This is a genomic window from Streptomyces sp. OR43 (assembly GCF_008042275.1).
Lineage (GTDB): Bacteria > Actinomycetota > Actinomycetes > Streptomycetales > Streptomycetaceae > Streptomyces.
In genome coordinates, this window is the sequence record NZ_RDBK01000043.1 from 1,474,172 (window position 1) to 1,524,183 (window position 50,012).

34 protein-coding genes, 9 tRNA genes, 4 pseudogenes and 1 riboswitch are annotated in these 50,012 nt (G+C 70.4%); of the genes and pseudogenes, 19 read left to right on the forward strand and 28 right to left on the reverse strand.

Annotated elements, in window-relative coordinates:
* Positions 1–314: 314 nt before the first annotated feature.
* The 4 genes from EAO72_RS25210 to EAO72_RS42170 all read right to left on the reverse strand — a co-directional run bounded on the left by EAO72_RS25210 (position 315) and on the right by EAO72_RS42170 (position 3,746).
* A complete protein-coding gene (locus tag EAO72_RS25210; protein ID WP_148019515.1) occupies positions 315–1,484 on the reverse strand; it encodes a M23 family metallopeptidase in 1,170 nt (389 codons plus the stop codon).
* Positions 1,485–1,495: 11 nt separating this feature from the next.
* Positions 1,496–1,650: riboswitch (cyclic di-AMP (ydaO/yuaA leader) on the reverse strand.
* A 275-nt stretch (positions 1,651–1,925) separates the two neighbouring features.
* Positions 1,926–3,113, reverse strand: a complete 1,188-nt coding sequence (locus EAO72_RS25215) for a PP2C family protein-serine/threonine phosphatase (protein ID WP_187285202.1) — start codon at positions 3,111–3,113, stop codon at positions 1,926–1,928.
* A 208-nt stretch (positions 3,114–3,321) separates the two neighbouring features.
* A tRNA-Met gene (locus tag EAO72_RS25220) sits at positions 3,322–3,395 on the reverse strand.
* Between the two features lie 15 nt (positions 3,396–3,410).
* Positions 3,411–3,746 carry a hypothetical protein gene (locus EAO72_RS42170; protein WP_187285438.1) on the reverse strand — a complete coding sequence of 112 codons (336 nt, stop codon included), beginning with the start codon at positions 3,744–3,746 and terminating at the stop codon, positions 3,411–3,413.
* Between EAO72_RS42170 and EAO72_RS25225 the strand changes: the two genes are divergently transcribed.
* Both EAO72_RS25225 and EAO72_RS25230 read left to right on the forward strand, forming a co-directional pair.
* Positions 3,738–4,718 carry a zinc-binding dehydrogenase gene (locus tag EAO72_RS25225; RefSeq protein WP_261991633.1) on the forward strand — a complete coding sequence of 327 codons (981 nt, stop codon included), beginning with the start codon at positions 3,738–3,740 and terminating at the stop codon, positions 4,716–4,718. The genes EAO72_RS42170 and EAO72_RS25225 overlap by 9 nt on opposite strands.
* An 85-nt stretch (positions 4,719–4,803) precedes the next feature.
* Entirely contained in the window at positions 4,804–6,138 is a 1,335-nt protein-coding gene (locus EAO72_RS25230) for an NAD-dependent succinate-semialdehyde dehydrogenase (RefSeq protein WP_148019518.1), read from the forward strand.
* Positions 6,139–6,565: 427 nt separating this feature from the next.
* Here the strand turns inward: EAO72_RS25230 and EAO72_RS25235 are convergent.
* The 6 genes and pseudogenes from EAO72_RS25235 to EAO72_RS44130 all read right to left on the reverse strand — a co-directional run.
* Positions 6,566–6,639, reverse strand: a tRNA-Lys gene (locus tag EAO72_RS25235).
* 91 nt (positions 6,640–6,730) lie between these two features.
* On the reverse strand, positions 6,731–8,311 hold the full coding sequence (locus EAO72_RS25240) for an amino acid permease (RefSeq protein ID WP_261991634.1): 1,581 nt from the start codon (positions 8,309–8,311) through the stop codon (positions 6,731–6,733).
* Positions 8,312–8,416: 105 nt separating this feature from the next.
* The gene (locus EAO72_RS25245; RefSeq protein ID WP_187285203.1) at positions 8,417–11,485 is read right to left on the reverse strand and encodes an FG-GAP-like repeat-containing protein; all 3,069 of its coding nucleotides are present in this window, start codon (positions 11,483–11,485) and stop codon (positions 8,417–8,419) included.
* A 292-nt stretch (positions 11,486–11,777) separates the two neighbouring features.
* Complete coding sequence (locus EAO72_RS25250) at positions 11,778–14,039, reverse strand: DEAD/DEAH box helicase (RefSeq protein ID WP_148019520.1); 2,262 nt, start codon at positions 14,037–14,039, stop codon at positions 11,778–11,780.
* A gap of 241 nt (positions 14,040–14,280) precedes the next feature.
* Positions 14,281–14,856 carry a hypothetical protein gene (locus tag EAO72_RS25255; protein WP_148019521.1) on the reverse strand — a complete coding sequence of 192 codons (576 nt, stop codon included), beginning with the start codon at positions 14,854–14,856 and terminating at the stop codon, positions 14,281–14,283.
* Between the two features lie 481 nt (positions 14,857–15,337).
* A pseudogene (locus tag EAO72_RS44130) lies at positions 15,338–15,574 on the reverse strand (metallopeptidase family protein); the annotation flags it as partial.
* 85 nt (positions 15,575–15,659) lie between these two features.
* On the opposite strand from EAO72_RS44130, the gene EAO72_RS25265 reads away from it, so the two are divergent.
* The 4 genes from EAO72_RS25265 to EAO72_RS25280 all read left to right on the forward strand — a co-directional run bounded on the left by EAO72_RS25265 (position 15,660) and on the right by EAO72_RS25280 (position 17,685).
* A complete protein-coding gene (locus EAO72_RS25265; protein WP_148019522.1) occupies positions 15,660–17,225 on the forward strand; it encodes a metallophosphoesterase family protein in 1,566 nt (521 codons plus the stop codon).
* Positions 17,226–17,402: 177 nt separating this feature from the next.
* Positions 17,403–17,475 (forward strand) — tRNA-Glu (locus EAO72_RS25270).
* A gap of 36 nt (positions 17,476–17,511) precedes the next feature.
* Positions 17,512–17,586: transfer RNA gene (locus EAO72_RS25275), tRNA-Asp, on the forward strand.
* A gap of 22 nt (positions 17,587–17,608) precedes the next feature.
* Positions 17,609–17,685: transfer RNA gene (locus tag EAO72_RS25280), tRNA-Phe, on the forward strand.
* Positions 17,686–17,723: 38 nt separating this feature from the next.
* Here EAO72_RS25280 and EAO72_RS25285 read toward each other — a convergent pair.
* The 3 genes from EAO72_RS25285 to EAO72_RS25295 form a co-directional block, all read right to left on the reverse strand.
* Complete coding sequence (locus EAO72_RS25285) at positions 17,724–18,590, reverse strand: cytochrome c biogenesis CcdA family protein (RefSeq protein ID WP_148019523.1); 867 nt, start codon at positions 18,588–18,590, stop codon at positions 17,724–17,726.
* Complete coding sequence (locus tag EAO72_RS25290) at positions 18,587–19,507, reverse strand: DsbA family protein (protein WP_148019524.1); 921 nt, start codon at positions 19,505–19,507, stop codon at positions 18,587–18,589. The genes EAO72_RS25285 and EAO72_RS25290 overlap by 4 nt, the downstream gene beginning before the upstream one ends.
* A gap of 62 nt (positions 19,508–19,569) precedes the next feature.
* On the reverse strand, positions 19,570–19,932 hold the full coding sequence (locus EAO72_RS25295) for a hypothetical protein (protein ID WP_148019525.1): 363 nt from the start codon (positions 19,930–19,932) through the stop codon (positions 19,570–19,572).
* 158 nt (positions 19,933–20,090) lie between these two features.
* Here EAO72_RS25295 and hrpA point away from each other — a divergent pair, with 158 nt between their 5' ends.
* The 3 genes from hrpA (at position 20,091) to EAO72_RS43315 (ending at position 25,158) form a co-directional block, all read left to right on the forward strand.
* A complete protein-coding gene (gene hrpA / locus EAO72_RS25300) occupies positions 20,091–24,011 on the forward strand; it encodes an ATP-dependent RNA helicase HrpA (RefSeq protein WP_148019526.1) in 3,921 nt (1,306 codons plus the stop codon).
* Between the two features lie 115 nt (positions 24,012–24,126).
* A tRNA-Asp gene (locus EAO72_RS25305) sits at positions 24,127–24,201 on the forward strand.
* 231 nt (positions 24,202–24,432) lie between these two features.
* Positions 24,433–25,158 carry a DUF6274 family protein gene (locus EAO72_RS43315; RefSeq protein WP_261991805.1) on the forward strand — a complete coding sequence of 242 codons (726 nt, stop codon included), beginning with the start codon at positions 24,433–24,435 and terminating at the stop codon, positions 25,156–25,158.
* Between the two features lie 512 nt (positions 25,159–25,670).
* Here EAO72_RS43315 and bldC read toward each other — a convergent pair.
* Together bldC and EAO72_RS25320 are read right to left on the reverse strand one after the other, a co-directional pair.
* Positions 25,671–25,877: a developmental transcriptional regulator BldC gene (gene bldC / locus EAO72_RS25315; protein ID WP_003949541.1), complete on the reverse strand. Its 207-nt coding sequence runs from the start codon at positions 25,875–25,877 to the stop codon at positions 25,671–25,673.
* 524 nt (positions 25,878–26,401) lie between these two features.
* The gene (locus tag EAO72_RS25320; protein WP_148019528.1) at positions 26,402–27,247 is read right to left on the reverse strand and encodes a hypothetical protein; all 846 of its coding nucleotides are present in this window, start codon (positions 27,245–27,247) and stop codon (positions 26,402–26,404) included.
* 179 nt (positions 27,248–27,426) lie between these two features.
* On the opposite strand from EAO72_RS25320, the gene EAO72_RS25325 reads away from it, so the two are divergent.
* Complete coding sequence (locus tag EAO72_RS25325; protein WP_148019529.1) at positions 27,427–28,509, forward strand: Leu/Phe/Val dehydrogenase; 1,083 nt, start codon at positions 27,427–27,429, stop codon at positions 28,507–28,509.
* A 330-nt stretch (positions 28,510–28,839) separates the two neighbouring features.
* A complete protein-coding gene (locus tag EAO72_RS25330; RefSeq protein ID WP_033296941.1) occupies positions 28,840–29,097 on the forward strand; it encodes a DUF3073 domain-containing protein in 258 nt (85 codons plus the stop codon).
* A 329-nt stretch (positions 29,098–29,426) separates the two neighbouring features.
* On the opposite strand, the gene purM is transcribed toward EAO72_RS25330, so the two are convergent.
* Entirely contained in the window at positions 29,427–30,500 is a 1,074-nt protein-coding gene (gene purM, locus EAO72_RS25335; RefSeq protein WP_148019530.1) for a phosphoribosylformylglycinamidine cyclo-ligase, read from the reverse strand.
* Between the two features lie 60 nt (positions 30,501–30,560).
* Entirely contained in the window at positions 30,561–32,087 is a 1,527-nt protein-coding gene (gene purF / locus EAO72_RS25340) for an amidophosphoribosyltransferase (protein WP_148019531.1), read from the reverse strand.
* Between the two features lie 462 nt (positions 32,088–32,549).
* Between purF and EAO72_RS44135 the strand changes: the two genes are divergently transcribed.
* Both EAO72_RS44135 and EAO72_RS25345 read left to right on the forward strand, forming a co-directional pair.
* A complete protein-coding gene (locus tag EAO72_RS44135) occupies positions 32,550–32,642 on the forward strand; it encodes a putative leader peptide (protein ID WP_356741706.1) in 93 nt (30 codons plus the stop codon).
* Positions 32,643–33,083: 441 nt separating this feature from the next.
* Entirely contained in the window at positions 33,084–34,526 is a 1,443-nt protein-coding gene (locus EAO72_RS25345; RefSeq protein ID WP_148019532.1) for a sulfatase family protein, read from the forward strand.
* Between the two features lie 403 nt (positions 34,527–34,929).
* On the opposite strand, the gene EAO72_RS25350 is transcribed toward EAO72_RS25345, so the two are convergent.
* The 6 genes from EAO72_RS25350 to purS all read right to left on the reverse strand — a co-directional run bounded on the left by EAO72_RS25350 (position 34,930) and on the right by purS (position 40,916).
* Complete coding sequence (locus EAO72_RS25350; protein ID WP_148019533.1) at positions 34,930–35,730, reverse strand: maleylpyruvate isomerase family mycothiol-dependent enzyme; 801 nt, start codon at positions 35,728–35,730, stop codon at positions 34,930–34,932.
* Positions 35,731–35,876: 146 nt separating this feature from the next.
* Positions 35,877–36,515 carry a TetR/AcrR family transcriptional regulator gene (locus EAO72_RS25355; RefSeq protein WP_148022028.1) on the reverse strand — a complete coding sequence of 213 codons (639 nt, stop codon included), beginning with the start codon at positions 36,513–36,515 and terminating at the stop codon, positions 35,877–35,879.
* Positions 36,516–36,714: 199 nt separating this feature from the next.
* Complete coding sequence (locus tag EAO72_RS25360) at positions 36,715–37,569, reverse strand: M23 family metallopeptidase (protein ID WP_148019534.1); 855 nt, start codon at positions 37,567–37,569, stop codon at positions 36,715–36,717.
* Between the two features lie 163 nt (positions 37,570–37,732).
* Entirely contained in the window at positions 37,733–39,982 is a 2,250-nt protein-coding gene (gene purL, locus EAO72_RS25365; protein WP_148019535.1) for a phosphoribosylformylglycinamidine synthase subunit PurL, read from the reverse strand.
* The gene (purQ, locus tag EAO72_RS25370) at positions 39,979–40,659 is read right to left on the reverse strand and encodes a phosphoribosylformylglycinamidine synthase subunit PurQ (protein WP_148019536.1); all 681 of its coding nucleotides are present in this window, start codon (positions 40,657–40,659) and stop codon (positions 39,979–39,981) included. The genes purL and purQ overlap by 4 nt, the downstream gene beginning before the upstream one ends.
* On the reverse strand, positions 40,656–40,916 hold the full coding sequence (gene purS, locus EAO72_RS25375) for a phosphoribosylformylglycinamidine synthase subunit PurS (RefSeq protein WP_136330173.1): 261 nt from the start codon (positions 40,914–40,916) through the stop codon (positions 40,656–40,658). The genes purQ and purS overlap by 4 nt, the downstream gene beginning before the upstream one ends.
* 406 nt (positions 40,917–41,322) lie before the next feature.
* Here purS and EAO72_RS25380 point away from each other — a divergent pair, with 406 nt between their 5' ends.
* The 6 genes and pseudogenes from EAO72_RS25380 to EAO72_RS25405 all read left to right on the forward strand — a co-directional run bounded on the left by EAO72_RS25380 (position 41,323) and on the right by EAO72_RS25405 (position 43,093).
* Positions 41,323–41,658, forward strand: coding sequence for a histone-like nucleoid-structuring protein Lsr2 (locus EAO72_RS25380; protein ID WP_185092256.1), 336 nt, complete (start codon positions 41,323–41,325; stop codon positions 41,656–41,658).
* A 165-nt stretch (positions 41,659–41,823) separates the two neighbouring features.
* A tRNA-Gly gene (locus EAO72_RS25385) sits at positions 41,824–41,895 on the forward strand.
* Between the two features lie 80 nt (positions 41,896–41,975).
* Positions 41,976–42,048 (forward strand) — tRNA-Gly (locus EAO72_RS25390).
* Between the two features lie 275 nt (positions 42,049–42,323).
* A pseudogene (locus EAO72_RS25395) lies at positions 42,324–42,494 on the forward strand (ATP-binding cassette domain-containing protein); the annotation flags it as partial.
* Positions 42,485–42,998: pseudogene (locus EAO72_RS25400) on the forward strand (response regulator transcription factor); the annotation flags it as partial. The pseudogenes EAO72_RS25395 and EAO72_RS25400, both read left to right, overlap by 10 nt.
* A 22-nt stretch (positions 42,999–43,020) precedes the next feature.
* Positions 43,021–43,093, forward strand: a tRNA-Gly gene (locus tag EAO72_RS25405).
* A 59-nt stretch (positions 43,094–43,152) separates the two neighbouring features.
* On the opposite strand, the gene EAO72_RS25410 is transcribed toward EAO72_RS25405, so the two are convergent.
* The 5 genes and pseudogenes from EAO72_RS25410 to EAO72_RS43320 all read right to left on the reverse strand — a co-directional run.
* On the reverse strand, positions 43,153–44,067 hold the full coding sequence (locus EAO72_RS25410; protein WP_148019537.1) for a phosphoribosylaminoimidazolesuccinocarboxamide synthase: 915 nt from the start codon (positions 44,065–44,067) through the stop codon (positions 43,153–43,155).
* Positions 44,068–44,182: 115 nt separating this feature from the next.
* On the reverse strand, positions 44,183–45,646 hold the full coding sequence (locus EAO72_RS25415) for a N,N-dimethylformamidase beta subunit family domain-containing protein (protein ID WP_148019538.1): 1,464 nt from the start codon (positions 45,644–45,646) through the stop codon (positions 44,183–44,185).
* Between the two features lie 180 nt (positions 45,647–45,826).
* Complete coding sequence (locus EAO72_RS25420) at positions 45,827–47,560, reverse strand: hypothetical protein (RefSeq protein ID WP_148019539.1); 1,734 nt, start codon at positions 47,558–47,560, stop codon at positions 45,827–45,829.
* Between the two features lie 385 nt (positions 47,561–47,945).
* Positions 47,946–49,196 (reverse strand): phosphoribosylamine--glycine ligase, encoded by a 1,251-nt coding sequence (purD, locus tag EAO72_RS25425; RefSeq protein ID WP_148019540.1) that lies wholly within the window; start codon positions 49,194–49,196, stop codon positions 47,946–47,948.
* Positions 49,197–49,307: 111 nt separating this feature from the next.
* A pseudogene (locus tag EAO72_RS43320) lies at positions 49,308–50,012 on the reverse strand (DNA polymerase III subunit gamma and tau); the annotation flags it as partial.

Here is a 50,012-nt window from a genome sequence, read left to right on the forward strand (position 1 = left end):
TTCCGAGACCGCCCCCGTCACGCCGGTTCTCCGGCCACGAACCCCGGCAGCCCTGACGTCGGGGGGTGAGCGTCAGGACTGCCGGGGTTCGTGGCCGGAGAACCGGCGTGACGGGGGCGGTCTCGGAACGTCCTTGGGAAATGGCTTCCCTGGGCCCGTCCTCAGAAAGGGGCGGCCTCCTCGGACCCCTTCAGAAAGGGCGGCCTCCTCGGACCCCTTCAGAAAGGGCGGCCTCCTCGGACCCCTCAGAAAGGGCGCCCTCCTCGGACCCCTCAGAAAGGGCGCCCTCCTCGGACCGTCCGCGGGGCACGGTCTCAGACCGTCAGGCCCCGTGCCTGCAGCCAGGCCATCGGGTCGATGCCGGTGCCGTCCGGGGTGTGGACCTCCAGGTGGAGGTGCGGGCCCGTGACGTTGCCGGTCGCGCCGACGCGTCCGATGGTGTCGCCCGTCGTGACCTTCTGGCCGATGCTGACGTCGATCGAGGACTGGTGGCAGAACCACAGCTCCGTACCGTCCTCCAGCTCCAGGACCGTGCGGTAGCCGTACGAGCCGGAGTAGCCGGCCGACTTGACCGTGCCGGTGTGGATGGCCTTGATCGGGGTACCGGTCGGCGCCGCGAAGTCGAGGCCCGTGTGGTAGCCGGAGGACCACATCGATCCGGCCTCGCCGAAGGTCGAGGTGATCGTGTACGAGGAGGTGGGGATGGCGTAGCTGGCGGCGAGTTTGGCGAGCCGAAGCGCCTCCGCCTTCTTCGCGGCTTCCTCCGCCGCCTTCTTCTTCGCGGCGGCGATCTTGGCCTCGGCCGCGTCCTGCTGCTTCTTCGCCTCGGCGGCGGCCTTCTCCGCGGCCGCCTTTTCCGCTGCTGCCTTGACCTCGGCGTCGGCGGCGTCCTGCTGCTGCTCGGCCTGCTGGAGGATGCGGGCGCGGAGTGCCTCACCGGCGTCCGTCGTGCCCTGCTCGGCCTCGGCGGTGGTGATGCCGGCGGTCGTCAGCGGGGCGGAAGCGGTCTCGGCCGCGGCCTTCTCCGCCGCGGACTCGGACTCTCCCGAGAACAGTGCGCCGACGCCCGGGAGGGATTTGGCGTCGGGGAGATTGTCCGAGATGGAATCGGGAAGAGAGATGGAGACCGGCGGCTTGCTCTGGGCGGTGGCCATGCCACCCGCACCGACGGCCGCGATGACGCCGACGCCGAGGACGGTGGAGCTGCGGGCCAGACCATTGCGCTGCTTGGCGACGCGGTGCTTGCCGCGCACGGGGCGGATGGACTCCTCGGTGGGGTTCCATTCCTCCCAGGTCCGGTCGGACCCGGCCTCGTCGGCGCGGAAGTCGTTTCCGAAGTCGCTGCCCCGATCGGTCCCGTAATCGGTCGCGTAGTCGGCCCCGTACTCCGTACCGAATGCGGTGGCGGGCCGGGTGGCGAAGTCATCGCCGTACTCGGACCGGAACCGAGAGGGAGCTTCGGGGGCAGGCTTGTTGGACGCCACGGGGGCGCACTCCTTTCCTTCCTTCTCGCCTACCGGGTTAGCTGACGGGTTCGGAGCAGGAAGGTCTCCTACGGGTTCCTCCATCTCACAAACAAGACAGAGTTGCCCGATTCACCCCATGTAGGTGGTTCCCCGGTTCCCTTGCGGAATTCGGCGCTCGCGCACGGTGCCGCCACTGACGGCGGCTGGGACAACCGCGCTGCGTTATCGAACGTTAATAGACACCGGGGTCCGATTCCAAGCCGTTCCCACTGATCGTTCACGTCTTTGGCCTGGACTTTACGGGACACAACCGGGTGCAATCGGGCGAGTTGATCGCCCCTCGGCCACCACCCGGTTTCTGACGTTGCGTCAAATGTTATGCGGAGGGGTGCCTTTCGGTTACGGACTGTGGCATGGCCGCCCGCCGCGCGCACCGCGCCCCTCACCACGGGTCCGGGCTCAGCCGCCGCCGTCGCCCAGGCCGACGATCTTCACGGTCCTGCGCCGGTCGGGCTGCCCCTCGGCGGGCCGCACGACCGCGAGCAGCGCCATGTCGTCCGTCGACTCGCCGCCCGTGTGCAGCCGCACGTCATCGGTCAGCGCGGAGAGGAGTTCCTCGGGCCCCGGGAAGATCCGTCCCCGCAGCCGCTCGGCAGGATCGTAGAAGACCCCTGCGGCGTTACGGGCCTCGGAGAGGCCGTCCGTATAGAGGAGGAGCGTCGCACCGGCCGGCAGGTCCCACTCGTCGGCCCGGTCCGGCCACACCCCCAGGTCCATCCCCAGCGGCAGCGCGGGCACCGAAGGACCGAGCACCTCCAGCCCTCCGTCCGTGTGCAGCAGCAGCGGCTCGGGGTGACCGCGGTTGACGATCCGGACCCGGCCCGCGCCCGGGGGAACCTCGGCGAGCACGGCGGTGATGAACCCCTCGAACGCGTCCAGGCCACCACGCCGGTCCGATTCCCGCGCCAGCGCGCGCTCCAGCCGCAGCGCCACGCCCTCCAGCGTCTCTTCCTGTTCGGCCGCTTCCCGGAAGGCCCCGATGACCACCGCCACCGCCTCCACGGCGTCCAGCCCCTTGCCGCGTACGTCCCCGACCACCAGCCGCACCCCCTGCGGGCTGTCCGTCACCGAGAACAGGTCGCCGCCGACGAACTCGTCAGCCTGCGCCGCCTCGTACCGCGCGGCCACGTGAAGCCCGCCGATCCGGTCGGACGGGGTCGGCAGTACCGCCCGCATGGCCGTCTCCGCGATGACGCGGGCGGAGGCCAGCTGCTCGTTGCTGCGTCGCACGACGCCGTTGATCACGACGGCGAGGACGGAGACGGTGAGGACGGTGAGCAGTTCGATGGAGGGCACGACCTGAAGCAGGCCGCCGCTGGACAGTCGCAGCACGACGACGGCCAGCAGCGCGGCGACACCCGTACGGACCGTGCTGGCCAGCGAGAAGAACGGCGCGGCGATCAGCGGGGCAGCCGTGAACAAGGGGATGGCGGTGAACTCGGGCGGGGTGAAGCCGTCGAACACCACGCCCCCGACGATCATCAGGGTGGGCAGCAGCCTGACGAACCGCCGGGTCCGCACACCCCCGCCGCGCGTCCCCCGACGCTTCTCCCGCTTCCCCACCTGCTGCTCTCCTGCCCGGTGCATCCACGGTCGCGGACGGTACCGCGCACCACTCCCAGGCTTCCCGGAGCAGGGTCGCGGGGCGACTCCTCGTCGGCCAATGGGGGTACGCGTATGCGATACGACCCCGCACCGGCCAACCCGGCGGGCCACGGACCGACGGGCCCAGGGGCCCACGGCGTCAACGAATCAGGCCCGGCACGCTGTATGCATGCCGGGCCTGATTCTTCAGTAGCGGGGACAGGATTTGAACCTGCGACCTCTGGGTTATGAGCCCAGCGAGCTACCGAGCTGCTCCACCCCGCGTCGGTAAACACAACTCTACGGCATGTTCGAAGCACTCATGACCACCCTCGCGCCCACCCGGCGCACACCACCGGCGCGCACCCCGGCCCGCGCACCCCGCGGGCCGGGGTGCGCGCCGGTGGTGTGCGCCGGGTGGGCGCGAGGGTGGTCATGAGGCGCGACGAGGGCAACCGCCAGGAAGATGAAGTAGAAGCCACCGGATCCGAAGGAGATCAGCGTGGCCGCCGCGTTGCCGTTGAGTCCGAGCAGGAGGCCGACCCCGTCGCAGGACTGCACACCCGCCGGATCTCCCACCGCCCCGCCGGACCGGGCGAGGTCGAGATCGACATCCGCGCTGCCGGGGTGTGCCACTCCGACCTGCACATCCTGACGGGCGACTGGCCCAGCGACCGCCCACTCGTCATGGGCCACGAGGCCGCCGGTGTGGTCACGCACACAGGGGAGGGCGTTGCCGGGGTGAAACCGGGCGATCACGTCGTCCTGTCCTGGTTCGCCCCCTGCCGCCGCTGCCGGAAGTGTCTGGCCGGCATGGCCTGGCTGTGCACCGGCACCCAGGCCGTGGCGAACACCCTGCCCGACGGCACGACGCCCATCACCGACGCCCGGGGCGACGAGGTCTGGCCCTTCCTGGGACTCGGCGCGTTCACGAGCCGAGCCGTCGTGCCCGAATCGGCCGTGGTCAAGGTCCCCGACGCACTGCCGTTCGGCATCGGAGCCCTCCTGGGCTGCTCCGTCTCCACCGGCATCGGCGCGGTCCTGAACACCGCCGGCGTGCGGGCCGGCGAGTCCGCCGTCGTCGTCGGCGCCGGAGGGGTGGGCCTGTCCGTGGTGATGGGCCTGCGGCTGGTGGGAGCCGATCCCATCATCGCCGTCGACCTCTCCCCCGAGCGTCTGGCCGCCGCCGAACGGTTCGGAGCGACGCACACGCTCGACGCCGCCACGACCGATGTCGCCGCCTGGTGCCAGGAGGAACTCGGCGGGGTCGACTACGCGTTCGAGGCCATCGGCAGCCCCAGGGTCATCGAGACCCTCCCTGGGATGCTCACCTCCGGCGGGGCGGCCGTCCTGGTCGGCATGGCCGCCGACGGTGCGACGGGCGCGTTCAACCTCTTCGACCTCGCCGACCAGGGAAAGCGCATCCTCGGCTGCAACTACGGCTCCAGCGTCGGCGCGATCGACATTCCGAAGCTGGCCCGCCTCTACCTGGCCGGCCGACTGCCGCTGGACGAGCTGATCGGCAAAGTCCGCCCGCTCGACGAGGCAGCCGCCGCCTTCGAGGACCTCAAGTCCGCCGTGGGGACCCGCACCATTCTCGAACCGTAGGACTCCGCGACGCCGGCCTCGCGGCACACCTGCCGGCGAGGCCGCCGCGCGCCCTGCCACCGCCCCCGCACTTCCTGGAGACCTGATGTACGCCGTCACCGACCCGACCACCGGCACGACCGTCCAGACCTACCCGACCGCCACCGACGCCGACGTGGCCGCGGCCGTCGACGCCGCCCACGAGGCCACCGCCTGGGGACGAACCACCTCCGTGGCCGAGCGGTCCGCGCTGCTGCGCCGGCTCGGGGATCTGCACGCCGAGCACCGCGCCGAACTGGCGGCGGGCATCGTGCGCGAGATGGGCAAGCCGCTCGCAGAGGCGGAGGGTGAGATCGACTTCTGCGTCGACATCTACCGCTACTACGCCGACCACGCCGAGGAGTTCCTCGCCGACGAGGAGCTCCCCGTCACCTCCGGCCCCGGTCGCGCCGTCATACGGCGCGGCCCGGTGGGTGTGCTGCTCGGCATCATGCCGTGGAACTTCCCCGCCTACCAGGTCGCCCGGTTCGCCGCCCCGAACCTCGCCCTGGGCAACACCATCGTCCTCAAGCACGCCCCGCAGTGCCCTGCCACCGCGGCACACCTGGAGCGGCTGGTTGCCGAGGCGGGTTTCCCCGTCGGCGCGTACGTCAACGTGTACGCCACCAACGAGCAGATCGCCGAGGTCATCGCCGACCCGCGCGTCCACGGCGTGTCCCTGACCGGCTCGGAACGGGCCGGTGCCGCCGTCGCCGAGATCGCCGGGCGGCACCTGAAGAAGGTCGTCCTCGAACTCGGCGGCTCCGACCCGTTCATCGTGCTGTCCACCGACGACCTCGACTCCGTCGTGGACGCCGCCGTCGCCGCCCGCCTCGACAACACGGGCCAGGCATGCAACGCCGCCAAGCGGTTCATCATCACGGCCGATCACTACGACACGTTCGTGGAGAAGTTCACCACCGCGCTCCTCGCCCGCCAGTCCGGGGCTCCCCTGTCCTCGGTCGCCGCGGCCGACACCCTCGAGCGCCAGGTGACCGCCGCCGTCGCGGAAGGCGCAACCCTGCACACCCAAGGCGCACGCAGCGGCGCCCATTTCCCTGCCGGGGTCCTTACCGGTCTCACCACCGGCCACGCCGCAGCGCGCCAGGAACTCTTCGGACCGGTCGCCATGGTCTTCCGGGCAGCCGACGAGGAGGACGCGCTGCGGATCGCCAACGACACCCCCTACGGTCTCGGCTCCTACGTCTTCACCACGGACGCTGCCCAGGCCGCCCGCGTCGCCGCCGGCATCGAGGCAGGCATGGTGTTCATCAACGGCGTCGGCGCCGAAGGCGCCGAACTGCCCTTCGGAGGCATCAAGCGCTCCGGCTTCGGCCGCGAGCTCGGCCGTCCGGGCATCGAGGAGTTCGTCAACAAGAAGCTCATCCGTACGGTGGCGTAGGCGGCGACGCGCCAGGCGGCCGCGGTCGTACGGCATTTGTTCCGCCCAGGACCTGTGGCGCCGGGGGGACGCGGTCCGGCCGCATGGCCAGGGAGAGACCTGGTCGGGGCCAGGGAGAGACCTGGTCGGGGCCAGGGACGGCGGGCGACCACCCGCAGCCCGCTTCGCGACCAGCAGGAGGCGGACGGCAGCGTCCGCCCGACCGCCGCGGACCAGCATCATCGATGCCCGCTGCCGAGGCCGACAAGGCTGCCGCCGAAGCCGCCGTCGCCCTGGCGCCGCGTGCCCCTGAGGCTTCCTCCGTCGCCCCTGCTGTCCGACCGTCCGCTCACGCACGAGGCCGGGAACGACGAAGCGCCCCGACCGGCCGAAGCCGGTCGAGGCGCTGATTAACAGGTCATCGGGGGTTCCCCCGCCCTGCGTCGCGTAGGCCGTGTGGGACTCGAACCCACAACCAACGGATTAAAAGTCCGCTGCTCTGACCAATTGAGCTAACGGCCCTCGGCGAATCACCCCCGAGCATAGCCCGCCGTGGCCCGGCCGCCGATCGGGTATCGGTTGCCGGGCCCCGTCGCCGTGGAAGCAGCCGCGGTCAGCGGGCCTTGCCGCGGGCGATCGTGCGTTTGTGATCCGGATTGAGGAACCAGTGGCGGGCCGAGGCGAACCACCACGTGGCGGCGAAACCCAGGACCACCAGGACGGCGACCGGGGCGTAGTTGAAGGTCTCCCATGTGACGGGCGAGACCTGGGGCAGCATGAAGAGGACGGTGATCACCGCCACCCACACCACCGCGACGATGCCGATGGGCCGGGACCAGCGCCCGAGGTGCCAGGGGCCGGGGCGGAAGTCGTCGCCGCGCAGGAGGCGGAGCAGGGTCGGGATGACGTACGCGATGTAGAGGCCGATCACCGCGATGGAGGTGACGGCCGCGTACGCCGTGACGTTGATCAGGTACGGGAGTCCGAGGACCAGCGCGCCGAAGGCGGCCAGCCAGACCGCGGCCACGGGGGTGCGGGTGCGGGGGCTGACCGTGTGCCAGACGCGGGAGAACGGCAGGGCGCCGTCCCGGGAGAACGCGTAGATCATCCGGCTGTTCGCGGTCACGGAGGCCATGCCGCAGAAGAGCTGGGCACCGATCACCACGAGGAGCAGGAGCTTGCCCGTGGTGGCGCCCAGGGCGTCGAGGAGGATCTGGGCGGGCGGGGCGCCGGTCGGGGAGGCCAGGGCTCCGTCGTACGACTGGATGGCGAAGGTGAAGCCGAGGAGGAGGACGAATCCGGCGATCCAGGAGGTCCAGATGGACTGGACGATGCCGCGCGGGCCGGCGGTCGCGGCGTCGTGCGTCTCCTCGGTCATGTGGGCGGAGGCGTCGTAGCCGGTGAAGGTGTACTGGGCCATCAGCAGCCCGATCATCACGACGTAGAAGCCGCTGCCCCACCCGGTGTTGTTCACGAACTCGGTGAAGACGAACGACGCCGACTGGTGCGAGTCGGGTACGAAGGTCAGCGCGCCGACGATGACGGCGACGCCGAGCACGTGCCACCAGACGCTGACGCTGTTGAGGATCGCGACGATCCGCACGCCGAAGGTGTTCAGCAGGCCGTGCAGCAGCAGGATCGCGGCGAAGAGGAGGATCGTACGGCCGGGCGTGACCTCGAAGTCGAACTGGAGGTTCAGGTAGGCGCCCAGGAACGACGCCGCCCCGAAGTCGATCCCGGCGGTCACGGCGACCTGCCCCAGCACGTTGAACCACCCGGTGAACCACGCCCACGCGGCCGCCGAACGCGGTGGGGCCAGCCGGTGGGCCCAGAAGTACAGGCCGGCGGAGGTCGGGTACGCCGAGCAGATCTCGGCCATCGCCAGACCGACGAACAGCGTCATCAGCCCGACGCCGACCCAGCCCCAGGTGATCAGGACCGGGCCGCCGGTGTTCATGCCGAACAGGTAGAGCGTGAGGCAGCCGGAGAGTACCGAGATGATCGTGAACGAGACCGCGTAGTTGGAGAAGGCGGACATCCGGCGGGCGAGTACCTGCGTGTAGCCGAGCTCGGCCAGCCGCGCCTCGTCGGAACCGGCGGGCGGCGGCGCCGCGTGGGGCACCTGCTTCGACAGGGTCTGCGGGGTGGCTGGGGACGGTTGCTCGGAAGGCGCTCCAGGTGGGTTGCTTGTCATGCCCCCAGCGATTCCCTCGCCGGGGGCACGACATGCGTCGGACGCGGACCGGTGTGTGGGCCGAGCGCGTCGCGCCTTCTTGGGAAGCGGCGGATCGCGCCCGCGTCAGTAGAGCTTGGAGTACGTCTGCCAGCCGCCGCCGACCTTCGCCCGGGCCGTGAACAGCCCCTTGCCGTCGCCCCGGTAGGACCACAGCACCCCGGCCGTGTCCCGGGCGAGGAGATCGGCCTTGCCGTCACCGCTCAGGTCACCGACACCGACGAGCGCGTTGTAGACCTGCCAGCCACTGCCGACCTTCACCCGGGCCGCCAACGTGCCCTTGCCCGTACCGGCATACCGCCACAACACCCCGGCCGTGTCCCGGGCCAGCAGGTCGCCCTTGCCGTCACCGTTCAGATCACCCGCACCGGCCAGCAGATAGCCCTTCCAACCCGTACCGATCTTCACGCGCGCCTTGAAGGCGCCCGCACTCGAACCCTCGTAGAGGTACAGGTATCCGGTCGACGTCTCGCGCGCGATCACATCCGCCCGCCCGTCCCCGGTCAGATCACCGGGCGACGTGAGCACGTCGTAGATGTTCCAGCCCAGCCCGACCTTCGTGTACGCGGTCGTCGGCTTCAACGCCCCACCACACGACGGCTTGTACGCCCGCAACTCACCGCTCTTCACCCGCACCAGCACGTCATTGCACCGGTCACCACTCACGTCATCGAACGGAACGGCCGCCGTCACACTGTTCGCGCCCGTCCAGCCCGAACCCGACACCTTCGCGTCCACCAGGCCCGTACCCGTACCGGCCCGGAAGTCCGCCACGCCCGCCGACGTGAACGCCAGCAGGTCGCCGAAGCCGTCGTCGCCGACGAAGTCCCGTCCGGCAGCCGCGCCGCCCGTCACCTTCACCGAACCCGACACCGCCAGCGCCGCGCCCCGGCCATCAGCCGGCTTCGCCGACAGGGTCCAGGTGTACGCGCCATTGGCGACCAGCCGGCCCGCCGCGTCCTTGCCGTCCCACGAAGCAGCCACCAGCCCGTGCGCGGTGCCGCCCGAGAGCGTCCGGGCCGTCGACCCGGTCGCCCTGTTCCGCAGCGTGAGCGTCCACGAGTCCACCGGCTTCGACAACCACCAGCGCGGCTTCCAGGGTGCCGTGCCGCCGTTCACCGCCTGTGTCGCAGCAACGTCGGTGTCCTTGAGGGCGACCGCGGCCGTCCCCGCACCACTGTCCACGACGTGGATGGCACCGGTCGTGTCCGACCACGCGATCGTCCCGTCGCCGGCGTCGAACGTCCAAGCGGTCTCGGAGGAGGAGACATCGGCTTCGACGTCATGTGTCGTGCCGCCGGCACCCAGTTCCTTCACCTTCAGGCGGCCGCTCGACGGGTAGACGACGAAACCGTCTCCGAGCCGCGCGCCCGCGCCATATCCGATGCCCAACGGGGTGATGGTGTGGGTGCTCAGGTCGTAGATCCCCTGGTCGTCCTTCGAGCCCGCGCAGTTCCAGAGCAGCCGGCGCCCGACCGCCTGGACCCCGTCGAGGAGACAGTCGGGTATGGAGGCCTCAGTGGTGCGCGCGCCCGTCCTGATGTCGAAACCCACGGCCGTGTTGTTGGATTCCACGGTCCACATCGTGGTGCCGGACAGCGCGTACGGACGCACTGGAAACTTCCGGGTCACCTGGCCGGTATCGGTGTTCACCACGCGGGCCTCGGGCGATCCGTCGGTCAGCGTCGCGAAGACCACCGCCCAGCGGCCCGAGCTTCCGATGAGGCCTTTCGACCGGGTGCCGACGTCCAGTGCGGTACCGGGCAGCTGTGCCCCTTCCTGGAGGCGGTGCGGCGGCATCGGGCTCGCGGTCCCGGCCTGGAACGGACCACCGTAGATGATCCTGCCGTCCCCGCTTTCCTCCACCTTCGGACAGTCGGGGGCCGAGCACCCGTCCGGTCGTTCCGGCAGCGTGCCGCGGTCTTCGCGCCGGCCGTACGCCCAGGTGTCCCCCTGGCGCTCCGCGGTCCGGGTGTACACATGGGAGCGACCCGACGTCGCGACCCCCTCGACACTCGTCAGGCGTCCCTGGCTCAAGGACAGCTGATACACGGTATTGGGCACGGCACGGGACGGGATCGCGGCTTCGGGGGTCACCCGGACCCCCTCCGTGGCGTCCGCCTCGATCAGCTGCACACCCCAGGATGACTCCGTCGGCCCTCCCTGCACCAGCAGGCCACCGCTCGGGGTGGACACAGCCTTGCCGATCGACCTGGCCAGAACGGTGTGGACGGGGGCGCCGTCCAACGGTTCGGCGTCGATCCGCCACACAGGGAGGTATTCCGACAGCCCACCCAGCGCCGGGTCGTGCCGGGCAACGATCAACTCGTTGCCGACCATGCCGAGAAGCCGGGTGCCCGGGTCCTCTGCGAGCACGTGGACGCTCAGCGCCCGGGTGAAGTCCTCACGGCTGTAGACAGAGACCTTCCCGGCTTCCCGGACCAGCAAGTGATCGCGGGTCAGGACCACGTGCTCGGGCCTCAGGGGCTCGCTTGTGGGGAGCGGTACGACGCGCCGCTGCGTGACGTCCAGCCATACGGTCCGCCCACCGGCGGCGATCACCATGCCGCTCTCGTCCCCGAGCCCCGGAAGGACCGCGTACCCGCTGAAGCCCTCGGTGCCGTCGACAGGGCGGTCCCGCACCTCGCCGGTCTGCATGTCCAGTACGTGGAACCGGCTGTCAACGGACGGGCTACGCGTCAGCACGTTCCAGCCGAACGATCCGAAGTAGGTGTGCCCCGCCGGCAACGGAACGTTCAGCGTCTGTCCCGTCACCATGTCCCGCAGCTCGACCGTGCGCGTGGCGGACCGGTACTGGGCGACGACATCGGAGCCCGTGCCCCACTCGTAGACGCGCCCGTCGATCGTCGCGGAGGGATCGACCTGGGTGTCGGCCGTCGCGTGGTACGCGCGCCAGATCGCGCCGCGCCCCTCTTCGACACGCAAGTAGCCGTGCGGTCCCACGTTCAACAGCCTTCCCGTGGCGGGGACATCGCTGGTGGCCCCCGGGAGGATCACCTGGGGCCCCGGCTCCGCCCACGCGGAGGACGCCATCGGGACGGTGAGGACAGCGGTTCCCATGACGAGAGCGGTGGCGACGCCGACGACAGCGGCGAAAGGTCTCTTACCGGACACAGTTCTCCTGTTCGGACGGCAGAAGCAGGGGACTGTGTCAGGCAAGTCGAGAGGTGCGGAAAGCCGGGCACAACCCCGCCCGGGAACTGCTGGTGTTCCGGACACCGCTCGGGATGCCCGCCCCCGCTTGCACTTCGCCGATGGCCGACTGTGTCGGCCCCCTCGCCCGTGGCCCCCCACATCGAAGTCGCCGGATTTTAACAGCAGTTCCGCATGTGACGTAAGCGAAAAGAAAAGCGGGCCCGTCCGTGAAGGACGGGCCCGCTTCATCAGGTCAGAGACCTATGGACGATCAGCCGTTGCGCTTCCAGCGCGGCTTGTCGTCGCGGCGGCCGAAGGTACCGGTGCCGGTACCCGTGCCGGTGCCACCGCGGTGGTCGTCGCGGCGGCCGGTCGGGCGGTCGCTGCCGCCGGAGCGGAAGCCGCCCGCCGGGCGGTCGTCACGACGGTCGCGGTTGAACGGACGGTCGCTGCCGCCGGAGCGGAAGCCACCGGACGGGCGCTCGTCACGACGGTCGCGGTTGAACGACGGGCGGTCGTTGTCGCGGTTGAACGACGGACGGTCGTTGTCACGGCGCTCGAAGGAACGGCCGCCGCGGTCGTCACGACGGTCACCGCCACCGGAGCGGAAACCGCCCGAGGGGCGCTCGTCACGACGGTCGCGGTTGAACGACGGACGGTCGTTGTCACGGCGCTCGAAGGAACGGCCGCCGCGGTCGTCACGACGGTCACCGCCACCGGAGCGGAAGCCGCCGCCGACCGGACGGTCCTCGCGACGGTCGTTGCTGCCGCGGAACGACGGGCGGTCGCTGCTGCCGCGGTAGCCGTTGCTGCCGGCCGGACGGCCGCTGCGCTCGCCGACACGGTCGCTGCCACCACGGTAACCACCGCGGTCGCCACCGCGGTTGTCCCGGCGCTCGTAGTTGCCGCGGTCGTCGCGACGCTCCTCGCGCGCTGCGGGCTGCTCCGGCACCGACGTGGCGGCCAGCAGTGCGGCCTCCGCCTCGGCGGCGACCTCGGCCACCGCTGCCTCGGGGTCGTCGCCCCGCTCGCGTGCGGCGCGGGCGACCAGGCGGTCGGCCTCCTCACGCAGCTCCACGGCGCGGCGCTGGATGCGCTCCAGCTGCTTCGTCAGGTCGGCGGCCTCGCGCTCGGCCTGCTTGGCGGCGTTGTTCGCGGAGTCGGCCTGGACCTCGGTGAGCGAACGGGCGCCGGTGATCTCGGCGACCTCCGGCTCGAAGACGCCCGCGCCCTGGACGATGTGGCGCGACGCGTCGACGCCCGCGTCCTCCATCAGGCGGAAGATCTGGCGGCGCTGGTGCGGCAGTGCCAGGGAGACGACGACACCGGACTTGCCGGCACGGGCGGTACGGCCCGAGCGGTGCAGGTAGTCCTTGTGGTCACCGGCCGGGTCCACGTTCAGGACCAGGTCGATGCCGTCGACGTGGATACCGCGGGCGGCAACGTCGGTCGCGACGAGCGCGTTGACGAAGCCCTTCTTGAAGTCCTCCAGGACGCGCGTACGAGCGCCCTGGGTCATGCCGCCGTGCAGGGCGTCCGCCTTGACGCCGGCCTCGATGAGCTGCTCGGCGATGCGGTCGGCGCCCAGCTGGGTGCGGACGAAGATGATCGTGCGGCCCTTGCGGGCGGCGATGGCCGAGGTGACCGGCGCCTTGTCCTTCGGCTTCACGACCAGGACGTGGTGCGACATCGTGGAGACGTTGCCCTGGGCGGAGTCGACCTCGTGGGTGACCGGGTTGCTCAGGTAGCGCTTGACCAGCGTGCCGATCTCGTTCTCCATGGTGGCGGAGAAGAGCATGCGCTGGCCGCCGCCGGGGATCTGGTCGAGCAGCTCGGTGACCTCGGGCAGGAAGCCCAGGTCGGACATCTGGTCGGCCTCGTCGAGGACGGCGACCTGGACGTTCTCCAGGGAGCAGGCGCCCCGGTTGATGATGTCGCGCAGGCGGCCCGGGGTGGCGACGAGGACGTCGACACCGCGCTCCAGCGCGTAGATCTGGTTGCCCATCGACGTACCGCCGCAGACGACCTTCATCTTCAGGCCGAGCACGTCGCCGTACGGCTGCAGCGCGTCCGCGACCTGCATCGCGAGCTCACGGGTCGGGGTGAGGATGATCGCGCGGGGCTTCTTCTTCTCGGTGTGCCCACCGGCCAGCGAGGCCAGGGTCGGCAGACCGAAGGAGAGGGTCTTGCCGGAGCCGGTACGGCCACGGCCCAGGATGTCCTTGCCGGCCAGGGCGTCCGGGATGGTCGCGGCCTGGATCGGGAAGGGCGCGGTCACACCGTTCTGCGCGAGCTTGCGGACGATGCCCTCGGGCAGGCCCAGGTCGGCGAACGTGATGGTCGGCTCGGCGTCCGCCTCGTCGGCGGAGTCGGTGTCGGCCTGCTCGGCCTTGGGAGCGTCGGTGTCGGCCTGCTCCGCCTTGGGGGCGTCGGTCTCGACGGAGTCGGCGACCTCTACGGCCTCGGCGACGACGGCCTCTGCGGCCTCGATGAGCTCGGCGTTCTCGACGTCGTTCTCGACGTTCTCGGGCATGACGGTGTGGTCAGAACTGGAAATTGACATGCGAAATGCGAAACCTCTCGGAGTCTCGGCACGCGCCCGTAACTCCGTGTTTTCGCAATTTCGACCGCCTCAATGCGGTCCAGCCACGGCAAGGGAGAGTACGCGCCACACGGCGCTCTTCTGTGTCGGCGCCGGGCAATGGGATCAAACGATCTACTACCATACGCACTCCTACCCGCATCGCGCAAACCGGCCCCTTCCGACCGCCCCGTCAGGCTGGTCCCACCTGCGGTGATGCCTCCGGAGTCCGCATCGCGTACACGGCGTCCGGCGCACCCGTCGTGCCCTGACGGAGCTGAGCGGCCGGTGACGCCGACGGGACCGGCGGCGCCGGCTCGGAGGGCTCCGGATCGGGCTCCGGCGGGCTCGGCGGCTGCGGGCTCTCCGGGGTGCCGGGGCCCGGGTCGGACGGAGCCGGCGGTTCCGGCTGCTCGGGGACCCCGGGGCCCGGCGCCGAGGGCGTCTGCGCCGGCGGGCGGCCCTCCTTCGCGGGGCCCGACCGACCGGACTCCGCGCCGGGGCTGCCCGAGGGCGTGACGGAGGCGCTCGGGCCGGCGGACCCGCCCGCCCGGCGCTCGGACTGCGCCCCGGCGCCGCCCCCCGTACGGGCGTGGCCGGTCCCGGCCACCGTGGATCCGCCCGGCTCGGCCACCGAACCCTTCGGTACCGCGGAGCCGGAGGGCGCCGGTTTCCCGCCGTCGGAGCCGATGCTCATGCAGCCGGTGGACGCGGCGATCGTCACCGCAGTGACGGCCGCCCAGCGGACGGGAACGGGCAACTGGCGCACGGGGGCACCTCCGGGGGCGCGAAGAAGGACGAGGCAACACGGAAACGAGCCGGGAGCGCTGTGCCCAACTCCCGCCGCCCCGCCGGGGACACGCCCTCGGCCAGGCCCGCACACCTCATTCACACCTCGCGGTGTGCCCCATGTCATGTCGCGCTCGCCCCCGGCTCGGCCCGCTCCGGACTCCGGCCCGTTCCGCTTCCGGCCCGACCCGGCCCGACCCGGCCCACGACCAGGCGCCGGGCCTCGCCGAATGGGGTCTGCCCGCCGCCACCATTCCGTTGCCGGTGCGGCGGCTGGTGCCGATGACGCCGCGCGGACCTCCGTCACGCCCTCGGGCAGCCCCGGCGCGGAGTCCGGTCGGTCGGGCCCCGCGAAGGAGGGCCGCCCGCCGGCGCAGACGCCCTCGGCGCCGGGCCCCGGGGTCCCCGAGCAGCCGGAACCGCCGGCTCCGTCCGACCCGGGCCCCGGCACCCCGGAGAGCCCGCAGCCGCCGAGCCCGCCGGAGCCCGATCCGGTCCGGCAGCACGCCCGCGTACCACTCACCGCGCTCGGTCAGCGGCGTGCCCTCGTAGAGCCCCAGCAGTTCCGGGTCATCGGATTCCGGTTCGTCCTCGACGAACACCGCGACGTTGTCCATCAGCCGGGTGAGCTCCGGTGGAATCCGGTCGAGCGCCTCGCCGACCAGTTCCTCGAACGCTTCTCGCGTCATCTCCAGCACCCCGCCATTGTCACGTACGGCCGCCGGATGTGCCCCGGTGCGCCGGATGCGCATAGCCGCCTCCCCGCCGGGGCATACGCGCCCAATGGCCCGCGACCCGTTCCGTGCCGCAGCAGCCCGTGTCCGGCACCTCATCCGCCCCCGCCCACGACCGCGCCCCGCCGGAGGGCCCGGCCGCCGCGCCCGTACCGGCGGCCTTCCCGGCGGGGCTCCGCATCCGTTCGGGCGGGCGCTCGGCCTGGTCGCCGTCGTGCTGTTCGGCGCCTGGCTGGGGCTGCTCGTCGTCGGCAGTGTCCGCGCGCCGGTCGGCCCGATGGACACGACCATGACCCTGCGGCCCTCCCTCAGCGGCGGCACCAAGATCAACGTGTCCCCGCTCGGCGCGCTGGAGCTGGACTCGCACCGCGCCCCGGTCCGGCTCGACGTCGACATCGACCGCCTCGACCCGGTCCGCTCCGAGGCCCTGGTCCAGCACCCGGAACGGCTCGCCGGACTGGAGGCCGAGGTCGYTGWCGACGTCGGCGCCGGGGCCCGCGAGCTCGCCGTGCGCTCCTGCGTCGCGGTCGTCTCGGGAGCCACCGCACTCGGCCTCGCCGTCTACCGCAGGCCCCGGCGCGCCCTGGCCGCCGGAGGGCTCGCGCTCGCACTGCTGACCGCCTCGGGAGTCGGGGCGTACGCCACCTGGAACCCCGAGTCGGTCCTGGAGCCGAAGTTCTCCGGGCTGCTGTCCAGCGCGCCCTCCGTCGTCGGCGACGCCCGCTCGATCGTCACCGACTTCGACGTCTACCAGCAGGAACTCGCCCGTCTGGTCACCAACGTCACCAAGCTGTACGACGCCACCTCGACGCTCCCCGTGTACAGCCCGGACCCCGCCACGCTGCGCGTCCTGCACGTCTCCGACATCCACCTCAACCCCGCGGCGTGGCACATCATCGGCTCGCTCGTCGAGCAGTACGACATCGACGTGATCATCGACTCCGGCGACACGATGGATCACGGGGCGGCCGTGGAGAACAGCTTCCTCGACCCGGTCAGCGACCTGGGCGCCCCCTACGTCTGGGTCCGCGGCAACCACGACTCGGCGGTGACGCAGCGGTACCTGGAGAAGAACAAGCGTTTCAAGAACGTGCACGTGCTGGACGAGGGCCGCGCGGTGAACGTCGGCGGACTGCGGGTCGCCGGCATCGGTGACCCGCAGTTCACCCCGGACCGCACGGGGCCCGAGCAGGCGGAAGGGGCCCAGCAGGCGGCGGGTCTGCGGCTCGCCGCCGCGCTGCGCGACCAGCGGCGGGCGGGCACCCCGGCGGACATCGCCGTCGCCCACGAGCCGGAGGCGGTCAGGCAGACGGACGGACTGGTCCCGCTCGCGCTGGCCGGCCATGTCCACCACCGGCAGAACGAGGTCATGCAGGGCGGTACGCGGCTGATGGTCGAGGGCTCCACGGGCGGCGGCGGTCTGCGTGCCGTGCAGAACGAGAAGCCGGAACAGGTGCTCGCGTCGGTGCTCTATCTGGACCGCTCCACCCGCCGTCTGCAGGCCTGGGACGAGATCACCCTGGGCGGCCTCGGCCTGACGACCGCCGAGGTCAGCCGCCACCTGCCCAAGGAGAGGAGGCCCGACGCGACGCCGTCCCCTATTCGGTTTGGCTGACACCGAAAGCCCCGTGTACAGTCTCCGACGTGCCCAAGGGCGCCGGTCAGGGCTCGACCGTTCTGAAACCTCGAAGGTTGAAGGAGAAGCCGAACCTCTTGGGGGGAAGCGGAGTCACCCGCTTCTTCACTTTCCCTTCGGGCGACAGACGTGGAAGCAAGCTGTACCAGCAGTTCTGCCCTCATCGTCTAGTGGCCCAGGACGCCGCCCTTTCAAGGCGGTAGCACGGGTTCGAATCCCGTTGGGGGCACGCACAACCTGTGCGACACTTAGTCGCACAAAGCTTGGTCCTGTGGAGCAGTTTGGAGTGCTCGCCACCCTGTCAAGGTGGAGGCCGCGGGTTCAAATCCCGTCAGGACCGCTGCAGCCCTTGTGAGCTGCGTGGCTGGGTAGCTCAGTTGGTACGAGCGATCGCCTGAAAAGCGATAGGTCGCCGGTTCGATCCCGGCCCCAGCCACCACCCGAAGGCCCCGTCCGATGGACGGGGCCTTCGTCGTGTCAGGCGCCCTTCCGCTCGGCGGTGTTCGTGCCGTCCACGCCGCCCCGGCCGCGCCGCCGCCCGGACCGCACCGCGAGGACCAGCAGCACCGCGCCCACCACCGCCACCAGCAGCACCCCGTCCGGCACGTGCTCGCCGATGCCCCGGGCCCACTGCTCGACGGCGAACGACTGGTCCACGTTCAGCAGCCCGGGCAACGCCGTCGTCCCGTCGTACGCGAGGAACAGCGCACCGAGGCCGATGAAGAAGAGGCCGGACAGCAGCGTCGTGGAATGCAGCTCGAAGCGGCCGAGCCGCAGGGCGCGGCCGCGCAGCCACGCCCGCCGGCCCAGATCGAACCGCTCCCAGAGCAGCGCGAGGACGAACAGCGGCACCGCCATGCCCAGCGCGTACACGGCGAGCAGCAGTCCTCCGTACGCCGCGCTGCCGCCGACGGCCGCGACGGTGAGGACGCTGCCGAGGATCGGTCCCGCGCAGAAGCCGGCGAGGCCGTAGACGGCGCCGAGCGCGTAGACGGACAGTGCGGTCGTGGGGCGGATCCGGCCGCTCAGCGCGGAGATCCGGCGCGAGGCGAAGCCCAGACCGATGATCTGGGCGACGCCGAGCCCGATGACCAGCCAGCCCGCGCCGAGGACGAGGGCGTCGCGATGGCCGTAGAAGAGCCTTCCGGCGTACGAGCCCGCGGCGCCGAGCGGGACGAGGGTGGTGGCGAGGCCCGCGTAGAAGATCCCGGTCCGGGCGAGCAGCCGGGAGGCGGAGTCGATGGAGTACGCGAAGAAGGCCGGGAGCAGCAGGGCACTGCACGGACTGAGCAGGGCCAGCAGCCCGCCGAGGAACGCGGCGAAGTATCCGATGTCCGCCGTCACTTCGAGGAGCTTTCGGGGGATGCGGAGCCTTCGGAGGACGCTGAGCCGTCGGGGGACCTGGAGCCGTCCCGGTCTTCTTCCGCGCTCTCCGGACCGGCGGAACCCTTCGCGTCCTGGCCTGCGCTGCCCAGGTTCTTCGCCCGGTCGGCCGCCTGCTCGATGGCCTGGGTGAAGGTCTCCGCCGGCTGCGCCCCGGCGATCGGGCGGCCGTTGATCAGGAAGGACGGAGTGGACGTCGCGCCGATCCCGTACCCCTGTTCCTGGTCCCTGCTCACGGCCGCCGCGGCCGCTGTGCCGTCCGTGTCGCGGAGGAAGCGGTCGAGGTCGGGCACGCCGGCCTGGTGGGCGAGGGCCTTGAGCCGCTCCTTCCCGAACCCCTTCTCCTTGGTTCCCTCGGCGTACGCCGCGCGATGGAACTCCCAGAAGCGGTTCTGCTGCCCGGCGGCCCAGGACGCGCGTGCCGCGGCCTCGGACTCGGCCCCGAAGATCGGGAAGTTGCGCCACTCGATGCGCAGGACGCCGGCGTCGACGTACTTCTTCACCAGGGCGGGTTCGGTGTCCCGGGCGAACTTTGCGCAGTAGCCGCACTTGAAGTCGGCGTACTCGATGAGGACGACCGGTGCGTCCGCCCGGCCCAGCGCGAGCCTGTCGCCCGCGTCGCGCCGGGCGAGCTTCGCCAGCTCCGGGTAGACGCCCTCGTCCGGGTCCGCGGTGACGTCGGCCACCGAGGACGAGGAGGAGGCGGGGGAATCGGGGGCGGTGGCCTGGTACGACACGTATCCGAGCAGCGCCGCCGCGACGACGACGGCGCCGTAGATCAGCGGCTTCCTGCTGGACGCGCGGGGCGACGGCTTACGGGGCGACGGCCTACCCGGCGACGACGGTTTCGGGGACGGCTTGGGCATGGACGCGGGCATGCGGAACTCCGAGCTGGTGATGCGAGAGGGAAGGAAAGGGACGGCCGGGAGGGGGCAGCCGTCTACACCCTCAGTACGGAGAGTTCCACCGGGCTCGGCGCGGCCGCGTCGGGTCCGCGCGGCGTCATCGGCACCAGCCGCCGCACCGGCAACGGAATGGTGGCGGCGGGCAGACCCCATTCGGCGAGGCCCGGCGCCTGGTCGTGGGCCGCACGGGCCCGCCCGGGAACGGCCGGCTCGGTGCCGTCGTGCTTGCCCTTCCTGCCGCAGCCGGGAACCCCGTCACCCTGCCCGACGCTCAGCGCGAGGGCCACGGACGGATCCGTGGAAGATGGTGTCGAGGCGGCAGCCGTCGTCGGCCCGCAGAACAGCCCCAGGACGACAGCGAGGGCCGCCACCAGGCAGCACCACGACGAACGAGACACGGCGGACAGGCCTTCCGGCAAGGGCTCGGCAGAGAGATCGACTGTCCGGAATGGTACGTGCTGTGATCACCCCGTCCCCGGCGGTACGGGTCAGGTGACCGAGACCGCGGGAAATAGGTTCGCCGTTCCTCGGGCCCGGGTGAGATCCTGGGACCCGTATGTCTACTTCCTTTGCCGATCTCCAGTCCCAGCTCGGGCAGCTCTCGCTCCGCGACGCGCACCGGCTCGGCCGCCGCCTCGAAGGCGCGCGCCGCATTCGTAAGCCCGAGGCCCAGCAGGCCGTGCTGGACGAGATCGCGGCCCAGGCCACGAAGGCAGCCGGGCGGCTCGCGCTGCGGGCCGGGCGGATGCCCGCTCTCTCGTACCCCGAACAGCTTCCGGTCAGCCAGAAGAAGGACGAGATCCTGGAGGCGATACGCGACCACCAGGTCGTGATCGTCGCCGGTGAGACCGGCTCCGGCAAGACCACCCAGATCCCCAAGATCTGCATGGAGCTGGGCCGGGGCGTCCGCGGCATGATCGGGCACACCCAGCCGCGCCGGATCGCGGCGCGCACGGTGGCCGAGCGGATCGCCGAGGAGCTGAAGACCCCGCTGGGCGAGGCGGTGGGCTGGAAGGTCCGCTTCACCGACCAGGTCAACCAGGACGCGACCTTCGTCAAGCTGATGACGGACGGCATCCTGCTCGCCGAGATCCAGACGGACCGCGAGCTGCTCGCGTACGACACGATCATCATCGACGAGGCCCACGAGCGGTCGCTGAACATCGACTTCCTGCTCGGCTATCTGGCCCGGCTGCTGCCCAAGCGCCCGGACCTGAAGGTCGTCATCACCTCGGCGACCATCGACCCGGAGCGCTTCGCCCGCCACTTCGGCGAGGCGCCGATCGTCGAGGTCAGCGGGCGTACGTATCCGGTCGAGGTGCGGTACCGACCGCTCCTGGAGGAGGACAGCGAGGACTCCGACCGCGACCAGATCACCGCCATCTGCGACGCCGTCGACGAGCTCCAGAACGAGGGCCCCGGCGACGTCCTGGTCTTCCTCTCCGGCGAGCGCGAGATCCGCGACACCGCGGACGCGCTCGGCAAACGCAACCTCAGGCATACCGAGGTGCTCCCCCTCTACGCACGCCTGTCGCACGCCGAGCAGCACCGCGTGTTCCAGCGCCACACCGGACGCAGGGTCGTCCTCGCGACGAACGTCGCCGAGACCTCGCTGACCGTTCCCGGCATCAAGTACGTGATCGACCCGGGCAACGCCCGTATCTCCCGTTACAGCCACCGCACCAAGGTCCAGCGGCTGCCGATCGAGCGCATCTCGCAGGCCAGCGCCAACCAGCGCAAGGGCCGCTGCGGCCGTACGTCGGACGGCATCTGCATCCGGCTGTACTCCGAGGACGACTTCCTGACCCGTGCCGAGTTCACGGACCCGGAGATCCTGCGGACGAACCTGGCCTCCGTCATCCTCCAGATGACCGCGGCCGGTCTCGGCGACATCGAGAAGTTCCCCTTCATCGACCCGCCGGACCACCGCAACATCCGCGACGGCGTCCAGTTGCTCCAGGAGCTCGGCGCGCTGGATCCGGAGGAGAAGGATCCGAAGAAGCGGCTCACCCCGCTCGGCCGCAAGCTCTCGCAGCTGCCGGTGGACCCGCGGCTGGCCCGCATGGTCATCGAGGCCGACCGCAACGGCTGCGTACGCGAGGTCATGGTCATCGCCTCCGCGCTCTCCATCCAGGACCCGCGCGAACGGCCGTCCGAGAAGCAGACGCAGGCCGACCAGCAGCACGCCCGGTTCAAGGACGAGACGTCCGACTTCCTGGCGTTCCTGAACCTGTGGCGCTACATCCGTGAGCAGCAGAAGGAGCGCGGCTCCTCCAGCTTCCGCCGGATGTGCAAGCAGGAGTACCTGAACTTCCTGCGCATCCGCGAATGGCAGGACATCTACGCGCAGCTGCGCACGGTCGCCAAGCAGATGGGCATCGAGCTCAACGACGAGGACGCCCCCGAGCAGTCGGTGCACACCTCGCTGCTCTCCGGTCTGCTGTCGCACATCGGGCTGAAGGACACCGAGAAGAACGAGTACCTGGGCGCCCGCAGCGCCAAGTTCGCGATCTTCCCGGGGTCGGCGCTCTTCAAGAAGCAGCCGCGGTTCGTGATGTCGGCCGAGCTGGTCGAGACGTCACGGCTGTGGGCGCGGGTCAACGCCCGGGTCGAGCCGGAGTGGATCGAGCCGCTGGCCGGACATCTGCTGAAGCGCACCTACAGCGAGCCGCACTGGGAGAAGGACCAGGCGGCGGTGATGGCGTACGAGCGGGTCACGCTGTACGGCGTACCCATCGTGGCCCAGCGCAAGGTCAATTTCGGCCGGATCGACCAGGAGGCCTCGCGGGATCTCTTCATCCGCAACGCCCTGGTCGAGGGCGACTGGCGCACGCACCACCAGTTCTTCCATGACAATCGCAAACTCCTCGGCGAGGTCGAGGAGTTGGAGCATCGTGCCCGGCGCCGCGACATCCTCGTGGACGACGAGACCCTGTTCGACTTCTACGACCAGCGGATCCCCGAACACGTCGTCTCAGGCGCGCACTTCGACTCGTGGTGGAAGCACAAGCGCAAGGACGAGCCGGACGCGCTCGACTTCGAGCGCTCGATGCTCATCAACGAGAAGGCCGGGGCCGTCACCAAGGACGACTACCCGGACTCCTGGCGGCAGGGGAAGCTCAAGTTCCGGGTGACGTACCAGTTCGAGCCCGGCGCGGACGCGGACGGTGTGACCGTCCACATCCCGCTCCAGGTGCTCAACCAGGTCACGTCCGAGGGCTTCGACTGGCAGATCCCGGGCCTGCGCGAGGAAGTGGTCACCGAGCTGATCCGCTCCCTGCCCAAGCCCATCCGCCGGCACTACGTCCCCGCGCCGAACTACGCGGACAAGTTCCTGGACCGGGCCGTGCCCCTCCAGGAGCCGCTGCCCTTCACCCTGGCCCGTGAGCTCCAGCGGATGGTCGGGGTCCCGGTCACCGCGGACGACTTCGACCTGAGCCGGGTCCCGGACCACCTGAAGATCACCTTCCGGGTCGTCGACGAGCGGCGCCGCAAGGTCGCCGAGGACAAGGACCTGGAGGCACTGCGGGTCCAGTTGCGCCCCAAGGCCCGTCAGGCCCTCTCCAAGGCCGCCGCGGCGACCGCGGGGCCTTCGGGTGAGTCCATCGAACGTTCGGGGCTCACGGACTGGACGATCGGCACGCTGGACCGGGTCTTCGAGACCCGGCGGGCGGGGCAGCCGGTCAAGGCCTTCCCGGCCCTCGTCGACCAGGGCGAAACGGTGGCCGTACGGCTCTTCGACACCGAGGCCGAGCAGCAGCAGGCGATGTGGCGCGGCACCCGGAAGCTGATCCTGCTGAACATCCCGGTGAACCCGGCGAAGTTCGCCTCGGACAAGCTCACGAACCAGCAGAAGCTCGCGCTGTCCCGTAATCCGCACGGCTCCATCCAGGCCCTCTTCGACGACTGCGCGACGGCGGCCGCCGACCGGCTGATCGCCGCGCACGGCGGCCCGGCCTGGGACGAGGCGTCGTTCCGGAAGCTGTACGACAAGGTGCGCGCCGACCTGGTGGACCTGACCGTCCGGACGATCGGCCAGGTCCAGCAGATCCTGGCCGCCTGGCAGGCCTGCGAGCGCCGGCTGAAGTCCACCAACAGCCTGGTCCTGATCAACAACGTCACGGACGTACGGGAGCACCTGGCCCGGCTCGTGCCGCCCGGGTTCGTCACCCTGACCGGGCTGCGCAGGCTGCCCGACCTGATGCGCTACCTGGTCGCCGAGGACCGCCGGCTCCAGCAGATGCCGACGAACGTCCAGCGCGACACCACGCGTATGGAGAAGGTCCACGAGATGCAGGACGAGTACGCCTGGCTGCTGGAGCAACTGCCGCAGGGCAGGCCCGTTCCCCAGGAGGTCCTGGACATCCGCTGGATGATCGAGGAGCTGCGGGTCAGCTACTTCGCGCACGCCCTGGGCACCGCGTTCCCCGTCTCCGACAAGCGGATCGTGAAGGCGATCGACGCCGCCGCCCCGTAACCGGCGGGGCGGTGCGCGGGTGACGGTGCCACCACCAGGAGTGAGGTCGACCGCACCCTCCGACCTCCTGTACAGTCTGTCTTCGCAGGCAGCCGCGAGGCCGCCGCGAAAACCTGGTCCTGTGGAGCAGTTTGGAGTGCTCGCCACCCTGTCAAGGTGGAGGCCGCGGGTTCAAATCCCGTCAGGACCGCAGTAACGAAAGCCCGGATCCTCTGGATCCGGGCTTTCGCGCGTCTTGACTGCGGTGTCCGCCGACGAGTACTCAGAACCAAGGGCTGTCCCTGGTTTTCCGGGAGGGGCGGCGCGCATCCACCGGGAGGTGGCGCGGATGGCGGCATCCACGAGCGAGAACTTCCTGCCGGACCGGTCCGGAGCCCGCGAGCCGGTCCCGGCACAGCCCTCGGGCACCGCCCCGGCGCCGATGCGCAGGAGGACGCCCCGGCACGAGATCCGCGCCCTGCTGCGCGCCCACCTGGCGGCGGCCTCGGGCTATCGCCACCTCACCCGGCACTGCGCGGTCTGCGCCCGCTTACTGAGGCTCGCCATGGACCCCCTGACGGCCTCCGGGGCGACGGGAACGGCCGCGACGGCCCTGGCGGGCCCCGGACCGCACGAGCCGGCCCTGGCGGGCCCGGCAAGCCCTGCACCGCCAGGAACGGCGCCGGTGCCCCCGGCAGCCTCTGGATCGCGCGCGGCGGCGCCGGCGCCCCCGGCAGCCTCCGGATCGTCCGGGGCGGCGCCGCCGGCCGTGGCAGCCCCGGAGCCGCCGCCGGAACAGACCGGAGTGCATGTGATGGCTTCCGCAGCGCGGGAACAGACCGTGCAGCCCGTGACGGGGCCGGGGCCGGCTCCGTCACCCACGTCGGGAGCGCTGTCCGTTCCCTCACCCGCGGCGGGGCCGGGGCCCCTTCCCTCACCCGCGACGGGAGCGAGGCCCGTTCCGCCACCCGCGGCGGGACCGCCGTCGACCCGCTTCGCGGCTCCGGACACCGGCCCTCACGCGCTCGCGAGGCGGCCGGCCCCCGCCCGGACGGCCACGCGCCTCGCCCCCGCACGCGCCTCGGCGTCGCCCGGCGGCGGCGATCCGGGCCCCGGCGGGCGGCGCGGCCCCGGCTGGACGCAGGACGAAAGTCCTCCCGCCGCGTGACCAATGGCTTGGCCTTCCACTCCTCAACAGTGGCAAGCTCGTAGTTGGCAAGACTCATGCCATGTGACGGGTGTCACCGAATCAGTTTTCAGAAGGGGTGGCTTTACACCCTTCCTACAACTGGCGAATTTAATATGTGCAATTGCACCACTCGACAGGAGTGCCCCCAGGGTCCTCCGGCCCACCCCGCACCGGCCCCCGGGAAGGCGAGGCGCAACGCCTCGCACCGAGTCCGGCGCACCCACGGAAGGCCCCTCCGGAGCCAACCGGACGCCCGGTTTCCAGTGCCGGATCGCGGACAGGAGCCAAGGCGACGACGAGGGTTCCACGTCGGCCGCGCGAACAAAAAAGATCGCGCTGGACCCGGCGGAGTCCAGCGCGATCTCATGACGGAACCCGTATGGCACAGGTATGGCGCCCGTTGGGGCGGGCGCCCGTCATATGGAGCTATGGGTGGGCTATGTGGGTTGGGGGACCCAAAAGCCCAGTTGTGACGCGGCGACAGGGGTATGTCAGGCCTCGCTGCGCTGCTGCGGAATACCCGCAAGCAGTGCGCGGACCTCTGCCTCGCGGTACCGGCGATGTCCACCGAGCGTGCGGATGGACGTGAGCTTGCCTGCCTTGGCCCAACGGGTAACCGTCTTCGGGTCCACGCGGAACATCGTGGCAACCTCAGCCGGGGTCAGCAGCGGCTCGGCATCAGGGGTGCGAGCGGTCATGAGCGGCCTCCTCGGGAGAACCGAACCATCTCGGTTCTTTCCTCTAAATTCTGCACCTTGACCCGCGTTGCCCGAAATGGCGGACGCGGGCCGAGTCGGTTATAGGACGAACGGCTTGTCCTCGGCACTACAACTACACCATCCGTCCAGCCACGTCGGCCAAACCGATGGAATTGCCCTCCCAGGTGTTCATCAGCGACGGAAGCCGATGGACCATGCCATAGCGGACAGTCACACCACCGTGACGATCAGTCACAGAGCGATCAGGAGTCATCAGACCCCCCATAGAGTGCAATGCTGAGCATTCCGCCCTTACTTGGACGGAAGGAGCCCTCCCCGGACTCCTTGTCCTATTTTGGCACGAGGAGTAGGGAAGGACGCAAGGGCCCCGTAAGTGCTATCCATCACGCTTGAGGCAAAGGCCCGGTTCGGGACGTAGGTCCCGAGGCCACTGAGGTACCGTTCCGCCTCTTCACCCTCACGTGTCACACGGGGCACACGTTCATGGCTCGTCAGTTCGATCCTCAGTTCGCGAACTGGCGGTCCCTCACGGCCCGCCAGCGCTCCGCGAGGCGCGCGTACGCCTCGCTCGCCCGCTCGGCGTCCCCGGCACCCAGCGCCGCGATGCCCTCGGCCACGTCGGCGGCGCTCCGGTCCGCCGCGAGCTGCTTCGCCGGCAGGGCGTGCACCAGCCCTCCGTAGTCCAGCTCCACGAGCGCGCGCGGATGGAACTCCTCGAGCCACCGCCCGACGTCCACCAGCCCCTCGGTCAGCGGGCCGTCGTCCATGGAGTCCCGCAGCGTCTTCAGCCCCCGCGCCAGCCGCCGCCGCGCCTGGACCATCGGCGTCCGGTACCGCAGGAGTGGCGGCTCACCGGCCTCCCCCGCCTCCCGGTACTCACGCTCCTCGTCCGAGAACAGGACGAACCACCGCACCGGCACCTGCCACACCGCGGTCCTGATCCACGGCCGGGCATCCGGATTGCGCTCCGCCCACCGCTCGTGGTCGGCCACGGCCTGCCCGCGCACCACCGGCGGCAGCACCGCGTCGAGCACCGCACCGGGAAACATGTCCGTCAGCCCGTCCAGCGCCAGCCACCCGCGCAGCCGCGTCCGCCACGGACAGACGCACACCACCCCGTCCACCTCGGCGACGAACGCGTCGGCACTCTCGTGCGCCGGCACGCCGACCGGCGGGGTCGCCGCCAAGTCCGCCAGGGAACGGCGCAGTTCGTCCTGGGCCGTGGGGATCCGCTCGCGGCCCGCATAGCGGGCCCAGTGAGCACGTTCGGCCGCCGGGAAGGCCGCCAGTGGCTCGTACACCCGGAGGTAGGACGCGTAAGGGACGAGCACCGAAGACACCACCGACATGCAGCGATCGTGTCACGCCCGTACTCCTGTAGGGGGTGATCCTCGGCACTGGAACAGATCTACGTCCCCCGAGGACTTACGCTCTTGCCCGGACGGACCGGCCGTGCCGGTCGGCCCGCCCGGACCTTCCCCACCTTCAGGAGGGTCTTCCCGCCGCTTCGTACTTGGGAGTCACCACAGTGACCGATGTGACCAACGGCGTCCTGCACACCCTGTTCCACTCGGATCAGGGGGGCCACGAACAAGTCGTGCTCTGCCAGGACCGTGCCAGCGGCCTCAAGGCCGTCATCGCCCTGCACTCCACCGCTCTGGGCCCGGCCCTCGGCGGCACCCGCTTCTACCCGTACGCCTCCGAGGAGGAGGCGGTCGCGGACGCGCTGAACCTCGCGCGCGGTATGTCGTACAAGAACGCCATGGCCGGTCTCGACCACGGCGGCGGCAAGGCCGTCATCATCGGCGACCCCGAGCAGATCAAGACCGAGGAACTCCTGCTGGCCTACGGCCGCTTCGTGGCCTCGCTCGGCGGGCGCTATGTGACGGCGTGCGATGTCGGCACGTACGTCGCCGACATGGACGTCGTGGCCCGCGAGTGCCGCTGGACCACCGGCCGCTCCCCCGAGAACGGCGGCGCCGGCGACTCCTCCGTGCTCACCGCGTTCGGCGTCTTCCAGGGCATGCGGGCCTCGGCCCAGCACCTCTGGGGCGACCCGACGCTGCGTGGCCGGAAAGTGGGGGTCGCGGGTGTCGGCAAGGTGGGGCACCACCTCGTGGAGCACCTGCTGTCGGACGGCGCCGAGGTCGTGATCACCGATGTGCGGGACGAGTCCGTGCGCCGGATCACCGAGAAGCACCCCGAGGTCGCCGTCGCGGCGGACACCGAGGCGCTGATCCGTACCGAGGGCCTGGACATCTACGCGCCGTGCGCGCTGGGCGGCGCCCTCAACGACGACACCGTTCCGGTGCTCACCGCCTCGGTGGTCTGCGGCGCGGCCAACAACCAGCTCGCGCACCCGGGCGTCGAGAAGGACCTGGCCGACCGGTCGATCCTCTACGCACCCGACTACGTGGTGAACGCGGGCGGTGTCATCCAGGTCGCGGACGAGCTGCACGGCTTCGACTTCGACCGGTGCAGGGCGAAGGCGTCGAAGATCTTCGACACGACCTTGGCGATCTTTGCACGCGCGAAGGATGACGGCATTCCGCCGGCCGCCGCGGCCGACCGGATCGCGGAGCAGCGGATGGCCGAAGCCCGCCGCGGCTGACCGCACGCCGAGCACCAAGGTGGCCGTGCGGGGGCCTCTACGGGGCGTCATTCCCGCACGGGCACAGCGACCCGCCGACCGGCGAGACAAGACTCACTCCGGTCGGCGGGTCGCATGCCAATATGAGGTTAAAATCGCAGTTGACCAGCGAGGACGAGCTCCTCGCGGGTCCTCTTCCGAGGCACGTGATGCGGGCGGCGTACCGTATGGCCGCGGAAGCAGGTACCGTTAAAGCACAGGTACGGCCTCTCTGCCGAGAGTCCGTCCTGAAACATGAACGCGTGTCAAGACTCTGGGGCCGTCGAGCCCCGTCACCGAGGGGGTCGAGCCATGGGGCGCGGCCGGGCAAAGGCCAAGCAGACCAAGGTCGCCCGTCAGCTGAAATACAGCAGCGGCGGGACTGACCTGTCGCGTCTGGCCAATGAGCTGGGCGCATCACCTTCGAGTCAACCACCGAACGCCGAGCCGTTCGAGGACGACGACGAGGAAGATGACCCGTACGCACAGTACGCGGATCAGTACAACGACGACGAGGACGCGGACGAGGACGATCAGTCCGGTCCGTCGTCACAGCGCCGCGGCGCTTGACCTCGCGCTGACACATCAACCCGGTCCGGGCTCGTCCCGGACCGGGTTCTGTGCTGTCCCGGTCCGCATCGTGTGACGTTCCCGGCCTGCACTGCGGGCGACCCGGCCATCATGACCATGACGTTCGGCTGAGCTCTCCGCCGTCGTGCCCGGCCACGACGTGGAAGGGGTTCCACTGTCGTACATGTTCCTGACGCCGGATGGGCTCCACCGTCGCGCATGTCCATGACGTGCGGAGGGCAGCCGCCGTGGCCGTGCCGTCGCCGTGGTGTCCGGGCGGGCCTCCACGGCCCGCCCGCCTCCACCTGAGGGCATCCACGCACCCGCACTCAGCGCGCGTACCCGCCCACGAGCTCAGCGCCTGTCGTGTGCGCACCGCGGTCGGTGATCTCGCCCGCGACCCAGGAGTCGACGCCGCGGTCGGCCAGCGTCGTCAGGGCCGCGTCCACCGACTCGGCGGGGACGATCGCGATCATGCCGACGCCCATGTTGAGCGTCTTCTCCAGCTCCAGCTGCTCGACCTGGCCGGCCTTGCCGACGAGGTCGAAGACCGCGCCGGGCGTCCAGGTGGAACGGTCCACCGTCGCGTGCAGGGAGTCCGGGATGACCCGGGCCAGGTTGTTGGCCAGGCCACCGCCGGTGACGTGGCTGAAGCCGTGCACCTCGGTCGTGCGGGTCAGCGCCAGGCAGTCCAGGGAGTAGATCCTGGTCGGCTCCAGGAGCTCCTCGCCGAGCGTCCGGCCGAACTCCTCGACCTCGCGGTCCAGCGTCCATCCGGCCCGGTCGAAGACGACGTGGCGGACGAGCGAGTACCCGTTGGAGTGAAGACCGGACGACGCCATCGCGATGACGGCGTCACCCTTGCGGATACGGTCCGGGCCCAGCAGGCGGTCGGCCTCGACCACGCCCGTACCGGCGCCGGCGACATCGAAGTCGTCCGGGCCGAGCAGTCCGGGGTGTTCGGCGGTCTCGCCGCCGACCAGGGCACAGCCGGCCAGCACACAGCCTTCGGCGATGCCCTTCACGATGGCCGCGACACGCTCGGGATGCACCTTGCCGACGCAGATGTAGTCGGTCATGAAGAGCGGCTCGGCACCGCAGACGACGAGGTCGTCCACGACCATGCCGACGAGGTCGTGGCCAATCGTGTCGTACACGCCCATCTTGCGGGCGAGGTCGACCTTCGTACCGACGCCGTCCGTGGCGGAGGCGAGCAGCGGACGCTCGTAGCGCTTGAGCGCCGAGGCGTCGAAGAGCCCGGCGAAGCCGCCGAGTCCGCCGAGGCCCGCGACCTCGGGGCGCTGCGTCTTCTTCACCCACTCCTTCATCAGCTCTACGGCACGGTCGCCGGCCTCGATGTCGACGCCCGCTGCCGCGTAGGAAGCACCTGTTGTCTCAGACATTGCCTGGGATCTTTCGTGTGGAAATACGGGGCTGGTGGGAAGGCTGCCGAGCGGTCCGGGTCACGGACGGCGCAGCGCGTCGGCCGCGGCGGTCGCCGCAGGGCCTGCCGCCAGCTCGGTCTCCAGCAGCTGCTTGCCGAGCAGCTCCGGGTCCGGAAGCTCCATCGGGTACTCGCCGTCGAAGCAGGCGCGGCACAGATTCGGCTTGTCGATCGTCGTCGCCTCGATCATCGCGTCGATCGAGATGTACGAGAGCGAGTCGGCCCCCATCGACGTGGCGATCTCGTCGACGGACATGCCGTTGGCGATCAGCTCGGCGCGGGTGGCGAAGTCGATACCGAAGAAGCAGGGCCACTTCACCGGCGGGGACGAGATCCGGATGTGGATCTCGGCGGCACCGGCCTCGCGGAGCATCCGGACGAGTGCGCGCTGGGTGTTGCCGCGGACGATCGAGTCGTCGACGACCACCAGGCGCTTGCCCTTGATGACTTCCTTGAGCGGGTTCAGCTTGAGGCGGATGCCGAGCTGCCGGATCGTCTGGGACGGCTGGATGAAGGTCCGGCCGACGTAGGCGTTCTTCACCAGTCCGGCGCCGAACGGGATGCCGCTTGCCTCCGCGTACCCGATCGCGGCGGGGGTGCCGGATTCCGGTGTCGCTATGACCAGATCGGCCTCGACCGGGGCCTCGGCCGCCAGCTTGCGGCCCATCTCCACCCGGGAGAGGTAGACGTTGCGCCCGGCGATGTCGGTGTCGGGGCGGGCCAGGTAGACGTACTCGAAAACGCAGCCCTTGGGCTTCGCTTCTGCGAACCGCGAGGTGCGCAGGCCGTTCTCGTCGATGGCGACGAGCTCGCCCGGCTCGATCTCACGGACGAAGCTGGCGCCGCAGATGTCGAGGGCGGCGGACTCGGAGGCCACCACCCAGCCGCGCTCCAGCCGGCCGAGGACCAGCGGGCGGATGCCCTGCGGGTCACGGGCCGCATAGAGGGTGTGCTCATCCATGAAGACGAGGGAGAAGGCGCCCCGCACCTCGGGAAGCACCTTGGCGGCGGCCTCCTCGATGGTGAGCGGCTTGCCGTCGTCATCGGTCTGGCCGGCGAGCAGCGCGGTCACCAGGTCGGTGTCGTTGGTCGCTGCCACCTGGGTGGCACGGCCGTCCTTGCGCGGAAGGTCGGCGACCATCTCGGCGAGCTGGGCCGTGTTGACCAGGTTGCCGTTGTGACCCAGGGCGATCGAGCCGTGCGCGGTCGCACGGAACGTCGGCTGCGCGTTCTCCCACACCGAGGCACCGGTGGTGGAGTAGCGGGCATGACCGACCGCGATATGGCCCTGGAGCGATCCCAGAGACGTTTCGTCGAAGACCTGCGAGACCAGTCCCATGTCCTTGAAGACCAGGATCTGGGACCCGTTGCTCACTGCGATGCCCGCGGACTCCTGTCCACGGTGCTGCAGGGCATACAGTCCGAAATAGGTGAGCTTGGCGACCTCTTCACCCGGAGCCCAGACACCGAAGACGCCGCAAGCGTCCTGGGGGCCTTTCTCTCCGGGGAGCAGGTCGTGGTTGAGTCGTCCATCACCACGAGGCACGCCACCGAGTGTAGGCGAGATCGACCACTGGTCCGAATTGGGGACGCCCCGCCGGGCTGCGGAAGAAATGCCCCCGGACCCCCCTCGACAACCGCACCGAAGCGTGACGCGGAGTGATCGCCACCCGGGGGCGGATGGCCGGCCGCAGCCGCCTCGGGGCAGTCGCCGCCCGGATCGACGGCGGGTTACCGACGGGTTCCGGCCATGGAGCGGCAGGGCGGCCGGGCCGGTTCGTGGCCCTCCGTGAGGAGCCCCGCCACAGCCTCGCGCGGGGTGGTCGAACGCTCGTTTCGTGGTGAGCCTCACACCGGGCGTCCGCGGAGGCGACCGGTATGCGGCTTCTGGTGACGCCCGAAGACGTTCCTGCGCAAGTCGGGAAAGCCGGTCCGCGGTCCGCAGGCCCTGTCCGCAGTACGAGACCGGCGTTGACAGGCGCATGCCTCGTTGGCAGGCTCCTGCCTCATGCAGCCCCTCGGTGATCACTCGGTCACACTCGTGGAGCGCCGTCACGTCGATCTGGGACGTGTCTCGAGCGCCATCTGTCGCCACGCCTGAGTCACCGGCGCGCGAGGGCTCTCGCTTCTCTTCACCTTGTTGTTCTTTCGGGCTCTCGTTGTCTCGGGCTCTCGATGTCTCGGACTTTCGTTGTCCAGGGCTCTCGATGTCTCGCTGTCCCGGTCTTCTGCTGCCTCGGTCTCCTGTTGTCCTGCTGGGTGGCCGGACTTGCCGGGCTTCGTGAACGCGGGTCTGCGAGACCTCGACCTCTGAGACCTCTTGCGCCGCTCACACCCTCCGCACCCTTCGCGCGTCCGTAACTCGCCATCGGGCCCGCACGTGAACTCGCCTTCGGGCCCGCACGTGTGTCCGGCGCCCCGCTGCCGGTTCCGCACGCCTCCGCACCACGCCCGCACCCGTTTCGGCACTCGCCGTCGACGAGCGGGACGGCCCCCTTCGCCTTTGCCGCCCTGCGCGGCCGAGTCCTGCCCTGGAGCAGTCATGCCTCTTCGTCACTCGAACATCGGTTCAGGCAATCCATTGACGCGGCGCGCCTTCGGAACGGCTGTGGGCGCCACGGCCGCGACCGCAGCGGTGGGCCTGCCTGCCGCCCCTGCAGCCGCCGCGCCGGCGGCGACGGCTACGCACGAGCAGCCCTTCCGGGCCGCCCGGGGCCGGCATTCACGGCGGCCCAACATCCTCTTCATCCTCGGGGACGATCTCGGTTGGGCCGACCTCTCCTCCTACGGTTCGCCGGACATCCGCACCCCGAACCTGGACCGGCTCGGCCGGCAGGGCGTGCGGTTCACCGACGCCTACGCCGGGTCCGCGACCTGCTCACCGACCCGGTTCAGCCTGTACACCGGCCGCTATCCCGGGCGCACGAAGGGCGGTCTCGCCGAACCCATCGCAGACCGCTCGGTCGGTCTCGACCCCACCCACCCGACCCTCGCCTCGCTGCTGCGCGGCGCCGGGTACGCGACCGCGCTGATCGGTAAGTGGCACTGCGGCTATCTGCCGGACTACAGCCCGACCAAGTCCGGCTGGGACGAGTTCTTCGGCAACTTCGGCGGAGCTCTGGAGTACTACTCGAAGCTCGGTCTCGGCGGCGAGTACGACTTGTACGAGGGCGATGCGGAGTACAAGGACCTTCGGTACTACACCCGGATCCTCACCGAGCGGGCGAGTGAGTACGTGCAGCGTGACCACGACAAGCCATGGCTGCTGAACCTGAACTTCACCACGCCCCACTGGCCCTGGATCGCCGAGGGGGACACGGCCGAGAGCGCCGAGATCGTACGGAAGATCAAGGAGGGTGGTCTGGGAGGGCTGTTCCACGCCGACGGAGGCTCGCTCGCCAAGTACAAGGAGATGGTCGAGGACCTGGACCGGTCGGTCGGCGAAGTACTCAAGGCGCTGAAGCGGTCCGGCCAGGAGGAGGACACGCTGGTCTTCTTCGCCAGCGACAACGGCGGTGAGCGCTTCTCGTACCAGTGGCCTCTCTCCGGCAACAAGAGCTCCCTCCAGGAGGGCGGCATCCGGGTCCCGGCCGTCCTGCGCTGGCCGGCCAGGATCGATGCGCACCAGGTGAGCGAACTGCCGCTGTTCTCTCCCGACTGGACCGCGACACTGCTGGAGCTGGGCGGAGCCCGGCCCGACCCGGCCTACCCGCTGGACGGCATCAGCCTGACCGGGTACCTGCTGCGTGGCGAGCAGCCGAAGGAACGGGACCTGTTCTGGCGGGTACGTGGGGAGCGGGCGCTGCGACGCGGCGACTGGAAGTACTACCGGGGCAACGGCGGTCCGGACCAGCTCTTCAACCTGGCACACGACCAGCGGGAGCAGGCCGACCGGGCCGCCGCCGAGCCGGAGCTTCTGGCCGACCTCCGGGCGGCCTGGGAACGGACGGACGCCGGGCTGCTGCCCTACCCGAAGGCCTCCTGACGCCCTGCCGCTGAAGGCCTGTGAGAACAGGACCTCGAAACGCTGGATGTCCGGCCCGCATCCCTCCCGGTGTTCGTGCCGGGCTCGACGGTGAGCGCGTCGCCGTCGAGCCCGGCCTCGGCGGTGAACCGGTTGAGCCGCAGTCCCACTCGCCCTCCCCTTGGCGTCGATGTCGACATGGGCCCCGGCCGCCGGGGCAGCGGAACGCTTCCCTCTGTCTGTCTGTCTGTCAGCGATTCGATTGCCCAGCGGATGCCGGTGAGCGGTACGTCGCTCCGCGCCGCACGGTGCCGCTACCGCCACTGCAGCCACTGCCGCCACTGCGAGCAGCGTCAGGACGCCGGCGGCCAGACCTTGACGGTGCATGGCCATGGGTCGGTCGGCACCGGCGATCCGGTTCCCGTCACCCCATCAGGGGCAGCAGCGCGGAAAGATCCGCCCGTTCACCACTGGCGCTGACCTTGGCCTCGTCGAGCTCACGTACCCATTGCGTCCGTCCGGTGGCGAGCCTGATCCAGGTGAGCGCTTCGGTCTCGACGACGTTGGGCGGCGTACCGCGGGTGTGCCGGGGCCCCTGGACACACTGGACCACCGCGAAGGGCGGCACCCGCACCTCGACCGAACCTCCCGGCGCCTTCTCCGCCAGGGCGTCGGCGAGCAACCGGGTGCACGCGGCGAGCGCCTGACGGTCGTAGGGGATACCCAGCCCGGTCGCCTCGTTGAGGTCGTACGTGTGGACCACGAGCTCCACGGTGCGGGTCACCAGGAAGTCCCCGAGCCGCATGGCACCCACCCGGGTGGCCAGCAACCGGTCCTCGGAGACGGTCGGCACCAGCGCCTCGAACCGGTCGGCCACCTCTCCATACAGGGCGTCCAGATCGGGGCGGGCCGCGGCAAGTGCCACGGTGTCGTCGGCGATCCGGCCGGCGCGGCCCGCCGTGGAGAACGGCCACTCCAACAGGGTCACCTCCGGCTTGGCGAGGACGGGTTCGGGCAATTCCAGGTTTCTGCTGACGTGCGAGAGGGCCATCGCCACGTGGACGGCGAGCTCACGCACCGTCCACGCACCGAGCCCGCTCGGCCCCTCCAGCTGCTGGGGTGTCAGTGTGCTGACGGCGGCGCGGACTTGGGAGAACTGAGCCAGGACGGCGGCACGGGTCCTGACCGGGTCGTAGCGGCGGGCGCGCTTCTGGGACGGCGGCATGCACGGGAGCCTACGGCGTACCGCCGCACCCCATGCCACAGCACCGCCACGGCCCAGCCCAGCCCAGCCCCAGAGCCAAGCCCCCAGGGCCCAGCCCCAGAGCCAACCCCTGGGACCAGGCCCCGGGCCAACCCTCTGGCCCGGGATCAGGCTCGTGTCGCGAAGTCACCCAAACCGTTCTCGAGCAGATCGAACGCTCGCCCGGCAAGAACCGCTGCCTCCGGGGCGATGGCCTCGGCAGACTCGCCGGCCAACAACCGCCGGTGGTTCTCGCTGATCAGGGCATTGCGGGTACCGATCAACTGGGCTGCCACGATGCGCGCGACATCCCGGTCCGCCCCCTCCTCGACCAGTACGTCGACGAGCAACTCGTCACTGCGAGCAAAGAACGCTCGGGCGCGGGTGAGCAAGGCAGGCGTCTGCTGGATCAACTGGAGGAGCCCGAGCGCCACCGGTGAATCGCTCATACCGACCGACGGGTCCCGGTTTTCGAGAGCGGCCAGGAACTGACGCCGCATGCCGGCCACTGCGGACTCGCCATGCATCCGGCCACGCACCACCTGGGCGACGTCCCCGATGTGCTCCTCCATGGGAGCGAGAACCAGGTCTTCCTTGCTGTCGAAGTAATTGAAGACGGTCATCTTCGACACGTCGGCCGCTTCGGCGATTTCTGCAACGGAGACCTGGTCGAAGCCGCGCTCTCCGAAGAGCCTCGCGGCCTCGGCAAGCAGACGGCGTCGCGTCTGGATCTTCTTGCGCTCGCGCAGGCCCATCCCCTCGGTCAGCATGACATCACTGTACCAGGATGAAACTTGTACCCAGGCAAATAATTACCCAGGTGCATGCCCGTGCAGAGAGTGGCGCCTTCCACCGCCACAGCACCCTCGCCACCACCGTGACCCGGCTCCCGGGCCAGGCGCCCCCCTTCCGGCATTCAGCCCCCATCGTCCGGCCTCCGGCCTCCGGCGTCCGCGCCAGCCCGCCTCAAACGGCCCGAACCGTGCCCGAATCCGGAACGGGAACGGGGTGCCTGCCGACAGCATCCCCGACCGTGAACACCTCACCGTTGGCCGGAAGACCTATCCCCCTCCACGTAAACGGAATTCCCACCGCTACGTCGAGGTCCGGATCATCCATCAACTGGAAATGCACATGCGGTTCGGTGGAATTCCCGGAGTTTCCACACTCGGCGAGCATCTGCCCGGCCCGGACCTCCTCGCCCACGCGCACGCGGAGCGAGCCGCGGCGCAGATGGGCGTACATGGCGTACGTACCGTCACCCAGGTCCAGCACGAGGTGGTTCCCGACAATGGCGCCCGGACCGAGCACATCCCGGACGGACGCTTCTATCAGCATCAGGTACATCAACGCGGGACCGGAATCCCGGCTGAGATGGTCACGTCGGCCGTGCGATGCGTACACCACCGTGCCGTCAGCGACCGCCAGGAGCGGGGACCCGAAGGCCGGGAAGTGCTGATTGCGCCGGACGACGGGCCAGAGGTAGCGGAACTTCGGGCGGGACGGCCCACCTTGCACGCCGCCACCCTTCCCCGCCCCCACGCCCGCATCGGACTGTCGTTCGCCGCACTCGGTCACCCGGTGCGGCTGCGGCTGCTCCGTCAGCGCACCGAATTGCCACTCGTATCGCTCACCCGTGGGCAGGCGCACCGCGCCCGTATAGAGCACTCCACCGCCGGCCTCCCCCGCCCCCTCCAGCTGCTGCTTCAACCCGTCCAAAGCCCAGAAATCGGCACCTGTCGGGGACGGCGCGTCAGGACGCTCACCCACGAGCGCCTCAAGCCGCCGCTCCAGTTCCGAGACCCGTTCCTCCAGCTCCATAAATCAAGAATTACGTAGTTACGTAATTCCCGTCAAGAGTCTGCGGCAAACCGGTCCACGGGGCCGGCACTCGGCAGTGCTGGAGCCGCACGCACGCGCAAGCCCCCGCCCGGTCGAAACCGGACGGGGGCTTGCGCGAAGGGTGACGGACGTATCCGACCGGCTACGCGAGCAGGGCGGGGATCGTCTCCTCGTGTGCCGTACGCAGCTCGCTCAGCGGAATGCTGAACTCGCCCTGGATCTCGATCTCCTCGCCGTCCACCACGCCGATCCGGGTCACGGGCAGACCCCGCGCCCCGCACATGTCGTTGAAGCGGAGCTCCTCGCTGCGCGGGATCGAGACGATCGCGCGTCCCGCCGACTCGGAGAACAGGAACGTGAACGCGTCCAGTCCGTCCGGCACGACCAGCCGGGCACCCTTCCCGCCACGCAGGCAGGACTCGGTGACCGCCTGGATCAGGCCGCCGTCCGACAGGTCGTGCGCCGCGTCGATCATGCCGTCGCGGGAGGCCGAGATCAGAATCTCGCCGAGCAGCTTCTCGCGGCCCAGGTCGACCTTGGGCGGCATGCCGCCGAGGTGCTGGTGGACAACCTCGGACCAGGCCGAGCCGCCGAACTCCTCGTGGGTGTCACCCAGCAGGTAGAGGAGCTGGCCTTCTTCCTTGAAGGCGACCGGCGTACGCCGTGTGACGTCGTCGATCACACCGAGCACGGCCACGACCGGCGTCGGGTGGATCGCCGTCTCACCGGTCTGGTTGTACAGCGACACGTTGCCGCCGGTGACCGGAGTCCCCAGCTCCAGGCAGCCGTCCGCCAGGCCACGGGTGGCCTCGGCGAACTGCCACATGACGTCCGGGTCCTCGGGCGAACCGAAGTTCAGACAGTCCGAGATCGCGAGCGGCTTGGCGCCGGAGGCGGCGACGTTGCGGTACGACTCCGCCAGCGCGAGCTGCGCGCCGGTGTACGGGTCGAGCTTCGCGTACCGGCCGTTGCCGTCGGTCGCCATGGCCACGCCGAGGTTGGACTCCTCGTCGATGCGGACCATGCCGGCGTCCTCGGGCATCGCGAGCACGGTGTTGCCCTGCACGAACCGGTCGTACTGGTCCGTGATCCAGGCCTTCGACGCCTGGTTCGGGGAGGAGACCAGCCGCAGAACCTGCTCGCGCAGCTCGGCACCGTTGGCCGGACGGGCCAGCTTGCCGGCGTCGTCGGCCTGCAGCGCGTCCTGCCAGGACGGGCGGGCGAACGGACGGTGGTAGGTCGGTCCCTCGTGGGCGACGGACCGCGGCGGCACGTCCACGATCTGCTCGCCGTGCCAGAAGATCTCCAGCTGCGAGCCCTCGGTCACCTCACCGATGACGGTGGCGATGACGTCCCACTTCTCACAGATCTCCAGGAAGCGGTCCACGTGCTGCGGCTCGACGATCGCGCACATGCGCTCCTGCGACTCGCTCATGAGGATTTCCTCGGGCGAGAGGGAGGAGTCGCGCAGCGGCACGGTGTCCAGCTCGACGCGCATGCCGCCGGAGCCCGCGGAGGCCAGCTCCGACGTGGCGCAGGAGAGCCCGGCGCCGCCGAGGTCCTGGATGCCCGCGACGAGCTTCTCCTTGAAGATCTCCAGGGTGCACTCGATGAGGAGCTTCTCCTGGAACGGGTCGCCGACCTGGACGGCGGGCCGCTTGGTGGGCTTGGTGTCGTCGAAGGTCTCCGAGGCAAGCACGGAGACGCCGCCGATGCCGTCGCCGCCGGTGCGGGCACCGTAAAGGATCACCTTGTTGCCGGGGCCGGAGGCCTGCGCCAGGTGGATGTCCTCGTGCTTCATCACGCCGATGCAGCCGGCGTTGACGAGCGGGTTGCCCTGGTAGCAGGCGTCGAAGACGACCTCGCCGCCGATGTTGGGCAGGCCGAGACAGTTCCCGTAGCCGCCGATGCCCGCGACGATGCCCGGCAGGACGCGCCGGGTGTCGGGGTGGTCGGCCGCACCGAAGCGCAGCGGGTCGACGACCGCGATCGGGCGGGCACCCATGGCGAGGATGTCGCGGACGATGCCGCCGACGCCGGTGGCCGCGCCCTGATAGGGCTCGATGTACGAGGGGTGGTTGTGCGACTCGACCTTGAAGGTGACCGCGTAGCCCTGGCCGACGTCGACCACACCGGCGTTCTCACCGATACCGACGAGCATCGCGTCGTTGGCGGGAACCTTCTCGCCGAACTGCTTGAGGTGGACCTTGCTGCTCTTGTAGGAGCAGTGCTCGGACCACATCACGGAGTACATGGCGAGCTCGGCACCGGTGGGACGGCGGCCCAGGATCTCGCGGACCCTGGCGTACTCGTCCTCCTTGAGGCCGAGCTCCTTCCAGGGCTGCTCGACGTCCGGGGTTTCGGCCGCGTGCTTGACCGTGTCCAGGCTCATGCGTTGACCAGCTTCTTGATGATCGAGGTGAAGAAACCGAGACCGTCGGTACGACCGGTGCCGATCAGCGGCTCCACGGCGTGCTCCGGGTGCGGCATCAGGCCGACGACGTTGCCCGTGGCATTGGTGATGCCGGCGATGTCGCGCAGCGAGCCGTTGGGGTTCACGTCCACGTAGCGGAACGCGACACGGCCCTCGGCCTCCAGCTCGTCGAGCGTGTGCTCGTCGGCGGTGTAGCGGCCGTCCATGTTCTTGAGCGGTACGGAGATTTCCTGGCCTGCGGAGTAGTCCGAGGTCCAGGACGTCTCGGCGTTCTCGACGCGGAGCTTCTGGTCGCGGCAGATGAAGTGCAGGTGGTTGTTGCGCAGCATCGCACCGGGCAGCAGATGCGCCTCGGTCAGGATCTGGAAGCCGTTGCAGATGCCGAGAACCGGCATGCCCGCCTTCGCCTGCTCGATCACTGTCTCCATGACCGGCGAGAAGCGGGAGATGGCTCCGGCCCTCAGATAGTCGCCGTAGGAGAAACCGCCCGCGAGGATGACCGCGTCGACCTGGTGCAGGTCCTTGTCGCGGTGCCACAGCGATACGGGTTCGGCACCGGCGACGCGTACGGCCCGAAGGCTGTCCTGGTCGTCGAGCGTGCCCGGAAAGGTGACGACTCCGATACGAGCAGTCACTTCGACTCCTCGGCCTTCTCCACCTTCACGGTGAAGTCCTCGATCACGGTGTTGGCGAGGAACGTCTCGGCCATCTCGTGAATACGAGCGAGCGCGGCGTCATCGACCGGCCCCTCGATCTCCAGCTCGAAACGCTTTCCCTGACGTACGTCCGCGATTCCCTCGAAGCCGAGACGGGGCAGCGCACGCTGCACAGCCTGTCCCTGCGGGTCGAGGATCTCGGGCTTGAGCATGACGTCGACTACGACGCGTGCCACTGGCACTCCCGGTGTGGTGGTGTGGTGCGGCTGTTTCTCCGGGGGGTTCCCCAGACCCCCGCGGGTCCCCTCAGCGTACCTGGCCGGAAATTCTACGCGGGTAGATATCGGGTGGACCACATCACGCCGGGATGCGGACCACATCACGCCGGGATATCGGGCGCGACAACCGGGGCGAAAAATCCTGCGACAAAAATCCCCACCAGCGGCACACGAATCAGGTTGACACGCGCAGGTAATTGGGCGGGCTTCACAATGCGGGGCCCACCGCTGTACAAATGATTACCGGGGAAAGCAGCATTGCCCCTAAACGGTCGACACCGGTCGGCCCGCATCCGCGCTCACAGCCGGAAGGCCGGCATCCACGCATGTCAGGCGAGGATGCCGTAGGAAAGGACCGATATCCGTGGCTCAGCGCGTAGTGGTCACGCTCTCCGACGACATCGACGGGGGAGCAGCGGCGGAAACGGTCACCTTCGCCCTGGACGGGAAGTCGTACGAGATCGACCTGAATCCCTCCAATGCGAAGAAGCTGCGCAAGGCCCTGGCGCCGTACATGGCGGCCGGCCGAAAGCAGACAAACGCAGGCAAGCACGGCAAGGTTCCCGTCTCGTACCGGCACACCTCTCTCGCGCCCGATCCCGCGGCTGTCCGCGCCTGGGCCCGCTCGCACCGGATGGAGGTGCCGGCCCGGGGCCGGATCCCGAAGAAGGTCTACGAGGCGTTCCAGGAAGCAAGTTGAGCCGACGGGCGGTGACGGACGGTCGGCCGGCGGGCATCGGACCGCCCGTCACCGGCCACCCGGGCGACACCCCGCGGGAGCCGACTTGCGCGACACCCCTGCAGGTCGGCTAGAGTCTGGAGCACGCCGAGGGGCAAGGCCGCAAAGCCGGACCTCACGCAGCGTGCGGGTGTAGTTCAGTAGTAGAACATCCCCCTTCCAGGGGGAAGGCGCAGTGTGCAATTCCTGTCACCCGCTCTGCATCACTCTTCTCGACCACTCCAGTGGATCAGGTAGAGTAGTGCTCGCTCCACCGGTGAAAGCCGAGTGGCTGCAATGCGGACGTAGCTCAGTTGGTAGAGCGCAACCTTGCCAAGGTTGAGGTCGCCAGTTCGAACCTGGTCGTCCGCTCTTGATCGAAGGCCCTGGTCGATTTCGACCGGGGCCTTCGTCGTATTCGGGCTCTGGCCATATCCCTCCCCTCTTCGGCCGTCTTCACACATGGCGTTTGCCATCAGCCGGCGATACATGACTTCCGTCATGGGCAGTGATGACAGCTCACACTGCTCCTGGTCCGGCCCGGGCGGAAACCTTGAGTCCATGACCAGCGACGAAATTCCCCAGACCGCCGTGATCGAGGTGGACGGTGTCCGGCGCAGCTACGCGGGTGGCTTCGAGGCCGTGACCGGCGTCTCGTTCTCCGGGTCAAGCAGCTCTCCGGTGGCGAGCGGCGACGGCTGGACCTGGCGCCGGCCCTGCTCGGCCGGCCCGAGGTGCTCTTCCTCGACGGAGCGACCACCGGCCTCGACGCCGAGGGGCGGCGTGACACCTGGGAGCTGGTGCGCAGGCTCGAGGAACGACCGGCCCCGAGGCCCTTGCCATGGCCTGAACGCACCACCCCGATGTGGTGGTGCTGGATCTGGAGGTGCCGGGGGCGAACGGTGTGAGCGTCGCCACATCGATACGGTCCGAACTCCCGGGCGGCAGAACCGTGATCGTCACGCGTCATGGCCTCCCGGGGCATCTCAAGAGAGCACTCACAGCGGGCGTGCGGGCGTTCGTGCCGAAGACCGTCAGCGCTCGGCAACTGGCCGGCATCATCCGCACTGCATGCCGGAAACCGCTATGTGGACCCGGAGTTGGCGGCCGACGCCCTCGCCGCCGGCGACTCCCCGCTGACCGGGCGCGAGGCCGAGGTGCTGGAACTGGCGGCCGATGGGGCACCGGTCGCGGAGATCGCTGAGCGGGCGTCCTCGTCCCAGGGAACGGTGCACAACTACCTCTCGGCGGCGGCCGCCAGGCTCGGGGCGGAGAATCGTCATGCCGTAGTGCGTCTCGCACGCGAGCGGGGATGGGTATAGTAGTTCTCGCGCTTCGGCGCTTGCGGACGTAGCTCAGTTGGTAGAGCGCAACCTTGCCAAGGTTGAGGTCGCCAGTTCGAACCTGGTCGTCCGCTCGGTTCAGTAAGAAGCCCCCGGCCTTTCGGCCGGGGGCTTCTTCGTGTGCCGGGAGGCACTAGTTCCAGGGCGTGCCCGTGAGGAGTTCGTACGCCTCCAGGTACTTGGCGCGGGTCGCGTCCACGATCTCCTGGGGCAGCGCCGGCGGCGGCTGCTCGCTCTTGCGGTCCCAGCCGGAGGCCGGCGAGGTCAGCCAGTCGCGGACGAACTGCTTGTCGTACGACGGCTGGGCGCGGCCCGGCTCCCAGGCGGCGGCCGGCCAGAAGCGGGAGGAGTCCGGGGTGAGGACCTCGTCCGCGATGATCAGTTCCTCGCCGCCGTCGGCGGTGGGCGCGAAGCCGAACTCGAACTTCGTGTCCGCGAGGATGATCCCGCGTTCGCGTGCGATGTCCCGGGCCCGGCTGTATACGTCCAGGGTCGTGCGACGCAGTTGTGCGGCGGTCTCTGCTCCGACCTGGCGGGCCACTTCCTCGTAGCTCACGTTCTCGTCGTGATCGCCGACGGCCGCCTTGGTGGCGGGGGTGAAGATCGGCGCCGGCAGCTCGGAGCCGTCGACCAGGCCCTCGGGAAGGGCGAGGCCGCAGACGGTGCGGGACGCGTTGTACTCGACCAGGCCGGAGCCGGTCAGGTAGCCGCGGGCCACGCACTCGACCGGGACCATCCGGAGCGACTTGCAGATCGTCGTCCGGCCGGCCCAGTCCGCCGGGGCGCCGGCGGGCAGCTCCGTGGACAGGACGTGGTTCGGCACGAGGTCGGCGAGCTGGTCGAACCACCACAGCGAGAGCCTGGTCAGGACGCGGCCCTTGTCCGGGATCTCGGTGGGCAGCACCCAGTCGTACGCGGACATCCGGTCGCTGGCGACCATGACGAGGTCACCCGCCTCGTTCCGGTACAGGTCGCGCACCTTGCCTGTGTGCAGGTGGGTGAGCCCCGGGACCTGCACGGGCTCGGGCTTTTCTACAAATCCGGACACGCTGCCTCCGCGTAGGTTGATCCAGGAGCTGCTCCGATTGTCCCGTATCAGGGTGCGGACAGCCGCGCAGGGGGTGCGGACGCGCGGCCGGGAGCGGGTGGGGGCGGCCGTGTCCTCAGGCGCGCTTGCAGATGCGGTCGAGGAGGTTGGCGGTCGCCCGCTGGATCCGCGGGTCCACATGGCCGGGGCGGTCCAGGGCCGGAGACCAGGCGAAGGTGCCGGAGGCGAAGACGAGCGCACCCGACGGGGCCCGGTACAGGGATGTCTCCTGGTGGCGCGTCACCCCGTCGCTGTCCTGGTACGGGGAGTGGGCGAGCAGGATGCGGTTGTCGTGCTCGGGGAGCGTCGTGCGCGGGAAGTAGCGGTCCGCCTCGCCCGCGACCAGGCCGTCGATCTCGTCGCCCTCGGTGGCTCCGGTCGCGTCCCAGAGCCAGTGCTCGGCATTTCGCACGACCAGCGGGTGGGGGTCGGGTACCCGGCCCGCGTACTGGATGCCGAGCAGCTCCTGCTCGGGGCGGTCGAGCTCGCGCCAGAGCGCGGGCTTGCCCGGGCCCCGGCGCTTGCGGCAACTGAGCAGCCGGTCGGGGACGCCCGAGGGCGACGGCGCGAGGCTGACCTGCCAGTACATGGTGTTGGCGGAGAGGAAGACGAGGGACGTGCCGTTGTCGCGGGCGCGTTCGGCGGTGCGGCGCATGGGAACCGACCAGTATTCGTCATGGCCGGGGAAGACGAGGCCCCGGTAGCGCGTCGGGTCGATCCGGCCCGCGTGCAGGTCGCGGGTGTCGGCGTAGGCGATGTCGTAGCCGTAGCGCTCGGCCCAGCGGATGAAGTCGTAGGCGTGGCCGACGTGGAGCGGAAGCCCGGCGCCGGCGTAGGGGCGGTCGAAGGAGACGGTGACCGCCGCGTCCTCCTCCCCCAGCAGCCGGCCCTGTTCGTCCCAGGCGTGGTAGAGGCTGGCGCCGGTCACACCGTCCTCGGGATAGAGGTTGTACGCCTGCCAGGTGATGTCCGGCAGCACCAGCAGCAGGTCGGCCGGGTGGTCGTCGCGGACGGTGAAGGGGATGTGGGAGCGGTGGCCGTCGACCGTGGTGAGCACGGCGACGTACGCGCCGATCGACCAGTACGTCGGGATCTGGAGCCGCCAGGACTGCCACCAGTGGTGGCAGGAGACCGTGCGGTCGGCCGTGAGAGGAGCCGGCTGGACGATGCCGGAGAGCCGCGGGCTGGTGGTGATCTTCGCTGCGCCGTCGCCGCCGTAGTGGCCGATCCGGTAGACGTCCACGGAGAACTGCTGGGGCGGGTCCACGGTGATGTGGAAGTCGATCGCCTCGCCAGGGGCCGCGGCGCCGGTGGAGATGAATCCCTTGATCTGGCGGCGGACGTCGTCGGCGGTGCGGGTGCCTCCGCCGGTGGAGCCGCGGGGCAGGGTGGGGTCGGCGTACCAGGGCACGACCTGACCGGTGTCGTCGAAGTAGTTCTCACTCCCGCGCAGCCAGGGAAGGGGTCCCTGACCGAAGGGATCGGTGACGGCGTGCGCCAGGGCACCCGACTCCCAACGCCGAATCTGCTCCGCCCCCATGACGCATCCCTCCCTCAGGCCCCCGGAACAACAGTGGTGCGCCGACTGTCAGCGCCGATCCCCAGCACATCACATAACGCATGCACTCCGTCACCGTTCGTCGCGAATTGACGTGAACGGAACCTGTCGTTCCGGGTGTCGGGGGTGGGCGGCCTGAACAGCCGTCCGCCTTCACGTGTTTCAGACGAGACGCACGGGCTTGTCGGTTCGTACGCCGACGGTGGCGAGCCACGACCGCAACGGCCCCGCGTCCCCGTCCTCGACCAGGCTGAGGACCGGGCTGCCGAGGTCGGCCGGACGTTCACCGTCCACCAGGAGTGCGGGTCCGTCGAGCCAGTCCAGCCCGGGCGCCGCACCCGCCGTGTCGACCGCGGCGCAGCAGACCATCGCCGCGACATGGTCCGCCAGCAGTTCGGTGCCGGTACGGGGTGGCTGGAGCGGGAAGAGCGGGAGCGGATCGCCCCCCCACGGGTCCAGCACCTGGCCGCCCGCGTCCACTGCGCCGCCGCTGACCGGCTGAGGGGTCCGTGCCTCGTCCCGGGCCACGGCCGCGCTGATGCCGGCCGCGAGCGCCTCACCGCCGTCCTGTCCCGCGGCAAGGTGCTCGACGACGCGTGCCAGTGTGGGCACCCCGGCGCACGCGGTGTCGGAACCGGTGCGGGAGGCGGCGGGTACGCCCATGCCGTCCAGGACCCGGTGCAGCCTGGCCGCCTCGGTGCGCCACTTCCGGTCGACGACCTCTTCCGGATACTGCTGCCAGTCCACCGGGGCCCAGTCGGGCCCGGTCTCCGCGGGGCCGCCGTGGAAGAGCCTCGCGGCCAGCAGGGACGCCGCCTCGTCGGCCGCTCCCGGCTCTTCCAGCAGGTCGCAGGCGGGACGCTCGCCGAGCCGGGTGGTGAACCCCTCGGCCAGCCGGTCACGGCGGGAGAGCTCGGTGAGGGCGGAGACGACTCCCGCGTCCAGCCGGGACGGCCAGCGCCCCATCCGCCAGGCGGGAAGCGCGACGCGGGTGAGCAGCCGGTCCCAGCCCGCGTAGGCGAGACCGACCTGTTCCTGGGCGACGACCCGCAGCCCGTAGTCCACGGCCTGTGCCCGCGTCGACGCGGCGGCGGCGACGCCCCGCTCCATCTCGGCGGCATGGCCACGGCAACTGCGCAGCAGCAGCCGGGCGATCCGGCCGACGAAACGGCCGGGCAGCCGCAGGACCTTGCGCAACGTCCCCTGGACGGGTGCCGCCGCATCGGCGACCGCGCCGTCCAGCCCGCGTACGAAACGCCGGGCCGCGGCTATGTCGGGGTGGGCGGAGGGGCCGGTGCCGGCCACGACCGGCGCGAGCACCGCCCGCAGCTCGGCGACCCGCATCCACCAGAGGAACGGGGAGCCGATCACCAGCACGGGTGCCGCCTGGACCCGGCGACGGCTACCCGGCCGACGGCCCGGACCGTCGGCCTGCCCACCGCGGTGCCGGTCCGCGGTCTCGCGGGCCGCGCGCTCCGCGGCCGGGTGGGTGCGGTCCTCCAGCCAGCTGTCACAGTCGGGCGTGAGCGCTATGGCCGAAGGCGCGGGCACGCCGAGCCGCTCCGCCAGTTCGCGCACCAGCCGGTAGAGATCCGGAGCGGCCTCCTCGCTGAGCGGGACGGTCGGACTGACCGCCGGCTTCGCCCGTACGACCGCGATCGCGACGGCGGCGGCAACGAGCAGGACGAGCACGGCGCAGGCCGTCACGGCCCAGCGCACCGCGTCCCAGCCGCTGCCCTCGGCGAAGCCCTGCGCGCCCGCGGCGAACAGCACGACGGCGAACGCGGCCGGCAGCAGCGCTGCTGCCGTCGCCCTGCTGCGGATGCGCAGCAGCACGAGAGCCCGGGCGCGCGCTGCCTGCGCACCCAGCTCCTCACCTGTAGCGGTACCGGACACGGCCGGACGTCACCCCCTCTGCCCCCACGGCGGTGTTGCTCACTCCCCCACTGTGGCACCCGTCACTGACATCGCAATGCCGGTGGGCCAAGTGCCGGAACGCTTGCGCCGCACCCTAGTTGGGGCTTCGGCGGGCGTCATCCGGATGGCTCAGCCGTCACTCGATGGAATGGCTTTGGGTAAAGGTGCTGACGCGCCGCTGTCCATAGGGCAGCGGCGCGTCAGTGGTGGGTCGTGGCGATACGGGTCAGGCCTCCGCAGCCCGCTCCGGCCGGTACGGGTCAGGCCTCCGCGACCCTCTCCGACAGGTACGAGCCAGGTCTCCGCGACCCTCTCAGGGCAGGTACGGGGTCAGGCCACCCCTGCCCCCGCCGGCAGCTACGGGTCAGGCCTCCGCGGCCTTCTTGGCGATGTCCGTACGGAGCTGGGAGCCGTCGAGCCGGATGCGGGCAGCCGCCGCGTAGGCGCGCTCACGGGCGCCCGCGAGGTCCTTGGCCGTCGCGGTCACGGAGAGCACGCGGCCGCCCGCGCTGACGACCCGGTCGCCGTCCTGCCGGGTCCCGGCGTGCAGGACGTACGCATGCGGCGCGTCCTGTGCCGCGACCTCGTCGAGCCCTTCGATCGGGTCGCCCGTCCGCGGGGTGTCCGGGTAGTTGTGGGAGGCGATGACCACGGTGACCGCGGCCTCGTCGCGCCACTTCAGCGGGGGCAGCTCGTCCAGGGTTCCGTTGGCGGAGCCGAGCAGGACGCCGGCCAGCGGGGTCTTCAGACGGGCCAGGACCACCTGGGTCTCCGGGTCGCCGAAGCGCGCGTTGAACTCGATGACCCGGACACCGCGCGAGGTGATCGCGAGGCCCGCGTACAGCAGCCCGGAGAACGGTGTACCGCGGCGGCGGAGCTCGTCGACGGTCGGCTGGAGGACCGAATCCATGACCTCGTCGACCAGCTTCGGGTCGGCCCACGGCAGCGGCGAGTACGCGCCCATGCCGCCGGTGTTCGGGCCCTCGTCGTTGTCGAGGGCCCGCTTGAAGTCCTGGGCGGGCTGGAGCGGCAGCACGGTGGTGCCGTCGGTGATCGCGAAGAGGCTCACCTCGGGGCCGTCGAGGAACTCCTCGATGACCACGCGGTCACAGGCCAGCGCGTGGGCGCGGGCCGTCTCGATGTCGTCGGTGACGACGACGCCCTTGCCTGCGGCGAGGCCGTCGTCCTTGACGACGTACGGGGCACCGAACGCGTCGAGGGCGGTGTCGATCTCCGCGGGCGTGGTGCAGACGTAGCTGCGGGCAGTCGGGACACCCGCCCCGGCCATCACGTCCTTGGCGAAGGCCTTGGAACCCTCGAGCTGGGCGGCCTTTCCGGACGGGCCGAAGCAGGGGACACCGGCGGCGCGCACGGCGTCGGCGACCCCGGCGACAAGCGGTGCCTCCGGGCCGACGACCACCAGCTCGGCGCCCAGTTCAGTGGCGAGGCGCGCGACGGCAGCGCCGTCGAGGGCGTCGACCGGGTGCAGTTCGGCCACCTCTGCGATGCCGGCGTTGCCGGGAGCGCAGTACAGAGCGGTGACGTCGGGGTCGAGGGAGAGAGAGCGGCACAGGGCGTGTTCGCGGGCGCCGCCGCCGATGACGAGGACCTTCACGGGGTGCAGCCTAGCCGCCGGGGCGCCGCCCCCTTGACGGGCGCCGCTCCGTGGACACCGGGCGCCGGACGGCGGGACGGGGCCCTTCACGGACGGACCCCGCCGCTCGCCCTACTCGTTGGTGAACTCCTCGACGACCGTGGCGCCCAGTTCCCGGACGATCAGTTCATGGCCGGACAGCGCCGAGTCGACGAGGTCGGGGTCGTCGGCCTCGGGGGTGTCGTCCTCGGGGGCGACCGACCGGGGAGGTTCGGGAGCGGTGTACGACGGGGGTGCGGGTTCCGGGGCGGAGCCGCCGCCGGGCTGCTGCCGCTCCGGCGCGGGCCGGGGCTCGTACGGCTGTGGGGCGGGGGCCGCAGGGCGCTGCGGCGCCGGCGGAGCGGACGCGGAGGGGCGGCCGCCGCCGACCTGCGGGGGCTGTCCGGCGCCGCCCGACGGGTCGACGATCGCCTCGATCTTCCACTGCGCGTTGAACCGCTCGGCCAGGGCCTGCTTCAGCACCTCCTCGCTGCCGCTGCTCGCGAAGTTGTCGCGGGCGCCGGCGTTGAGGAAGCCGATCTGCAGGGTGCTGCCGTCGAAGCCGGTGACCTGGGCGTTCTGGCTGAGCAGGATCCAGGTGAACCGGCGGCGGCCCTTGACCGCCTCCAGGATGTCGGGCCACATGTTGCGCACCTGCGCGGCGCCCTGCGTCGAACCCGCAGCGGGCTCGGCGGCGACGGGCGCCGGGTCGTCAGCGCGGGCGGCCGCGTGCTCTCCGTGACCGCGACGGCCAAGGACCTCGCGGGCGCCCGTGAGCGCGCCTACGCGGCGGCTGCC

Excerpts from the sequence above, each read along its gene's own strand:
- bldC (WP_003949541.1), bottom strand. The coding sequence starts at position 25,877 with ATGACCGCTCGCACCCCTGATGCCGAGCCGCTGCTGACCCCGGCTGAG.
- EAO72_RS25320 (WP_148019528.1), bottom strand. The coding sequence starts at position 27,247 with ATGTCGGTGGTGTCTTCGGTGCTCGTCCCTTACGCGTCCTACCTCCGG.
- EAO72_RS25350 (WP_148019533.1), bottom strand. The coding sequence starts at position 35,730 with ATGCCGCCGTCCCAGAAGCGCGCCCGCCGCTACGACCCGGTCAGGACC.
- purM (WP_148019530.1), bottom strand. The coding sequence starts at position 30,500 with ATGTCTGAGACAACAGGTGCTTCCTACGCGGCAGCGGGCGTCGACATC.
- EAO72_RS25240 (WP_261991634.1), bottom strand. The coding sequence starts at position 8,311 with ATGACAAGCAACCCACCTGGAGCGCCTTCCGAGCAACCGTCCCCAGCC.
- EAO72_RS25290 (WP_148019524.1), bottom strand. The coding sequence starts at position 19,507 with ATGCCCGCGTCCATGCCCAAGCCGTCCCCGAAACCGTCGTCGCCGGGT.
- EAO72_RS25215 (WP_187285202.1), bottom strand. The coding sequence starts at position 3,113 with ATGCACCGGGCAGGAGAGCAGCAGGTGGGGAAGCGGGAGAAGCGTCGG.
- EAO72_RS25415 (WP_148019538.1), bottom strand. The coding sequence starts at position 45,646 with ATGGGGGCGGAGCAGATTCGGCGTTGGGAGTCGGGTGCCCTGGCGCAC.
- EAO72_RS25250 (WP_148019520.1), bottom strand. The coding sequence starts at position 14,039 with ATGCCCGAGAACGTCGAGAACGACGTCGAGAACGCCGAGCTCATCGAG.
- EAO72_RS25345 (WP_148019532.1), top strand. The coding sequence starts at position 33,084 with ATGCCTCTTCGTCACTCGAACATCGGTTCAGGCAATCCATTGACGCGG.
- EAO72_RS44135 (WP_356741706.1), top strand. The coding sequence starts at position 32,550 with ATGCAGCCCCTCGGTGATCACTCGGTCACACTCGTGGAGCGCCGTCAC.
- EAO72_RS25360 (WP_148019534.1), bottom strand. The coding sequence starts at position 37,569 with ATGGAGCTGGAGGAACGGGTCTCGGAACTGGAGCGGCGGCTTGAGGCG.
- EAO72_RS25330 (WP_033296941.1), top strand. The coding sequence starts at position 28,840 with ATGGGGCGCGGCCGGGCAAAGGCCAAGCAGACCAAGGTCGCCCGTCAG.
- purL (WP_148019535.1), bottom strand. The coding sequence starts at position 39,982 with ATGAGCCTGGACACGGTCAAGCACGCGGCCGAAACCCCGGACGTCGAG.
- EAO72_RS43315 (WP_261991805.1), top strand. The coding sequence starts at position 24,433 with ATGCGCAGGAGGACGCCCCGGCACGAGATCCGCGCCCTGCTGCGCGCC.
- hrpA (WP_148019526.1), top strand. The coding sequence starts at position 20,091 with ATGTCTACTTCCTTTGCCGATCTCCAGTCCCAGCTCGGGCAGCTCTCG.
- EAO72_RS25230 (WP_148019518.1), top strand. The coding sequence starts at position 4,804 with ATGTACGCCGTCACCGACCCGACCACCGGCACGACCGTCCAGACCTAC.